The 55,728-nt window shown below is 73.2% G+C and carries 47 protein-coding genes and 1 pseudogene (1 of these 48 cut by a window edge); 14 read left to right on the top strand and 34 right to left on the bottom strand.

Going from position 1 to position 55,728, the window contains the following annotated elements:
• Positions 1-781: the 5' portion of an SDR family NAD(P)-dependent oxidoreductase gene (locus ABT122_RS08805; protein ID WP_351547525.1), read on the bottom strand. 17 nt of this gene lie to the left of the window's left edge; 781 of the gene's 798 nt are visible here — the first part of the coding sequence; its start codon is at positions 779-781; the stop codon falls past the left edge of the window.
• Between the two features lie 67 nt (positions 782-848).
• A complete protein-coding gene (locus tag ABT122_RS08810; RefSeq protein ID WP_351547528.1) occupies positions 849-1,490 on the bottom strand; it encodes a TetR/AcrR family transcriptional regulator in 642 nt (213 codons plus the stop codon).
• Positions 1,491-1,618: 128 nt separating this feature from the next.
• Here ABT122_RS08810 and ABT122_RS08815 point away from each other — a divergent pair, with 128 nt between their 5' ends.
• Together ABT122_RS08815 and ABT122_RS08820 are read left to right on the top strand one after the other, a co-directional pair.
• The gene (locus ABT122_RS08815; RefSeq protein WP_351547531.1) at positions 1,619-2,995 is read left to right on the top strand and encodes a DHA2 family efflux MFS transporter permease subunit; all 1,377 of its coding nucleotides are present in this window, start codon (positions 1,619-1,621) and stop codon (positions 2,993-2,995) included.
• An 81-nt stretch (positions 2,996-3,076) separates the two neighbouring features.
• Positions 3,077-3,901 (top strand): SDR family NAD(P)-dependent oxidoreductase, encoded by an 825-nt coding sequence (locus ABT122_RS08820; RefSeq protein WP_351547533.1) that lies wholly within the window; start codon positions 3,077-3,079, stop codon positions 3,899-3,901.
• Between the two features lie 86 nt (positions 3,902-3,987).
• Here ABT122_RS08820 and ABT122_RS08825 read toward each other — a convergent pair whose 3' ends face one another.
• The 17 genes from ABT122_RS08825 to ABT122_RS08905 all read right to left on the bottom strand — a co-directional run bounded on the left by ABT122_RS08825 (position 3,988) and on the right by ABT122_RS08905 (position 20,332).
• Positions 3,988-5,211, bottom strand: a complete 1,224-nt coding sequence (locus ABT122_RS08825) for an MFS transporter (protein ID WP_351547535.1) — start codon at positions 5,209-5,211, stop codon at positions 3,988-3,990.
• On the bottom strand, positions 5,204-6,214 hold the full coding sequence (locus ABT122_RS08830) for an LLM class flavin-dependent oxidoreductase (protein WP_351547537.1): 1,011 nt from the start codon (positions 6,212-6,214) through the stop codon (positions 5,204-5,206). Before ABT122_RS08830 ends, ABT122_RS08825 begins: the two co-directional genes overlap by 8 nt.
• A 19-nt stretch (positions 6,215-6,233) precedes the next feature.
• A complete protein-coding gene (locus ABT122_RS08835) occupies positions 6,234-7,472 on the bottom strand; it encodes an FAD-dependent monooxygenase (RefSeq protein WP_351547539.1) in 1,239 nt (412 codons plus the stop codon).
• A gap of 3 nt (positions 7,473-7,475) precedes the next feature.
• Complete coding sequence (locus tag ABT122_RS08840; protein ID WP_351547542.1) at positions 7,476-8,423, bottom strand: aromatase/cyclase; 948 nt, start codon at positions 8,421-8,423, stop codon at positions 7,476-7,478.
• A 124-nt stretch (positions 8,424-8,547) separates the two neighbouring features.
• Entirely contained in the window at positions 8,548-9,333 is a 786-nt protein-coding gene (gene fabG, locus ABT122_RS08845) for a 3-oxoacyl-ACP reductase FabG (protein WP_351547545.1), read from the bottom strand.
• A 19-nt stretch (positions 9,334-9,352) separates the two neighbouring features.
• On the bottom strand, positions 9,353-9,622 hold the full coding sequence (locus ABT122_RS08850; RefSeq protein WP_351547548.1) for an acyl carrier protein: 270 nt from the start codon (positions 9,620-9,622) through the stop codon (positions 9,353-9,355).
• 14 nt (positions 9,623-9,636) lie between these two features.
• Positions 9,637-10,866, bottom strand: a complete 1,230-nt coding sequence (locus ABT122_RS08855) for a ketosynthase chain-length factor (RefSeq protein WP_351547551.1) — start codon at positions 10,864-10,866, stop codon at positions 9,637-9,639.
• Complete coding sequence (locus ABT122_RS08860; protein ID WP_351547553.1) at positions 10,863-12,143, bottom strand: beta-ketoacyl-[acyl-carrier-protein] synthase family protein; 1,281 nt, start codon at positions 12,141-12,143, stop codon at positions 10,863-10,865. Before ABT122_RS08860 ends, ABT122_RS08855 begins: the two co-directional genes overlap by 4 nt.
• Positions 12,140-12,466: a TcmI family type II polyketide cyclase gene (locus ABT122_RS08865; RefSeq protein WP_351547556.1), complete on the bottom strand. Its 327-nt coding sequence runs from the start codon at positions 12,464-12,466 to the stop codon at positions 12,140-12,142. Before ABT122_RS08865 ends, ABT122_RS08860 begins: the two co-directional genes overlap by 4 nt.
• A 17-nt stretch (positions 12,467-12,483) precedes the next feature.
• Positions 12,484-13,962: an FAD-dependent monooxygenase gene (locus tag ABT122_RS08870; protein ID WP_351547559.1), complete on the bottom strand. Its 1,479-nt coding sequence runs from the start codon at positions 13,960-13,962 to the stop codon at positions 12,484-12,486.
• Between the two features lie 83 nt (positions 13,963-14,045).
• Positions 14,046-14,471: a winged helix DNA-binding protein gene (locus ABT122_RS08875; RefSeq protein WP_351547562.1), complete on the bottom strand. Its 426-nt coding sequence runs from the start codon at positions 14,469-14,471 to the stop codon at positions 14,046-14,048.
• Positions 14,472-14,814: 343 nt separating this feature from the next.
• Positions 14,815-16,107 (bottom strand): LuxR C-terminal-related transcriptional regulator, encoded by a 1,293-nt coding sequence (locus ABT122_RS08880; RefSeq protein ID WP_351547565.1) that lies wholly within the window; start codon positions 16,105-16,107, stop codon positions 14,815-14,817.
• Positions 16,108-16,554: 447 nt separating this feature from the next.
• Entirely contained in the window at positions 16,555-17,754 is a 1,200-nt protein-coding gene (locus ABT122_RS08885; protein ID WP_351547568.1) for a cytochrome P450, read from the bottom strand.
• Between the two features lie 49 nt (positions 17,755-17,803).
• The gene (locus ABT122_RS08890) at positions 17,804-18,025 is read right to left on the bottom strand and encodes a ferredoxin (protein WP_451068074.1); all 222 of its coding nucleotides are present in this window, start codon (positions 18,023-18,025) and stop codon (positions 17,804-17,806) included.
• Positions 18,022-18,909 (bottom strand): TIGR03621 family F420-dependent LLM class oxidoreductase, encoded by an 888-nt coding sequence (locus ABT122_RS08895; RefSeq protein ID WP_351547570.1) that lies wholly within the window; start codon positions 18,907-18,909, stop codon positions 18,022-18,024. Before ABT122_RS08895 ends, ABT122_RS08890 begins: the two co-directional genes overlap by 4 nt.
• Before the next feature lie 95 nt (positions 18,910-19,004).
• Entirely contained in the window at positions 19,005-19,772 is a 768-nt protein-coding gene (locus tag ABT122_RS08900) for an SDR family oxidoreductase (protein WP_451068075.1), read from the bottom strand.
• A gap of 68 nt (positions 19,773-19,840) precedes the next feature.
• Positions 19,841-20,332, bottom strand: coding sequence for a nuclear transport factor 2 family protein (locus ABT122_RS08905; protein ID WP_351547573.1), 492 nt, complete (start codon positions 20,330-20,332; stop codon positions 19,841-19,843).
• Positions 20,333-20,599: 267 nt separating this feature from the next.
• Here ABT122_RS08905 and ABT122_RS08910 point away from each other — a divergent pair, with 267 nt between their 5' ends.
• Together ABT122_RS08910 and ABT122_RS08915 are read left to right on the top strand one after the other, a co-directional pair.
• Positions 20,600-21,076: a MarR family winged helix-turn-helix transcriptional regulator gene (locus ABT122_RS08910; protein ID WP_351547576.1), complete on the top strand. Its 477-nt coding sequence runs from the start codon at positions 20,600-20,602 to the stop codon at positions 21,074-21,076.
• A 144-nt stretch (positions 21,077-21,220) separates the two neighbouring features.
• Positions 21,221-21,868, top strand: a complete 648-nt coding sequence (locus ABT122_RS08915; RefSeq protein WP_351547578.1) for an isochorismatase family protein — start codon at positions 21,221-21,223, stop codon at positions 21,866-21,868.
• Between the two features lie 127 nt (positions 21,869-21,995).
• Here ABT122_RS08915 and ABT122_RS08920 read toward each other — a convergent pair whose 3' ends face one another.
• From ABT122_RS08920 to ABT122_RS08935, 4 genes are all read right to left on the bottom strand, one after another.
• Positions 21,996-24,173, bottom strand: a complete 2,178-nt coding sequence (locus ABT122_RS08920) for a SpoIIE family protein phosphatase (protein WP_451068077.1) — start codon at positions 24,171-24,173, stop codon at positions 21,996-21,998.
• A gap of 423 nt (positions 24,174-24,596) precedes the next feature.
• Positions 24,597-28,184, bottom strand: a complete 3,588-nt coding sequence (locus ABT122_RS08925; RefSeq protein ID WP_351547581.1) for a phosphodiester glycosidase family protein — start codon at positions 28,182-28,184, stop codon at positions 24,597-24,599.
• 162 nt (positions 28,185-28,346) lie between these two features.
• Complete coding sequence (locus ABT122_RS08930) at positions 28,347-28,871, bottom strand: DUF6328 family protein (RefSeq protein WP_351547584.1); 525 nt, start codon at positions 28,869-28,871, stop codon at positions 28,347-28,349.
• 50 nt (positions 28,872-28,921) lie between these two features.
• The gene (locus ABT122_RS08935) at positions 28,922-29,791 is read right to left on the bottom strand and encodes a SigB/SigF/SigG family RNA polymerase sigma factor (protein ID WP_351547587.1); all 870 of its coding nucleotides are present in this window, start codon (positions 29,789-29,791) and stop codon (positions 28,922-28,924) included.
• A 274-nt stretch (positions 29,792-30,065) separates the two neighbouring features.
• Between ABT122_RS08935 and ABT122_RS08940 the strand changes: the two genes are divergently transcribed.
• Entirely contained in the window at positions 30,066-30,236 is a 171-nt protein-coding gene (locus ABT122_RS08940) for a hydrophobic protein (RefSeq protein ID WP_351547590.1), read from the top strand.
• A gap of 84 nt (positions 30,237-30,320) precedes the next feature.
• Here the strand turns inward: ABT122_RS08940 and ABT122_RS08945 are convergent, their stop codons facing one another.
• Positions 30,321-32,165 carry a transketolase gene (locus ABT122_RS08945; RefSeq protein WP_351547593.1) on the bottom strand — a complete coding sequence of 615 codons (1,845 nt, stop codon included), beginning with the start codon at positions 32,163-32,165 and terminating at the stop codon, positions 30,321-30,323.
• Positions 32,166-32,405: 240 nt separating this feature from the next.
• Positions 32,406-32,627, bottom strand: coding sequence for a DUF6458 family protein (locus ABT122_RS08950; RefSeq protein ID WP_351547596.1), 222 nt, complete (start codon positions 32,625-32,627; stop codon positions 32,406-32,408).
• A 175-nt stretch (positions 32,628-32,802) separates the two neighbouring features.
• Here ABT122_RS08950 and ABT122_RS08955 point away from each other — a divergent pair, with 175 nt between their 5' ends.
• The gene (locus ABT122_RS08955; RefSeq protein WP_351547599.1) at positions 32,803-33,348 is read left to right on the top strand and encodes a type 1 glutamine amidotransferase domain-containing protein; all 546 of its coding nucleotides are present in this window, start codon (positions 32,803-32,805) and stop codon (positions 33,346-33,348) included.
• Between the two features lie 73 nt (positions 33,349-33,421).
• Here ABT122_RS08955 and ABT122_RS08960 read toward each other — a convergent pair whose 3' ends face one another.
• Positions 33,422-33,700: a DUF6158 family protein gene (locus tag ABT122_RS08960; protein ID WP_351547601.1), complete on the bottom strand. Its 279-nt coding sequence runs from the start codon at positions 33,698-33,700 to the stop codon at positions 33,422-33,424.
• Positions 33,701-34,006: 306 nt separating this feature from the next.
• On the opposite strand from ABT122_RS08960, the gene ABT122_RS08965 reads away from it, so the two are divergent.
• The 3 genes from ABT122_RS08965 (at position 34,007) to ABT122_RS08975 (ending at position 37,789) form a co-directional block, all read left to right on the top strand.
• Entirely contained in the window at positions 34,007-34,813 is an 807-nt protein-coding gene (locus tag ABT122_RS08965) for a VOC family protein (protein ID WP_351547604.1), read from the top strand.
• Positions 34,814-34,957: 144 nt separating this feature from the next.
• The gene (locus ABT122_RS08970) at positions 34,958-35,290 is read left to right on the top strand and encodes an ANTAR domain-containing protein (RefSeq protein ID WP_351547607.1); all 333 of its coding nucleotides are present in this window, start codon (positions 34,958-34,960) and stop codon (positions 35,288-35,290) included.
• Between the two features lie 174 nt (positions 35,291-35,464).
• Positions 35,465-37,789 carry a SpoIIE family protein phosphatase gene (locus ABT122_RS08975; RefSeq protein WP_351547610.1) on the top strand — a complete coding sequence of 775 codons (2,325 nt, stop codon included), beginning with the start codon at positions 35,465-35,467 and terminating at the stop codon, positions 37,787-37,789.
• A 225-nt stretch (positions 37,790-38,014) separates the two neighbouring features.
• Here ABT122_RS08975 and ABT122_RS08980 read toward each other — a convergent pair whose 3' ends face one another.
• Together ABT122_RS08980 and ABT122_RS08985 are read right to left on the bottom strand one after the other, a co-directional pair.
• Positions 38,015-38,182: a hypothetical protein gene (locus ABT122_RS08980; RefSeq protein WP_351547613.1), complete on the bottom strand. Its 168-nt coding sequence runs from the start codon at positions 38,180-38,182 to the stop codon at positions 38,015-38,017.
• Positions 38,183-38,342: 160 nt separating this feature from the next.
• Entirely contained in the window at positions 38,343-41,348 is a 3,006-nt protein-coding gene (locus ABT122_RS08985) for a HAMP domain-containing protein (protein WP_351547615.1), read from the bottom strand.
• Positions 41,349-42,126: 778 nt separating this feature from the next.
• On the opposite strand from ABT122_RS08985, the gene ABT122_RS08990 reads away from it, so the two are divergent.
• Positions 42,127-43,101 (top strand): SigB/SigF/SigG family RNA polymerase sigma factor, encoded by a 975-nt coding sequence (locus ABT122_RS08990; protein WP_502976120.1) that lies wholly within the window; start codon positions 42,127-42,129, stop codon positions 43,099-43,101.
• A gap of 24 nt (positions 43,102-43,125) precedes the next feature.
• On the opposite strand, the gene ABT122_RS08995 is transcribed toward ABT122_RS08990, so the two are convergent.
• From ABT122_RS08995 to ABT122_RS09010, 4 genes are all read right to left on the bottom strand, one after another.
• Positions 43,126-43,578 (bottom strand): ATP-binding protein, encoded by a 453-nt coding sequence (locus tag ABT122_RS08995; RefSeq protein ID WP_351547618.1) that lies wholly within the window; start codon positions 43,576-43,578, stop codon positions 43,126-43,128.
• 11 nt (positions 43,579-43,589) lie between these two features.
• A complete protein-coding gene (locus tag ABT122_RS09000) occupies positions 43,590-43,988 on the bottom strand; it encodes an STAS domain-containing protein (RefSeq protein ID WP_351547621.1) in 399 nt (132 codons plus the stop codon).
• Positions 43,989-44,220: 232 nt separating this feature from the next.
• Positions 44,221-45,753 (bottom strand): MFS transporter, encoded by a 1,533-nt coding sequence (locus tag ABT122_RS09005; protein ID WP_351547624.1) that lies wholly within the window; start codon positions 45,751-45,753, stop codon positions 44,221-44,223.
• Positions 45,754-45,934: 181 nt separating this feature from the next.
• Entirely contained in the window at positions 45,935-47,170 is a 1,236-nt protein-coding gene (locus ABT122_RS09010; protein WP_351547627.1) for an FUSC family protein, read from the bottom strand.
• Between the two features lie 847 nt (positions 47,171-48,017).
• On the opposite strand from ABT122_RS09010, the gene ABT122_RS09015 reads away from it, so the two are divergent.
• From ABT122_RS09015 to ABT122_RS09025, 3 genes are all read left to right on the top strand, one after another.
• Entirely contained in the window at positions 48,018-49,079 is a 1,062-nt protein-coding gene (locus ABT122_RS09015) for a PHP domain-containing protein (RefSeq protein WP_351547630.1), read from the top strand.
• A 95-nt stretch (positions 49,080-49,174) separates the two neighbouring features.
• Positions 49,175-49,570: a VOC family protein gene (locus ABT122_RS09020; protein WP_351547633.1), complete on the top strand. Its 396-nt coding sequence runs from the start codon at positions 49,175-49,177 to the stop codon at positions 49,568-49,570.
• A gap of 201 nt (positions 49,571-49,771) precedes the next feature.
• Positions 49,772-51,826 carry a phosphocholine-specific phospholipase C gene (locus ABT122_RS09025; RefSeq protein WP_351547636.1) on the top strand — a complete coding sequence of 685 codons (2,055 nt, stop codon included), beginning with the start codon at positions 49,772-49,774 and terminating at the stop codon, positions 51,824-51,826.
• Between the two features lie 43 nt (positions 51,827-51,869).
• Here ABT122_RS09025 and ABT122_RS09030 read toward each other — a convergent pair whose 3' ends face one another.
• Positions 51,870-52,478, bottom strand: a complete 609-nt coding sequence (locus tag ABT122_RS09030; protein ID WP_351547639.1) for a class E sortase — start codon at positions 52,476-52,478, stop codon at positions 51,870-51,872.
• 773 nt (positions 52,479-53,251) lie between these two features.
• Entirely contained in the window at positions 53,252-54,973 is a 1,722-nt protein-coding gene (locus tag ABT122_RS09035) for a GAF domain-containing sensor histidine kinase (protein WP_351547642.1), read from the bottom strand.
• A 246-nt stretch (positions 54,974-55,219) separates the two neighbouring features.
• Here ABT122_RS09035 and ABT122_RS09040 point away from each other — a divergent pair.
• A pseudogene (locus ABT122_RS09040) lies at positions 55,220-55,648 on the top strand (Crp/Fnr family transcriptional regulator); the annotation flags it as partial.
• Positions 55,649-55,728: the final 80 nt, after the last annotated feature.

The following is a 55,728-nucleotide window of genomic DNA, read 5'->3' on the forward strand; positions in this document are numbered from 1 at the left end:
GCCCGCCGTCCACCCGGAGGACGGTTCCGTTGATGAAGTCCGCGAAGGAGCCCGCGAGATACGCGATCGCCCCGGCGACCTCCTCGACCGTGCCGAATCGGCCGATGTCATTGGGCGCCCAGCTCTCGCTGGCCTTCGCCTCGATCTCGGACAGCTCACTGCCCCATCCCTGGGCGGGCCCCACTTCGAGCAGCCACTCCCGGACGTGTTCGACGAGAATCGGCCCGGGTGACACCACATTGGAGGTGACACCGGTCCCCTTGAGGTCGCGCGCGAGCGACACCGCGAGGTTGTGCCGGGCCGCGAGGGTGGCGGAGTACTGCGGCTGAATCGGCATGGGCTGCATGGCCACTCCCCCGCCGACCTGGATGACCCGCCCCCACTTCCGTTCGCGCATGCCGGGCACGAACGCGCGGATCATCCGGACCGCCGAGATCACATTGATCTGGTACGCCTTCGCCCACAGCTCCGGAGTGGTCTCGCTCCACGGCACGAGATCCGTGCCACCGGCGTTGTTGACCAGGATGTCGACAGGGCCGCCGGCCGCGGCCGCGCGGATGACCTCCGCCGCGCCCTCGTCGGTCGAGAGGTCGCCGATGGCGACATCGACCCGGTGGTTGTGGCCGCGTATCTTGTCGGCCACGGTCTCGGCCCGGTCGCGGTCGCGGCCGTGGACGACGACATCGGCTCCCTCGGCGGCCAGCAGTTCCGCCGCGGCCGCTCCGATGCCCGAGGTGGAGCCGGTCACTAACGCGCGCTTGCCTGCAAGGTTCAAGTCCACAGTAATCCTCAGTGAATATGACTGGATAAAGGTCGATCGGTGGGCCCCGGCAGGGGCCCCGGGCCGCTCACCGGGTGGCGAAGGCCCGCAGAAAGGTCTCCACGCCGCTGGTCACGGTCTCGTCGACGACGGACTGCGCCAGCGGACGGGTTCCCATGGCCGCCAGCACGGCCAGCCGGTCGGAGACCAGCGCCATGAACTGACTCGCGGCGCGCGTCGGATCGGGGAGATCCAGCAGCCCGCCGTTGGCCACCAGCGCCAGGCGCCCCGCCAGGGTGTCGAGCACCTCGGCGGAGCCGCGCAGCTGCACCTCTTCGTACAGCTCCGGGAAGCGCGCGACCTCGGAGTCGAGCAGCCGGCGCATCATCCAGGCGCGGTCGCTGCGCATGCACTCCACCAGCTGGTAGCCGACGCGCAGCAGTTCGTCCCGGAGGTTTCCGGGCTCCGCCGGCAGGGAGCGGACCGCCGCCAGTGGTCTGGCGTGCCAGTCGCCCGCCGCGTCGAGCATGACGGCGCGGAACAGGTTCTCCTTGCCGCCCAGATGGTTGTAGATCGTCGGTTTGGCGACACCCGCCTCGGCGGCGATCGCGTCGACGGTCGCGCCGGGGTAGCCGACTTCGCCGAAGACGCGGAGTGCCGCGTCCAGGATGGCCCGACGCTTGTCGAGCCTGCCACGCGATGACGTGACCTGAGTCTCCGTGAAGGCCATGTTGCGATGCTACCATCACGATGCTTAAAGTGAACTGGTTGGTTCAATCCAGTTAATGGAATTGGAAGTTAGACATGGCTCGTCAGTCAGAACCTCTTGACCCCGCGTTGCGCAAATTACTTGCCACCATGACCCTCGGCGCGTTCCTCGCGCTGCTGGACACGACCATCACCGGTGTCGGCATCCACACCCTGGTCGACGAGTTCGGCTCGACACTGGCGGCGATCCAGTGGGTCAGTACGGGATATCTCCTCGCCGTTGCCGTCTCCGCGCCGCTCTCCGGCTGGGCCATCGACCGCTTCGGCGCCCGCCGCATGTGGCTGGCCGGCCTGTCGGTCTTCGTCATCGGCTCCGTGGCCTCCAGCCTCGCCTGGGACGTGCCGAGCCTGATCGTCACCCGGATGATCACCGGTCTCGGTGGCGGCATGCTTGAGCCGATCATGCTCGCGACGCTCGCCCGCTCGGCCGGGCAGGAGCGGGTCGGCCGGGTGCTGGGGCTCGCCGCGATCCCGATGACGATGGGCCCGGTGGTCGGCCCGGTCGTCGGCGGACTGCTCCTGGAGACCCTGCCGTGGCAGTGGGTCTTCCTGATCAAGGTGCCGCTCGGTGTGCTGGCGATCGCGCTCGCCGTGCGGCTGATGCCGGCGGACGCACCGGACCCCGGCCAGGAGTCCCCGCGGCTCGATGTCCTCGGCGTCGTTCTGCTGCCGCCCGGCTTCGCCGCCCTGATGTACGCCCTGACCCAGGCTGTCGAGGGATTCACCACCCCGGTGATGCTCTCGGCCGCGCTCGGTCTCGTGCTCTTCGCCGGCTACGCCGTCCACGCGCTCAGGACCCGGCACGAGCCCCTGATCGATCTGCGGCTCTTCCGCAGCGGCGGGTTCTCCGCGAGCGTGGCCGTGCTCTTTCTCGTGGGCGCGGTGATGTTCGGCACGACGGTGCTGCTGCCGCTGTACTTCCAGCGGCTCGACGGACAGGGAGTGATGATGGCGGGGCTGCTGCTCGCCCCGTTCGGTCTCGGCGCCCTGGTCGGACAGCCGCTGTCGGGACGGCTCTCCGACCGGATCGGCGCCCGGCCGCTCGTCGGCGCCGGCGGTCTGCTGGTCGTTCCCGGCTATCTGCCCTACGCGCTCGGCATCGAGGGCGTTCTCGCGGTCGCCGGGCTGGTCGTCGTCGGGTTCGGGCTCGGGATCGCCGCCGCGGCCACCATGGGCGCGGTCTACCGCACCGTCCCGCCCACCGCGACCTCGCGCGCCACCGGGGTGCTCTTCATCGTCCACCAGATCGGCGGCGCGCTCGGAATCGCCCTGCTCACCCTCGTCCTCCAGACGAGGGAGGAATCGGTGCCGCTGGGCTCCGCGTTCCAGGGCGCGTTCTGGTGGCTGGTGGGGGCGGGGCTGGTCATCGCCATCGCCTCCAGGGTGCTGCCCGCGCGGCCCGCGCCGACCGAGCCGGCACCACCCGGAGAGAAGGCCGGGGCCGCACCCGTTCCCGAGCAGGCGTGACCAGGTCGCGCACGGCACATCCGACGGTCTCGCGCCCACGGGCGTCCGAGGCATGACCGAGGAACCGAGGAAGAGGACAACGTGACGAAGACCTTTGTGATCACCGGTGGCACCGACGGCATCGGCGCCGCCCTCGCCCGGGCGCTGTTCGCCCGGGGTGACCACGCCGTGGTGTTGGGAAGGGACCGGGAGAAGGGGGAGGCGCTGCTCAAGGAGGCGGCGGACTCGCCGGGGAGCGCCGACTTCGTCGCCGCGGACCTCGGTCTCGTGTCGGAGACGCGGCGCACCGTCCAGGAGCTGGCCGAGGCCCATCCCAGGATCGACGGCCTCGTCTTCTGCGCCCGCTTCTTCCGGAGCGAGCGGCATGTGACCTCCGAGGGGTTCGAGCACAACTTCGCGCTGTTCTACCTCAGCCGTCTGCTCTTCGGCTCGGGACTGCGCGAAGCGCTGGAGCGGGGCCGGCAGCCGGTCATCGTCAATGTCGCGGGACCGGGTCACGACACCCCCATCGACTGGGACGATCTCCAGACCGCCCGTGACTACGATGGCGTGCGGGCGATGTTCGTGACCGGACGGTTCAACGATCTGCTCGGTGTCCGGTTCGCCCAGCTCCACGGCGAGGGACCGGTGAAGTACGTGCTCTTCCACCCGGGGACCACCTCGACGAGCTTCGCCGGCGCGTTCGACCCCCGGACCGCCGAGTTCATCGAGAGCCAGAAGGCGCGGGCGAAGCCCGCCGTCGACGTGGTCCCGCCGCTCCTCAGGGTCCTCGACGGCCCGCCGCCGGGGCCGCTGAGCGCGTTCAACATGTATCAGAGGCTCCATGTGCAGAACGAGCTGTTCTCGCCCGCGTCGGCGGAGCGGCTCGCGACGATGACCGAGGAGCTGCTCCGTCCCCACCGGTGACGACGGCGGAGGGGACGGGCCCCCGGGCCCGTCCCCTCCGCTCCGGCTCCGCTCCGGCTCCGCTCCGGCTCCGCTCCCCGCCGGGCTCAGCCCGGTCGCACCGGCTCGCGACGGCGGCCCTCGCGCGGCCCGGTGCACGCGGTCACGACACCGAGCGCGCCGACGAGCGCGATGACCGCCAGCGCGGGCCGGTAGCCGTCGGTGGTGCTCAGCACGGCGGCGACCAGCGGCAGCATCACCACGCTGCCGAGCTGGACACCCGTCTGATAGAGCGGCACGGCCACCGCGCGCAGGGCGGGTTCGACACTCGACGCCGCCTGCATGTTGAGCGCCGCGAAGGAGAACACGAAAGCGGCCCCGACCAGCGCCAGCACCGGCAGCAGCCCGGTGGCGTACGGGACCGGGTCCGGGCGCAGCAGGGCGAGGAGCTGTCCCGCGAGGGCGACCGCCGCCCCGGCGGTGATCAGCCGTCCCGTGCCGAACCGCTGGACCAGACGGCCGGCGAAGGGGACGGAGACGGCCAGCGGCACACAGGCGGGGAGCAGCGCGAGGGCGATCTGCCAGGGCCGCCAGCCGAGTTCGCCGCTCGCCCGGAAGGTGACCAGCAGCAGCAGGCCGATGTAGGTGCCGTTGAGCGAGGCGGCGCCCAGGGCCGAGCGCATCAGCGGGCCGTTGCGCAGCAGGGACGCGGGGAGCCGGGGCGGCGCCTGCCGCCCGGTGCGCGGGATGACCCGGATTCCCCAGACGAGCAGGATCAGGGCGACCGGTGCGGGGAACAGAAAGGTCCAGCGCCAGCTGTCGGTGACGAACCACCCGGAGAGCAGCAGCCCGAGCGTGAAGCCGGCCGCGCCGAAGAGGGAGTAGACCGACACCGCCCGGCGCTGCCTGGGGCCCTGGGGGAAGGTGGTGCCGATCAGGGCCAGGCCGGCGGGGGCGGTCAGCGCGGCGCACGCCCCCTTGACCACCCGGGACGCGATGAGGAGCGCGGTGTCATCGCTCACCCCGCCGACGACGGAGGCCGCGGCGAACACCAGCATCGCGGTGAGACAGAGGCGGCGCAGGCCCCAGCGGGCGGAGAGGACCGGCCCGAGCATCAGCATGGCGGCGAACCCGAGGGCGAAGCCGCTCATCAGCCACTGGACCGCCCACAGACCGAGCCCCAGATCGGCGCTGATCGCGGGCAGCGCCACCAGCACCACCGAGACCTCGACGGCGTCGAGAAGCATGTTCCCCGAGAGGACGAAGAGCAGGGCCCAGTGGCCGCGCCCGGCCCCGGTGACGGCCCCCCGCACGGCCGGCGCGTCACTCACCGGCCGGCGCCGTCGTCCCCGGCCCGGCTCCGGCGGCCTTCGCCAGGTGCGCCGGCAGCTCCTCGCTGATCAGTTCGATGTTCCTGACCACCAGATCGTCCGGCATTCCGGCGACGCTCGCCCAGAAGATGAGGTGCTCGACCGGGAGTCCCGCCGTCCGCTCGTGGATGCGCGCCGCGGCCTCCTCCGGGGTGAGGATCTCCAGGGTGCCCCACGATCCGTCGGCCGGCCGGTCGGGGAAGTCCCCGGGAGTGAGCAGCGGGGGCCTCGGGCGGTCGGTGCCCTCCACCGAGCCCTGCCGGTAGGTGTTCATCTGGTGCGCGAGATGGGGGGCGACGCGCGGCCAGGCGGCCTCGGGATCGTCCGCGAGGATCACCGGCAGCAGATCCGACACCCGGGCGATCGACGGATCGTGGCCGCCCTCGACCAGTCCGGCGCGGTAGTGCGGGAACATCTCGGGCGATATGTGCAGCAGACCGATGCCGAGCCTCCCCGCGATCCGCGCGCCGCGGGGCCCGTAGAACCCGCCCCACAGGGGCAGCGGGCGCTGCGCGGGCACGGGGCTGATACCGCCCTCCTCCCAGAGCCTGCGGACCTCCCGGATGTTCTCCTCGACCCGGGTGAAGCGGCGGCCGAAGTCGGCGTCGAAGAGCGCGTACTCCGGGACGCGGTACCCGGCGCCGAAGCCGATCTCCAGCCTGCCGCCGCTGATCAGATCGACGATCGCGGCCTCCTCGGCGAGCTGGGCGGGCTTGCGCAGATTGGGCAGCAGTACGGCGGTGCCGATCCGGACGTCACGCGTCCGGGCCGCCGCCGCGGCCGCGAAGGTCAGCGGCTGCGGCAGATAGCCGTCCTCGAAGAGGTGGTGCTCGGTGAACCAGATCCCGCCCGCGCCGCGCCGGTCCGCCTCTTCGCAGTACTCCAGCGAGCGGGCGTAGTGGTCGGTCCACGGCCGGTGCCACGCATCCGGATTGCGCAGGTCGAAGAGAAGTCCGACGTTCATGCTCTGGTCTCCGTCTCGTCTAGGAAGTGGTCAACGGGGTCTGCCGCGCCGGCTCCGCCGGGTCGCCGGCCGGGGCCCGGTGGGTGTCGAGTCCGCTGATGGCGCGCGCCAGACGGCGGCGGACCGCCGGGAACTCCAGGAGGTCGGCGAAGGTCTCCCGGAGCCCCTCCACCTCGGGCCCGCCGAGCAGCAGGAGGGACTGCGCCTGGATATGGGTGAGCGCGCGGGCCCCGACGGGGTGGCGCTCCTCGTGGTATCCGTCGAGCCGGGCGCCGTCCGCCCCGCCGGCGAGCCGTGCGGCGAGGTGCGAGCCGAGCGCGGCGGCGTCCTGGAGACCGAGGTTGAGCGCCTGTCCCCCGACCGGCATCTGGACATGGGCGGCGTCGCCCGCGAGCAGTACCCGGCCGCGGCGGTACCGCGTCACCTGGCGGAGGGTGTTGTCGAAGGCGTTGAGCCACAGCGGCACACCGCCCCCGATGTCCTCGCCCGTCACCCGCGCCCAGGCCGCGCGGACCTCGTCGAACCCGGGCGGTCCGGAGCGGTTCCCGGGAGCGGTGCCGAACACATGCACCATCACGCGGGTGCTGCCGTCCGGCCAGCGGTGCGCGGTGGCGAGCCCTTCGGGCAGGCGCTCGAACCGGCGGTCCGGGATGTCGATGCCGGCGACATCGGCCCGCAGCATCTCCCGGGTGGCCGCCGCTCCGGCGAAGTCGAAGCCGGCGAGCCGCCGCACGGTGGACCGCCAGCCGTCGCAGCCGACGGCGTGGAGGGCGGTCAGCCGCTCCACGGAGCCGTCGGCCGCGACGGTCTCGGCCCGCACATGGTCCCCGCGGTCCTCCAGCGCGACCAGCCGCCGGCCGCGCCGCACGGGGGTGCCGAGCGCGGTGGCCCGCTCGTGGAGGACCGCTTCGAGGCGGGTCTGGGGGCACTTCCACTGTCCGGCGTACGGATGGCCGGGGTCGGCCCCGGTCAGGTCGAGGCGGATGCCGCCGAAGTGTCCGGGACCGCCGTCCGGGAGTTCTCCGAGCCGGTCGAGAACGCCCCGCTCGGCGAGCACCTCCATGGTGCGGGCGTGGAGGGTGGAGGCCCGCGACTCCGTCATCGGCGCCGTGAGCTGTTCCACCACGACGGCGCGCACTCCCCGGGCGCGCAGATCCCCGGCGAGCAGGAGTCCCACCGGCCCGGCGCCGACGACGACCACCTCGGCGTCGACGGCCGGGCCGTCGGCGTCCCGGGCCCGGGACGGCGGTTCGGGCATCGGTCAGCGCCGCCCTTCCGCGTACCGCGTGGCGTGGGCGAGGGTGGCGCGGCTGTTGGTCCCGAGGGCGTTGCGGATGAAGTCCCGGGCCTCGGGGACGCCCGCGCCGGGGCCGAGGATGTCGGTGATCCGCTCGGGATTGATCACCACGGTGTGCTGCGACGAGGCGGTGGTGGAGCCGTCGGAGTCCTCCTCGAACTGCCAGTACCCGGTGTGCAGGGTCATCAGCGGCGGCAGCGTGGTCTGTTTGTAGGCGATCCGCCGGTGGGGGAAGCAGACCCGGACCGACTCCGTGGTGTGCGCGGCGCCGTCCTTGGTGAGCGTCTCCATCCGCAGCACCTGGAGTCCCGGCGCGTCCTCGGTGAGCTTCACCTCCCGGACGTGGGGGAGCCGCTCCGTCCACCGGTCGGCCTCGTTGACGAAGTCGTAGAGGTCCTCGGCGGAGCCGGCGACCCGGACGGAGTCGACGAAGGACAGGGTCAGCTCCTCGGTTCTGGTGGCCTGTTCGAGCCCGGCCTTGAGGGAGGGGAGTTCGGACCGGCTGTTCTCGTCGACGGCCCGGTCGATCCAGGCGAGCTTGTCGGGGTCGTCGTCCACGGCCCGGTAGGTGTGCAGCAGACGCAGCAGGGTCTCGTCCTCGCCGCGCGGCTCGATGACCCAGGTGCCGCTCATCGACGCCACCGGAGGGGCGGAGACCTCCTGCCGGAATTCGATTCTCAGCTCGCCGGGGTGGAGCCGGCGGATCGAGGTCCAGTTCTTGGCCTCGCCGTTGGCGGTGGCCCAGATCCGTATCCGCTCCTGGTCCACGTCGCGCTCCAGGACCTCGACATGGACGGACGGCGGGAACAGCCTGGGCCAGTTCTCCACTTCGGCGAGCAGCCGGTAGACCTCCCGGGCGTTCGCCCGGACGGTGATCTCGTGTTCGACCTCACGGCCGCTTTGGGGCGACACGGACTTCTCCTCACATCGTTGCGGTGGACCGGAACGGAACCGGGTGGGCCGGGGAGGGCCCGGGTGGGCCGGGGAGGGCCCGGGTGGGCCGGGGAGGGCCCGGGTGGGCCGGGGAGGGCCCGGGTCAGAAATTGCCGAGCCCTCCGCAGACATTGAGCGCCTGCGCGGTGATCGGGGCCGCGAGATCCGAGGCGAGATAGCCCACCAGCCCGGCGACCTCCTCCGGTGTGGAGTACCGGCCGAGGGGGATCTTGGCCTGGAACTTCTCCAGGATGGCGTCCTCGGTGCTGTCGTACGCCGCCGCGTAGCCCTGGCGGACGCGCTGTGCCATGGGCGTCTCGACATACCCGGGGCAGACGGCGTTGACGGTGACACCGGTCGGGGCCAGTTCATTGCCCAGGGCCTTGGTGAAGCCGACGACTCCGTGCTTGGAGGCCGAGTAGGGGGCGCCCAGCACCACCCCCTGTTTGCCCGCGGTGGAGGCGATGTTGATGATCCGCCCCCGGTCCTTCCGCCGCATGCCGCCGGCGTTGAGCACTTCCCGGGTCACCGTGAAGACACTGGTGAGATTGGTCGCGATGACGTCCTCCCACAGCTCGTCGGAGAGGTCGGCGGTCACCCCTCCCCCGCTGCGCCCCGCGTTGTTGACCAGGACGTCGATCGTCCCGAAACGGGTGACCGCGGCCCGGACCAGCGCGGTGACGTCGGCCGGCGACCGCACATCGGCGGCGGTGCCGTCCACATCGAGCCCCTCGGCCCGGAGCGTCTTGACCGTGGCGGCCACCGCGGCTCCGTCCCGGGCGCAGAGGAAGACGCGGTGCTGCCGCTCGGCGAGCAGCCGGGCGCTGGCGAGTCCGATACCGCTGGTCGCGCCGGTGACCAGGGCGACCCTGCGCGTGTTCTCCGTCATGGTCCTGCTCCTTCCCGGTTCAGACGGCCCGCGCGGCCGGCAGCTGGGTGTTGACGAGACCGACCAGCTCCCGGGGCGTGCGCGCCCGGCCGAAGGCCTCCTCGTCGAGGCTGATGCCGTACGTCCGCTCGATCCGGCCGGCGGTCTCCAGCAGCGCGAGGGACTCGTATCCGAGGTCGTCGAAGGGGATGTCGTTGATGTCGGCGGAGAGGTCGACGCCCTCGTCCGCGCCGGCGCCCTCCAGAAGGATGGTCCTGAGGTCACCGAGGGTGAATTCCGTGTCCGGCATGGTGTTTCCTTTCCTCACGGCTGAGCGGGACGGGCGGCGCGGACGACCATGGCGGAGTTGAATCCGCCCTGGCCGCGCGCGAGCACCAGGGCACTGCGCAGGGCGGCGGGGCGCGGGGCGCCGGTCACCAGGTCGATGTCGTGGCCGGCGGCGGGCGTGGTGCCCGTCGTCGGCGGGATGACGCCGTCGCGGATCGACAGGAACGCGGCGGCGAGGTCGAGGGGACCGGCTCCGGAGTAGAGGCGTCCGGTCATGGTCTTCGGTGCGGTGACCGGTACCCCGCGCGGTCCGAAGACCTTGGCGATCGCCTCGGACTCGATCCGGTCCAGCTCCGGGACCGCCGCGGCGTCCGCGAAGACAACATCGATGTCGCCGGGCTCGGCCGAGGCGTCCTCCAGGGCCCCTTCGATCGCGGTCTGGAGGGTCGGGCCCCGGCCGCCGCCCGGGCGGGGGTCCACGGTGGAGGCGTGACCGGCGATCTCGCCGTAGACGCGCGGGGCGTCGCGCCCGATGGCGTGTTCGGCGCTCTCCAGCACCAGCAGCGCGCCGCCCTCGCCGGGGACATGGCCCGCGGCCCGGTCGTCGAAGGGGAGATAGGCCCGTTCGGGATCGTCGGCGGTGCTGAGCCGGCCGCCGCTGAGCTGGGCGACCCAGCCCCAGGGGCAGATCGAGGCGTCGACCGCGCCGGAGATCACCATCCCGGTGCCCTTGCGGATCTGCCGGCGGGCCTGGGCGATGGCGTCGATGCCTCCGGCCTGGTCGCTGACGACCACGCTGCTCGGTCCGCGCAGGCCGCTGCGGATCGAGATCTGCCCGCTGTTCACCGCGTAGAACCAGGCGAAGGACTGGTACGCGCTGACGTACTGCCCGCCCTTGCTCCACAGCGCCCGCAGCTCGTTCTGGCCGAACTCGAAGCCGCCGGAGTGGCTCGCGGTGATGACACCGACGTCGTAGTCGGGCTCCCGGGCCGGGTCGACGCCCGCGTCCTCGAACGCCCAGTCCGCGCTGACCAGGGCGAGGCGGGTCATCCGGTCGGTCTGGGGCAGCAGCCGGCCGGGCAGATGGTCCTCCGCGGTGAATCCGGTGATCTCGCCGGCCAGCCGCGACGGGTAGGAGGAGGGGTCGAACCGGGTGATCCGGCCGATGGCACCGCGACCGGCGAGGGTCGCCGACCAGTGGGCCTCGATGCCCAGTCCCGTCGGCGCGGCCACACCGAGTCCGGTGACCCAGGTCCTGGTGGTCATCGCGGGCTCCGATCGGGGTTCGCCAGCACCACGGCGCTCTGGAAGCCGCCGAATCCGCTGCCCACCGAGAGAACCGCGTCGGTCCGGTGGTCGCGGGCGGTCAGCGGGACGTAGTCCAGGTCGCACTCCGGGTCGGGGGTGTGCAGATTCGCGGTCGGCGGGACGACGTCATGGGTCATCGCCAGCACGGAGGCCGCGATCTCGATCGACCCGATGGCGCCGAGCGAGTGTCCGACCATGGACTTGATGGAGCTGACCGGGGTCCGGTGGGCGTGGTCGCCGAGGCTCCTCTTGAACGCGGCGGTCTCGTGCCGGTCGTTCTGCTTGGTGCCGGAGCCATGGGCGTTGATGTAGTCGATGTCCTGCGGGTTGAGCCGGGCCTCGTCGAGCGCGACCCGGATGGCCTCGGCCATCTCCCGGCCGTCGGGGCGCAGACCGGTCATGTGGAAGGCGTTCGACCGGGTGGCGAAGCCGGCGATCTCGGCGTGGACGCGGGCGCCGCGCGCCCGGGCGCTCTCCAGGTCCTCCAGGACGAAGACGGCGGCGCCCTCGCCCATGACGAAGCCGTTGCGGCTGGCGTCGAAGGGCCGCGAGGCGTGCTCGGGATCGTCGTTGCGGGGGGTGGTCGCCCTGATGGCGTCGAAGCACGCCACGGTGATGGGGGAGATGGGCGCGTCGGTGGCGCCCGCGATCATCACATCGGCCGAGCCCTCGCGGATCAGGTCCGCCGCGTAGCCGACGGCGTCCAGCCCGGAGGTGCAGCCGGTGGAGACGACCGTGGCGGGCCCCTCGGCCCCCACCGCCCAGGCGACCTCGGTGGCGAAGGAGCTGGGGACCAGATAGTTGTAGAGATGCGGCACGGCGTAGGTGTGGTCGACCAGTTCCAGCCGTCCGCCGTCGCTGACGGTGCGGTACTCCTGGTCCAGGCCGGTGGTCGCGCCGACCGCGCTGCCGATCGTCACACCGGTGCGGTGCGGGACGAGCGCGTCGAACCCGAGCCCGCTGTCGGCGACCGCTTCCCGCGCGGTGACCACGGCGAACTGGGCGGCCCGGTCCATCCGACGGATCTCCTGGGGCGTCAGCCCGGACAGTTCGGCGTCGAAGTCGACCTCGGCGGCGATCTGCGAGCGGAAGGGCGCCGGGTCGAAGAAGGAGATGCGCCGCGTGGCGGTGCGTCCGTCGGTGAGCAGCTTCCAGAAGTTCTTGACCCCCTGTCCGCCCGGGGCGGTCACCCCCATGCCGGTGATCACGACCCGGCGGCCCTGCCCGGTGCTCATGACGCCTGCCAGTGGTAGAAGCGCTGCGCCATCGCGTCCGCCGGGGAGCGCCAGGTCGCGGGGTCGTAGGCCTCGATGTACGGCTTGAGGTCCTCGCTGACGCGGAGGAAGCGGGGGTCGGTCTTCGCCCCCTCGATCGCTCCGGCGCCGCTGTCCTCGTCGAAGTCCTGGAGGTGGAAGTAGAGGCCCCGGTAGCTGAAGAGCTCCCGGCGCCGGGTGCCCATCCGGCCGGGCATGTCGCTCCGGTCGAAGGCGTCGAACAGTCCGGCGACCCGGTCGGCGGAGGTGGGGGCCATACGGGCCACTATCAGCGTGCTGTACATCGTTCCCCTTCGTGTTCTCATGGCCGGCCGTCTCGGCGGGCCGGTCCGAACCAGCGGTTCAGGGCCATCGGGAGGTCGGCGTGGGTGCCGGGGGCGGCCCAGGCGACATGTCCGTCGGGGCGGATCAGCAGCGCCGCGGTTCCGGCGGGCACGCCGCTGTCCGGCAGGTGGTGCGGTTGCCCCGTCACCACGTCGATCCGGTCGGTCCATCCGTGCGCGCGCCGGCGCAGGGTGGCGTTGTCGTCGAGATCCAGGAGCACTCCCCGGGCGGGCCGGAGCAGTTCCGCGCTGCTGGTGCGCCTCCCGTCGCGGGTGAGCGCGAGGTCCGGCATGCGCGCGCCCAGCAGGGGGTGCTCGCCGCCGCCCATGTCGTAGCGGATGTCCAGGCCGCTGACGCGGGCGGCGAGATGCCGCTGGACCTCGGTCTGGTCGAGGAGTTCGGCGAGGACCTCGCGCACGGGGGCCGCGTCGGCGCCGCCGAGCATGAGCATGCTCTGGGCCCGGGTGTTCGCCAGCAGCCTGCGCCCGATCTCGTGCCGCTCCCCGTGGTAGCTGTCCAGCAGGTCCCGGGGGCCCGTGCCGCGTACCGCGGCGGCGAGCTTCCAGCCGAGGTTGACCGCGTCCTGGATGCTGGTGTTCATGCCCTGCCCGCCGGCGGGCAGATGGATGTGCGCGGCGTCGCCGGCCAGCAGCACCCGGCCGCGCCGGTACTCGGTTACCTGGCGCGCCGCGTCGCCGAAGGCGCTGACCCACACCGGCTCCGCGTGGGAGATGTCGATGCCGGTCAGACGCTTCCAGACATCGGCCACCTCGCTGAAGTCGGGCGGTCCGGTCCGCTTCTTCGGCGGCGCCCCGCGCTCGCCGACGATGATCCGGTGGATGTCCCCGGGCAGCCGGGCCACCATCACCATGCCGTCGCCGGTCTGTTCACCGGTCATGCGCGGCTGGAGCTCCACTCCCCTGATGTCGGCGAGGAAGAGTTCGGTGGAGGCGGGGGTGCCGGGGAAGTCGAAGCCCGCGGCCTTGCGCGTGGTGCTGCGCCCGCCGTCGCAGCCGACCAGATACCGGGCACGGAGTGCCCGGCCGGTACCGCCCACGAGGACATTGACCCCGTCCGCGTCCTCCGCGAATCCGGTGAACTCCTGTCCGCGCCGGATGTCGGCGCCGAGTTGTCGTGCCCAGCTCTCCAGGACGGCCTCGGTCGTCGACTGGGGTACGGTCCGGGCCGCGCCGTGGCCCGCGCCCAGCAGGCCGAGGTCGAGCGGAAGGCCGCCGAAGTGCCCCGCCGTGCTGGTCCGGATCTCACCGAAGCGGGGGAGCAGACCCCGCTGGTCGAAGACCTCCATCGTACGGATGGTGAACCCGATGCCGCGCGACTCCCCGGTGGGGCGGGGCAGTTGGTCGAGCACAATGACATCGACGCCCGCCAGGCGGAGTTCCCCCGCCAGCATGAGCCCCGCGGGCCCGGCACCGACGACAATGACTGAAGCGTCCATGGTGTTCTCCAGAAGAGGGCGGCGTCGGCGTGAGCGGCTCGCCCGGCCCGGCTGTGCGCCGCGGTCCGGTCGCGGGTGCCCGGTCACGCCTTTTCGATGTTGTGGGCGATCCGGGCGAGCACGTCGTTGGCGGCCAGGAACTCGGTCTCGGATATTCCCGTCAGTGACGCGGCGGCGTGGGCGTTCACCAGTGACTCGGCGCGGTCGTGTGCCGCGACACCGGACTCGGTGAGCGTGATGCCGTCGTCGGTGACCCTGACCCAGCCCCGGACATCGAACTCGTCGATGATCCACTGATAGGAGTCGACATCGTCGACCGCGAGAAAGGGGGCGAACGCGGCGTCGATGGCGGCGATGGTGTCCACATGGATTCTCAGTGCGTGGATCACCTGCCATCTCCGGCGGTCCAGCGCCTCTCCGGAGAGTGCCCGCGCAGTGGACTCGTCGAACAGCTGGTGCAGATGGAGAAGCCAGTAGCCGATGCGCTTCGTCGTGTTCTGCTGGAGCATGGAGAGCACCTGCCTCTGCACTGGGCGGTCACGGAGATCCCGGACTCCGGCGAATCCGGGGTCACGCGGAAGTAAGGGGCACAGGGGATGTCGGCCGATGGCTGGACGTACGGTCCCGGATTCCGGAGAGGGACGCGGTGGATTTCACCGACGAGGGTTACCGGCGGGAGGGAATCGGGTTGATGCATTCACGGGGAATGACCCGACAACATGACTCTGGCACGGGGTGCCGCGGAGATACAAGGGCGGCCGGGAGAACCTACGGTGCGGCCCCAGGGACGGCCCACGGGATTCCCGCTGAACTCGGGGGGCAATCAGCGGGAATCCCGTATCGGTCCGGTCTCTACATCGCGGCGGCGCTCAGGGCGGTGACCAGTTCCCGGCGACCCGATATGGCGAGCTTGCGGTAGACGTTGGAGAGGTGGAACTCGACGGTCCGAACCGTCAGGAAAAGCGTTTCCGCGATGCGCCGGTTGCTGTATCCGGCGCGGGCCAGCTGCGCCACCTTGGTCTCCTGACGGGTGAGCGTCTGGGTACTGCCGGGCAGGTCCAGCCGGTCCAGGGCCGCTTCCGCCCGGTCCGCCCAGAAGCCGTTGCGGCACTCGCGCGCCACCTCGCCGGCCGCCCGGAACCGGCTCCGGCCCCCGGTCGGGTCGTCGCGCTCGACCAGCAGGGCGCCCAGGTCGTGGAGCGCCTGCATCTGCTCGGTGCGGGCGGAGCCCAGATCGAGGAGCTGGACCGCCTCCTCCAGCAGCGCCACCGATGTCTCGTCCCGGCGGGCCAGCGCCACGGCGTGCAGCGCCGTCCCGAGAGCGCGGGGTGAGCACCACTTCCGCGCCGCGGCCAGTTCGTCCTCGGCCAGTACGAGGGCCAGATCGTAGCGGCGCGCGCCCAGCGCGCCGAAGGCCGCCTTCGAACGCCAGGGAATCACGGCGGGATTGCCGACATTCATCGAGGCCAGCATCCGTCCGCAGGCCGTGAAGTCGTCGATGGCACTGGGGAAGCGGCCGGTGGCCAGGTACAGCCCGCCCCGGGCGGCCAGCAGATGGGCCCGGTCGCGCGGACCCTCGTCCAGCTCGCCGGTCAGCTCGTGTTCGAGCAGCAGCTCATCGGCCGACTCGAACTCGCCGAGATGGACGAGTGCCTCGATCTGCCAGGCCACGACGAGGGAGACCGGTGCGGCCGACGCCGCCCGGGCGAGCAGGATTCCCAGGATCTCGGACGCGCGGTGCACATCGCCGGCGAAGAGGGAACTGCGGGCGCGCAGCAGCATGAGCAGATCGTGGTGGCGGGGCGAACGGGTCCAGCGGGGGTCGCGGGCGAGCCGCTCGCACTGCGCGTTCGTGACCGAGAGGTCACCGGTGTAGAGCGAGGCCAGGACCGCCAGCCAGGCGCACCGGGCGTTCATCCGGACCGCGTCGGAGGTGAGGGCCCGTGTCGCATCGTCGGTCACCGATCTGCGGCCCGCCGCCAGATGGGCCGGTTCGGTGGTGTGGGGCGCGGCACAGCTCTCGCGGACGCCGCCGTGCTGGCCGGCGTCGGCGGAACCGGCTCCCGGTAAGGAGCCGGTGGGGTCCTGTCCCGGCTCCGCCGGGTAGCGGTAGGTGGCGCCGGCCGCCGACGCCGAGTCCGTCATGTACCGCACGGATGACGATGCCTGACAGATGCAGCTCTGCCCGGATTCGTGCCTTCTGTAGTTTCCCGTCATTTTCATTTGGTTCTCTCCATGCCTGGTGTGGCGTCCCCCGCGCGCTGTGAACCTACCCTCGGCCTCAGCTGCTCGATCATCGATCAATGCGTTTTCCGATATGTCGCACCGAAGCCTGGATTCTGACCTCCGAGACACTTCGGCGCTGTCCGTCAACCGGTTTTTTTCGGTCCCGTTGAATCAGCGATCGAGCCAGCACCGCTGAAAAGGGAATCCCATCGCCCGTGGCGAATGCGGGGAAACACGGAAGGGCGCCGAACGCCGAGTGGGTGTCTGTTGCATGTTGCACCACTCGGGCGTTCGGCGCCCTTTGAAGGTCATGGCCGGGAATACGCGTGCCCGGCCGGAATCAGTTCTCGCTCGGGCGGCCGGCGTTCACCAGGCGACCGGGAGGCTCCTCACCCCGAACACCAGCGCGTCGGTGCGGTATTCGAGCTGCTCGAACGGGACCGCGAGCCGCAGCGCGGGGAATCTGCGCAACAGCGCCGGCAGCACCGTCCGCAGTTCGAGGCGGGCGAGCTGCTGGCCCAGGCACTGGTGCGGACCGTACCCGAACGCCAGATGCCGGACCGGCCTGCGCCGGACATCGAGGTCGTGCGGCGCGCCCGGGGCGACGTCCGCGCCGTGGTTGGCCATCAGTCCCGAGATGATCACCCGCTCGCCCGCGCGGATCTCCTGGCCGTTCAGCGTCAGATCGCAGCTCGCCTGACGGACCAGCGGCGGCGCCACCGAGAGCAGCCGGAGCAGCTCCTCGACGGCGTTGGCGGCCACGGACTCCTCGTCGCGCACCAGGGCGAGCTGGTCGGGATGGCGCAGCAGGGTCAGCACACTCATCCCGATCGTCGAGGTGAGGGTCTCGTGCCCGGCCACGAGGATGTCGTTCCCCATGCCGACGAGTTCGTCGTCGGTGAGTTCGGCGCCGTGCCGGCGGACCAGGTCGCCGAGGATGTTGTCACCGGGCTCGCGCCGGTGTGCCGCGATCAGCCTCCCCATGTACTCGGTCATCGCGCCGAAGTTCTCCTGCTGCACCGCGAGGGTCGTCCCGACGCTGGTGGCGATGGAGCTGCGTGCCCGGATGCCCTCGTGGTCCTCCTCCGGGGCACCGAGCAGCTCACAGATCACCATCAGGGGCACGGGACCGGCGAACGTCTCGATCAGGTCCGCTCCCGGTCCCTCCCGCTCCACCGCGTCCAGGTGCGTCTCGACGATGCGCTCGATCGCCCCGGCCATGGCCCGGACACGTCGGACGGTGAACGCTCCCGCGTGCATGCGCCGGTAGCGGGTGTGCTCCTCGCCGTCGTAGTTGAGCAGGGTGCCGGGCTGGGTCATCATCGTCCGCGGTCCGGTCAGGTCCCGTTCGAAGGCGAATCCGGCCTCGTAGCGGATGTCGGACAGCACGGTGCGGGAGTCCTCGGCCCGGGCGACCAGGACCGCTTCGAACGCGCCGAGCTGGGCGCTGGGCACCCGTACCCGGTGCAGCTTCTCGTCCTGGTGCTGTCGCACCAGATCGGCGTCGGGGCGGTAGGGGCATCCGGCCGCGCGCCGGTTGTGCGGCATGCTGTTGTCCTGTGTCATGTGGCCTCCCTCTCGGCAGCGGTCCTCGGCTCGTCCCGGGCGCGCCGGGTCAGCGCGCGCCGTTCTCATGGAGCCGGATGGCGGCGGCGGGGCAGAGGTCCGCGGCCTCCCGCACCCCCTCGTGCTCCCCGGCCGGCGGCCGGTGGTCGAGCAGCACCACGACGCCGTCGTCGTCGCTCTGGTCGAACACCTCCGGGGCGACCGTCACACACTGCCCGGAGCCGATGCAGTCGTCCCGCTCCACGCTGACCGCCAGATACGGGCCGCTCATCGCAGCGCCCGCATGACCGGTGCGAACGATTCCATCTCGTGCTCCAGCACGGTGTAGTAGTTGAGACCCAGGCTCGCGCGCCGCCGGCGCAGCCGCTCCGCGCACTCCTCGGGGGTGCCGATGAGGATCGACGGCAGCTCGGCCAGCTCCTCCATGCCGAGGCCCAGATCGTTCTGCCAGACGTCCTTGACACCCCCGGCGGTACCGGGGGGCAGCACCCGGTGGATGGCCATGTTGAGGTCCACCTCGCCGGCCCGGTCTCCGAGCAGCTTCCGCACGAAACCGATCCGGTCCGTGACCTCGGCGAGACCGGCGAGCTTGAGTCCGTCGCCGTCGCGCACCGGGGCCGTCCCGGTGAACGCGACGATGTCGGCGTGGTGCGCGGCCAGCCCCAGCACCCGGTCGCCCCGGCCGGCGATCAGGAGCGGGGGCGCCGAGGGTCCGGCGTACCGGGCGTAGTGCTCCCGTTCGGCGGCGGGTTTCCTGAACTCCCGGACGATCGTCTCCAGATGTGACACCCGCTCGCCCGCGGGCGTCCACGGCAGGCCCGCCGCGTCGAACTGTGCCCGGTCGTACCCCGCGCCGAGACCGAGTTCGACCCGGCCGCCCGAGTACCGGTCCACGGTGGCGATGTCCCGCGCCAGCACCGCGGGGGTGTAGAACGACGTGTTGAGGACGAGGGTGCCGATCCGCACCCGCTCGGTGGCCTCGGCGGCGAGCAGGAGCGTCGGGATCGGTGCGGGCATGCCGAGATGGTCGGAGACGGACACGGCGTCGTAGCCGAGGTCCTCGGCCGCCCGGACCTTGGCGACCCACTCGGCCCGGGTGGTGGGGGTGTGGATGCCGACACCGAACCGGAACGGCCGCTCTGCCACGGAACTCACGCGTGATACCTCCATCGGGGAGACTGCTGGGGCGCCGGCCGGGGGCCGGAGCGGCCGGGCGGTCCATCCGGCCCGGACCGCCGGTTCCGCCGCGGTCAGCCGAGCAGGGTCCCACCGGTGGCGTCGACGAACGCACCCGTGATCCAGCGGGCCTCGTCCGTGGCCAGGAAGGTGATGACATCGGCGACGTCGACCGCCTCGCCGACCCGTTTGAACGCCGACACCTGTGCCATCTGCTCGACCGCCTCGGGGATGTCGAACAGAGCGCTGCCGTTGTTGGTGATGCCGGGCGCCACACTGTTGACGGTGATGTTCCGCGCGGCCAGATGGCGGGCGAAGTGCAGGGTGATCTGCTCGATCGCGCCCTTGGTCATCGCGTACGCGATCTGCTCCGGGTTGGCGACCCGGGTCAGCCCGGAGGAGATGTTGACGATCCGGCCGCCGTCGGACATCAGCCCGATCGCCCGCTGGACGATGAAGAACGGGGCCTTCGCGTTCACCGCGAAGAGGTGGTCGAAGTCCTCGGGCGTGACGCTCTCCGGCGGCGCGCCCGCCGGGGTGGTGACACCGGCGTTGTTGACCAGGATGTCCAGCGCCGTCGCCCCGGTCCGCTCCTTGAGGCCCCGCTCCAGCCCGAGGAACAGCTCGTGCACATCGCCCGGCACCCCCAGTTCGGCGCGGACGGTGAACCCCCGGCCACCGTCCTTCTCGATCAGCGCCAGGGTCTCCCGCGCGGCCTCGTCATTGGTCGCGTAGTGCACGGCGACCAGGGCACCCTCCCCGGCGAGCCGCAGCGCGCTCGCGCGCCCTATGCCCCGGCTGGCCCCGGTGACCAGTGCGGTCCTGTTGGTCAACCTGCCCATGTGGTCGCTCTCCTCTGATCGTGTGATTGGCGCGTGTGGCGCACGCGGTGGAGCCGCGTGCCCCGGGTTCAGTTCTTCCAGCCCTGGTCCCAGGGAATGACCCAGAAAAGGTCGAGCTTGATATGGGAGAAGAGCCATCGGCCGTTCTCCCTGACATAGCTGTCGGTGAATTTCCCGGCCACCATGGCGCTCTCGGTGTCGAAGACCACCTTCTCCTCGAAGAAGGAGACACCGGTGGCCTCGTCACCCGATATCCGGACCTCGTGCCCGTGGCCGAACTGGGTGATCATGACCTGGGCCGCCGGGCTGTTCTCCTCGATCATCCGGGTCAGACCCGTGAAGTACCGCTGAATCTCCTCGCGGCCCGACGCCTGCCCGAGATGCGCGTAGTCCAGTCGGGCGTGCTCGCTGAACAGCTCCCCGACCCGGGAGAACGCGCCGTCGTTGACATGGCGGGGAAGGCTGTGGCGCAGGTCGTGGAGTTCACGGACGGCCTCCAGGCGTTCCACGCGTTCGGTGAGTCGCTTCATCTCTTCGAGCGGAACCAGGTCATCCGGCATCGCGGCAGCACCTTTCGTTCTTTCTGCGCGGCAGAGGGTTCGTGGAATTCCGGGGAGGGGCGGGCGGCCGGTGAATGCGGCGCAACCGGTTCTGTTCATCGGACCGTTCGACCTTCGCACGGGCGATCGGACAGGAACAAGGTTCGACGGCAGACCCTGAGGGGGACCCGTAGGTTCCCCCGTCACGGGCCCGCGGGACGGCGCCGCGCGATCGCGGACCCGGCCTGCGAGAATGATGCGTACGCATGCAATGAGGAGGTACGGATTATGGCGAGGACAGGCTCCGGTGGGGTGTCCCGGCAGTTCAGGATCGGGGTCTGGAGGTCGTTCATGGAGGTGCACAACGAGGTGCTGCGCGAGATCGAGCGGGAGATCGCCGAGCGTCACCGGCTGTCGCTGAGCGAATTCGACGCACTGGTGAACATCCCCCTCGACGGCACCCGGCTGAAGGACCTCAAGGAGCGGATCGTGCTGACGCAGAGCGCGGTCAGCCGGATGTGCGACCGCCTGGCGGCACGCGGGCTGATCACCCGCACCCCCCTGGAGGAGGACCAGCGCGGGGCCACCATCCAGCTCACCGAGGAGGGCCGGAAGATGCTCCGGGCCGCGGTGCGCACCAATGCCGAGGTGGTGGAGGCGATGTTCGCGGGCCGGCTCTCACCGGGGGAGCTGCTGGCCCTGGACGCCACCCTGGACCGGCTGAAGAGCGCCGGACCCTCGTCGGAGGACGCCGCCACGGCGTGACCCGGATCACCCGACCCGGCCCCCCGGGGCCGGGAATGGAGTCCGCACAGGTGCGGTTAGGATGAATGCGCAAGCAACAAAAAGCCTGCGACTGACTCTCCAGCAACGGCCGTCACCGCGGCCCGACCCCAAGGAACCGCAGCAATGAGCAGCAACAGCTACCTCACCAACCGCCTCACCCCGGAGAACACCGGCATCCTGCTGGTCGACCACCAGACCGGCCTCCTCATGGGCGTGCAGGACCACGACCAGAACGAGGTCCGCCGCAACGCGCAGGCCCTGGCCCGTACCGCGAAGGTCTTCGGCCTCCCCCTCGTGGCCACCACCTCCGCCCCGCAGGGCCCCAACGGCCCGCTCCTTCCCGAGCTGGTCGCCGAGCTGCCCGCCGGCTCCCCCCTCATCCACCGCAGCGGCGAGGTGGACGCCTTCGACGACCCGCGCTTCGACGAGGCCGTGCGCGCCATGAACCGCCCCAACCTGGTGATCGCCGGTGTCATCACCGATGTCTGCCTGATGTTCGCCTCCCTCTCGGCCCTCGGCCGCGGCTACGAGGTGCACTCCGTCACCGACGCCTCGGGCACCACGAACAAGCTGGCCCGGGAGACCTCCCTGCTGCGCCTCCAGAACGCGGGCGCCACCCTCAACAGCACCGTCGGTGTCATCTCCGAGCTGCTGCGCGACTGGAAGAACCCCGGTGGCCCCGGCACCGCCGACATCTTCAGCAACCTGGCGATGCCCTTCTACGGAGCCGTGACGGCGAGCCACGCCTCCGCGAGCGGCAACAACGGCTGACCCGCCCCTCCCCCGGTGCCCTCCCGCCCCTCCCGGGCCGGAGGGCACCGGGCTGCGCGGAAAGAAGCGGAAAGAAGCGGAAAGAGTCAGAAAGGGGCGGAGAGAGGGCGGGGAGGAGCGGGGGCGGTCAGCCGGTGGGCCGCAGCAGGAGCAGCGCCGTGTCGTCCCCGCCGCCCCCTCCCCCGGCCCCCGGCGGACCGGTCAGGGCGTCGGCGACGGCCTCCAGGGAGCCGGTGGCGGCGGCGAGCCGGCGGGCCAGGGCCGCGAGGGCGTCGTCGATATCGGTCCCGGGCGCCTCGATCAGACCGTCGGTGTAGAGGGCGAGCACCGCCCCCGGGCGCAGCGGCACCGTGGTGGTGGGGAAGCGGGCCGCCGCGTCGACACCGAGCAGCGGGCCGCCGGCGATGTCCAGCACATGGACGGTGCCGTCCGGGTCGCGCAGCAGCGGCTGCGGATGGCCCGCCCGGGCCATCCGGGCGCGCTGGGCCCGCAGATCCAGGTGGAGATAGGCGCAGGAGGCCAGAAGATCCTGGTCGAGGTCGATCAGGAGCCGGTTGGTGGACTCCATGACCCGGCCGGGCTGCTGGCCGACCGCGGTGTAGGCGCGCACGGCCGTGCGGACCTGGCCCATGAGCCCCGCGGCGGTGACATTGTGGCCCTGGACGTCGCCGATGACGGCGGCGGCGGTACGGCCGGTGGGGATCAGGTCGTAGAAGTCGCCGCCGATGTCCATGCCCTGGGTTCCCGGCCGGTAGCGGGCGGCGACCTCCAGGCCGTCGAGCGCGGGCAGCGAGTGCGGCAGCAGGGCGGACTGGAGACCCTGGGCGAGCCGGTGCTTGGTGTCGTACAGCCGGGCCCGCTCCAGGGCCTGGGCGATCAGCCCGCCGAGGCCGGTGAGCACGGCCCGTTCGTCGGTGGAGAAGCGGTGCTCCTCGGAGAAGCCGAGGACACAGGTGCCGACCGGCCGGCCGGAGGCGATCAGCGGGAGATAGGCCCAGGCCGCCATGCCGTCGGGGGTGGTGAACCGCTCGGGGTAGACCCGCTCCAGCTGCTCCCGGGACTCGAAGAACGACGGCACCCCGGTGACCAGGGACTGGGCGCCCGGGATCGGCGCGGTCAGCGGTGTCCCGTCCCAGCGCTCGACCGTCTCGGGGTCCGGGTAGCCCCGGTGGCCCAGGACCCTGAGCCGGCCGCTCTCGGCGGCCAGGATCACCAGGGCGCTGCCGCCGAGGGAGGGCATGATCTCGTCGGCGACCAGGCCGATCACATCGGAGACGCTCACGGCCTCGGTCAGCGCGATCGCCAGATTGGCGATGTGGGAGATGGTGACGAGCCGGTGCGGGTGCCCGGACGGCGTCTGTCCGGGAGTGTCGCCCACTCCCGCCCGGGCGGGGGTGATGTGGACGCTCACCCCGTCGCGGCCGGGGTGCAGCCGGAAGGTGAGCCAGTCGCGCGGTGGCCGCAGTGCCGTGAAGGCGGTGGTGTGCTGGCTCAGCATCGCGGCGCGGTAGCGGTCCTCGTACACCGGGTCGTTGAGCCACGGCAGCGCGGTCCACAGCTGGCTGCCGGTCAGCCGGGAGACCGTGATGCCGAGGAGTTCGCCGGTGGCGGGGTTGGCGTAGACGACGCGGCCGTTGACATCCAGACCGCACATGCCGTCCGGCATCCGGTTGAGCATCTGGATGGCCTCGATGGCGCCGACACCGGTGGCCATGGCCCGGGAGCCGAGGAAGTGGGTCTCGGGGACGACGGGCCGGCCGCGCTCGGCGGCGCGCCGCAGCCTCAGCGCCAGCCGGTCGCAGGCAGTGGTGATCAGGGCGCACTCGGCGTCGGACAGCTCGGGCGGGTGGGAGGCGGGCCAGGTGACGTACAGGGCGCCGTAGGCGGTGCCGTCGCTGAGGAGGGGGGCGGCGGCGAGACAGTACGGGTACGGCAGGACGACGGCGATCCGGGGGTAGCGGCGGGCCATGTCCTCCTCGCCGGAGATCCAGACCACCCGCTGTTCGCGCACCGCCTCGGCGACCGGGATGGGGGCCGTGAGGGCGATCCGCTCCCAGGGGGCGGAGAAGGAGCGGGGCAGCCCGGCCTTGACGGCCATGTCGAGCGTCCCGCCGCTGTCGCCCCGGCTGAGCAGGTAGAGAGCGCCGGAGTGGGCGTGGACATCCTCCATCAGCCCCGCCAGGGCGAGCGACAGCAGCGGCTGGGAATCCCCGGTCCCCTCGGGGGACCCGCTTCCGCGGCCCGACGCTGCGGCCCCGGAGGCACGCGGCCCGGTCACCCTGACCACCTCCTCCGCACCACTCATCACCAAGGCTGCCGGGTGATGCGGTTTCCCGCACGGCGAGGGCGCGCCGCGCCGGGGGCGGCCGGGAGGGGGCCGCCGTCCCGGCCGGGCCCACCGCGACGGGCCCCCGGGGCGGTGCCCCGGGATCACCCGGGCAGACGGACGAGCACGCCGCACGGACACCGGCGGCCCCGGCGGCGACCGGCGCGCCCGACCCCGGACGCCCCGGCTCCGCCCCTCCGGACCACCCGACGCGGCCCGACCGCACCGCGCGAGCCGGACCACCGGGCCCGCCGAGCGCCCGACGGGCCCGGCGCGCACCCCCGCGCCCGCGAGCCGGCGTCGCGGTGATCGCCGCGGCGGCCCTGCTCCATCCGCCCGTGTCACCGCGGACCGGAGGACGGATCGACGGCTCATGGCCCACCCCCCCTCCCGGCCCGGCGCTCAGGAGACCGGGGCACGGCGACCGGACGGTCCGGGCGCGGGAGGCGCCGGGGCCGGCCCGGGCGGCTCGACGGACCGGACGGCGGCCCCGGCCCCCTTCCCGGACGGGGTGGCGGTCCCCCGCCGCGCGTCCGGCTCGGGCGGTGTGCCGGTGGCGTCCCCTGCCGCCGGCATCACGATCCGGGCACGCTCCGTCACCCCCGAGACCGTGACCGAGAGGGTCACCTCCCCCGCCCGCAGCGCCGTCAGCAGGCCCGTCGCGGGGTCGAAGGCGGCCGTGTGGCGCGGGCGGGCGGTGCCCGCCGGACCGATGTGGAGCCGGGGGGAGCCCGTCCAGTCGACGCTCACGGGGTGGGCGGCCGGTACCTCGCGGGTGCCCTGGCCGACCGTCGCCGCCACCTCCGCGACGCTGCCCGGGGGGAGCCGCCCGGGGGCCCTCAGAGTGAGCCGGTCGGTGTGGGCGCGGGTCTGCGCGGAGATCCAGTCGGGGCGCGCGGTCCACGGCCGGAGACGGGCCGCGAGCCGCTCCGCGTGGCCGACGGGGTCGACCCCGACCAGCGACCAGCCGGTGAACCCGCCCTCGCCGGCCGGGCCCGCGGGCGATTTCCCGGAGTTGCCGTTGATCAGATACGGCACCCCGTCGACGTGCTCCGCGTGGAAGACACCCGCATGGGAGCCGATCAGACCCGCGCCCTTGCCGGTGGCGCGGCGGAACCCGGCCAGCCACCGTTCGAGCAGCGCGGCCTCCTTGCGGTCGCCGAGCCGGCTGCCCTGCTGCGGCGTCGGATCGCGCGGCGGCACATGCTGCACGACCAGCACGGAGCCGATCCCCGGGTCGCGGGCCGCCGCGTCCAGCTGCGCCCGCAGAGCGGTGATCTGCTCGAATCCGCCGCCGCGCAGGGTCAGCCGGGAGGTGTCCAGGGTCAGGAAGCGGGTGCCCCGGTGGTCGAAGACCCGGTGCGCGGGTCCGAACTCGGCGATGAAGTCGTCGATCCGGCCGCCCATGACCTCGTGGTTCCCCGGGACATAGATCCAGGGCAGGCCGGTGCCCAGCTCCTCGGTGAGGACCCGGCGGGCGAACGCCAGATCCGCCGGTGCGCCCTCGTCGACCAGATCGCCGTTGACCAGGAGGAAGTCGGGTCGGGCCGCCCTGATCTCGCGCAGGGTGCGCCGGGCCTGCCGGACGATGGCGCTGTCGGGGTCGCGGGCGACGAACTGCGCGTCCGACATCACCGCGAACCGCCACTCCCGGTCCGCCGTCACGGCGGCGGAGCCGATCAGCGGATCGGGGGCGCGCGGCTGCGGGGGCAGCTCCACCTCCGGCGGCAGCTGCGCGGTGAGTCCGTCGATGACCACCCGGCCGGTGTACTGCCGGGCCGCCGCGGTCTCGGCGAGGTAGAAGCGGCGCACCGACAGCGGGGTGGCGGCCCCCTGGGGCACGGTGAAGGTCACCCGCCGCCAGCCCGTCCAGGTGAGGTACGGGCCGCGCAGCAGCTGATCCGAGCCGGCCGCGTCCCTGAGGTGGAGGGTGGGCCAGGCGCCGTTCCCGTCGCCGTCGATCCACAGGGTGAGGGAGCGGGGCTGTCCGGGCAGGGCGATCGGCCGGGGCGGGGTGGCGTAGGCGGCACGGGTGGCGGTGGAGCGGGTGAAGTCGTAGGCCAGCGCCAGGCCCGTGCCGCTGTGGCCGGCCGGGGTGGCGGCGACCGAGCCGGCCGCGCGCGCGTGGCTGAAGGTCCACTCGGCGGCGTCGTCGAAGCCGGCGGCGGGCCGTTCGGTGAGGCCGGTGGTCACGGCGAGGGAGGTGGTGACGCCCCGGACCGTCGCGGTGACCCGGCCGGCGCCGGAGCCGGTGCGGGCGGTGACGGCGAAGGAACCGGCGCCGTCGTCCCGGATGTCGAAGAGCTCCCGGTCGTGGACGAGACGGACATCGGCGGGTTCGACGGGGGCGCTGTTGCCCTGGGCGTCGAACCCGAGGATGCCGAAGCCGCCCGTCGCGCCGGTGTCCGCGAGCCCGAGGCGGCGGGTGGTGGGTTCGATGCGGGTGAGGTCGTCCAGGACCGTCAGCCCGATGGAGCCGTGGGCGCGGGCGCGTTCGGCCCGTACGGTCGCCGAGCCGCTGTGGCGGGCGTGGAAGACCCCCCGGGCGTCGACCCGGCCCACGGCGGGCCGCAGCGAACGCCAGTGGGGCGCACCGGCGGCGGGTCCGTAGGTCTCGTCGTGTCCTGCGGCGGTGAGCGCGCGGGTCAGCCCGGGGAAGACCCGTTCGGGGTGGCCGCCCCGGACCGGGTCGGCGGTCGGTGCGGCGACGGCGGGGGTGCGGGTGGTGACGTGGTAGCCGCGCAGTCGTCCGGAGCCGTCGGGGGCGGTGAGCGCGAGCCCGTTGGGTACGGTGCGCTCGCTGCCGTCGGAGGGGCTGTTCTCCACCTGGAGGGTGTCGCTGCCCGGTGTGCGGGCGAGGAGGGTGGAGGAGCCGCCGCCGTCGAGGTTGAGGGCGCTGTGGGAGCCGGCCCGCCGCATCATGAGCCCCAGTTCGGTGAGGGTGACCCCGCCGCTGTCGGCCTGCCGTCCGTCGACGGTGAGGATCTGCATGGCGCTGCCGTCGCGGGAGAAGCCGACGGCGGTGCGGGGGGCCGCGGTGTTGTTGCCCTGGCCTTCGTGGTTCTGCGGTACGCCGTCCACCACCAGCAGCTCCCGGCCGCCGACGGCGGTGTGCGGTACGGCTCCGCCGTCGGTGCGCGGCCGGTACTCCAGGGCCACCGGGTCCCCGGGGCGCAGCGCGGCGAGCACCGCAGCCCCGGCCTCCCGGCCGATCAGCGCGGTGGTGCCGGCCTCGACCGGGCCGGTGCCGGGGCGCGCGGCGACGGAGACGACGCGTCCGTCCCGTACCAGCGCTTCGGCGACCGGGGCGGCCGTGTCCACGGTCAGGGCGCGGTCGGCGGCGCCCCAGGCGGGGGTGTAGACGCCGATGCCCCCGGCGGGGACGTTGGCCGCGTTGAAGGCGGCCAGGGGGTGGTCGCCGGACGGGAGGGTGAGGGTGCCGTCGAAGTAGAGCTGGAGGACCCGGCCCGCTCCCCGGGGGCCGATGCCGACGGCGCGGTGGGCGCCGGGCGCGGGCGAGTGGGTCGGCTCGCCGTCCCTGATGCCGGGGCCGAGCGGTGCGCCCGTCTGGTTGATGTCGAAGAAGTCGGCGTTGACGGCGGCGACGGTACGGCGGCCGGGGCCGGGGTCGTACCGGGCGGCGAGGGCGGAGACGGTGTCCCGCTCGGCGACCCGTCCGGTGGAGAGATATCCGGCCGCCACGCCCGTGCCGGCGAGGTCGACGGAGAGGGAGTCGACCCGCAGCCACTTGTCGGATGCGAGCCGGTCCCAGGAGGTCAGCTCGATGCCCGGGGCGACCGGGCGCGAGGTGCGGGCCGTCTCGATGCCGTCGCCGTCGGCGACGGCGCGCGCGGCGGAGTCCGCCGGCGCGCTCGCGGGCGGCGGTGCGACGGGCCGCAGCACGTCCGCGGCGTTCCCCGGCCGCGCGTCGGGGCCCGGGTCCGCCGCGGCCGGCGCGACGGCTCCGGCGGCCAGCGCGGCGGCGGTCACGAGGGGGATGAGGGTGCGTCGGATGCTGCCTGGTCCGCTCCGGCCCACAACGTCTCCTGTGTCATGGCTGGTTGAGCACGGGGAAAGCGCTGTCAGCGACAGCATCCCGGGGCTCGCCCGGCCGCGCCAGAGGGGCGGGGGCAGTTCCCGGCCGCCGGGCGGTCAGGGGCCGGGCCGGCTCCCGGCGGCGGTGTCGTCGCGCTCGGGGTGGCGGGCGCGCAGCAGCACCGGGAGCACGTACCAGCAGAGCGCGAACCAGCAGACCATGCCGGCGACCAGCCAGAGCGCGGACGAGTCGTGGAGCACCACCCGCAGGATGAGGAGGAGCGCGGACGCCATGGTGCAGAGGAGCAACAGCAGTCCGGCGACCGTGAGGCGGGAGGCCCAGACGACGGTCTGGGGTTTGAGCCGCCGGCCGGTGAGGAGCCGGTGGAAGGAGACCGGGCCGATGAGGGCGCCGGTCGCCGCGGCACCGAGCATGACGGTGGCCAGATAGATGTCCCGGTCGGTCTCGGACAGGGTGGTGAAGCGGGGCTGGAACACCACGGTGAGCAGGAATCCGAAGAGGATCTGCACCCCCGTCTGGGCCACCCGCAATTCCTGGAGGAGATCGGTCCAGCGCCGGTCGGCCCGTTCCTCCGGGGTCTCCTCACGGCCGTGCCGGGGAATTCCACCGCTGCTGCTCACCACCGGCGCACCTCGCAGTGTGGGGGACGGGTACGGTCTCCTGTCGCAGCCTAGGCGGCATCCTTCATGATTTCTCGGCGCAACCGGTCGCAGGAATTGCTGATCAGCCGTGACACATGCATCTGGGAGATTCCGAGATCCTCGGCGATCCGGCTCTGGGTCATATCGCGGAAGAACCTCATGTAGAGGATGCGCCGTTCCCGTTCGGGGAGTTTGCGGAGCCGGGGTTTGACCGCCTCCCGGTCGATGACGACATCGAGGGCGGGGTCGGGGCCGCCCAGGGCGTCGACCATGGTGTGGCCGTGGTCGCCGCCGGCGATCTCGGCGTCCAGGGAGAGGGCGCTGAAGGACCCGATGGCCTCCAGGCCCGCTCTGGTCTCGTCGAGGGTCAGCCCGGCCTTCCGGGCGATCTCGGCCTCGGTCGGCGCGCGCCCGGACAGGGTCTGGGCCAGTTCGCGGCGGGCCAACCGGACCCGGTTGCGCTGGTCCTGGACGCGGCGCGGCACGTGCAGGACCCACATGTGGTCCCGGAAGTGCCGTTTGACCTCGCCGGTGATGGTGGGCACGGCGAAGCTGACGAAGGCGCTGCCGTGTTCGGGGTCGTAGCGGTCGACGGCCTTGACCAGGCCCAGGGCGGCCACCTGGCAGAGGTCCTCCAGGGTCTCGCCGCGGTTCCTGAAGCGGCCGGCGAGCCGCTCCGCCATGGGCAGCCAGGCGTTCACCAGCTCCTGGCGCAGGGCCTCGCGCTCGGGCCCGTCCGGCAGGGCGGCCAGTTCGGCGAAGGCGGCCCGGGTGTCGGGGGCGTCGTCGTGGGGATGCCCGGTCCTCGCGCCGCGTGGGTCCCTGGGGACATCCCCGTGGACGTCCCCTGTGGTGTCTGCGGTGCTCGCGGTGTCTGCGGTGCTCGTCTGTGAGCGCATGGTGCGCGCCACTCCCTCAGCCGTGCGGACGGAATCCTTGCGACCGCGGGGGAAAGGGCCGGGTGAATTCACCCGCGCATCCGGTTCAGCCGGTGACCCGGATGCGGTTCCGCTCCGCGGGCGTGCCTCCGGTCCGAAGCACACAGGGCGGCTGCCCCTGAAACGGGGTCACAAACGCGGTGTCGCGGGAGGTTCGGAAAACTTTCCCGGAAGTTCCCGCCAAGGCGTATGAGGGTTCATCCCGGGAAGGCGTGCCCCCGGAGGTACAAAAACTATGGCTCTCATCCTGTTGGTTCTTCTGCTGGCACTGATTCTTTTCGGCGCGGGTTTTGCCGTACAGGCACTGTGGTACATCGCGGTGGCTGTCCTGGTCGTCTGGCTGCTCGGCTTCGTGCTGCGGAGCGCGCAGAGCGGTGGCGGGAGGTCGCGCTGGTATCGCTGGTGATCCGCGCGATTCGGGGCGGCGGCGGTCCTCCGGGGCCGCCGCCGCCCCGTTTCCGTGCCCGGTCCCCCGCGGGCGGCCGGGCGGTCAGCCCACGACGGCCTGTTCCACCAGGAGCCGCACCGCCGCCGTGATGGAGGCGGCGTCGATGCCGGACAGATGGAGCTGCTCCTCGGGGGTGGCCGACGCGGGCATGTTCCGTACCGCGAGGCGGATCAGCCGGGGCAGCGGCCGTCCGTCGGCGAAGGCGGAGGCGACCGCGTCGCCGAGACCGCCCTCGGGGCGGTGGTCCTCCACGGTCATCAGACAGCCCGTGGCCTCGGCCGCCTCCTGGAGGGTGGCGGCATCGACCGGCTTCACCGAGTAGAGGTCGATGACGCGGACCCCGATCCCGGCGCCGCGGAGGGTGTCGGCCGCCCGCAGCGCCTCATGGACCGTCACCCCGGCGGCGACGACGGTGATCCGGTCGTCGGGCCCGGACCTCAGGACCTTGGAGCCGCCGACGGGGAAGCGCTCGCCGGGGCCGTACAGCACCGGGGTGGCGCCCCTGGTGGTGCGCAGATAGCCGATGCCCGACAGGTCCGCCATGGCATGGACCAGCTGGACGGTCTGCTGGGCGTCGCAGGGGTAGAGCACGGTGCTGCCATGGACCGAGCGGAACATCGCCAGGTCCTCCAGGCCCATCTGGGAGGGGCCGTCCTGGCCGATCGCCACACCGGCGTGCGAGCCCGCCAGCTGGACGGCCGCGCCGGTGACCGCGGCCATCCGGACGACGTCGTGGGCGCGGGTCAGAAACGCGGCGAAGGTGGAGGCGAAGGGGGTGTATCCACGGGCCCGCATGCCCACCGCGGCCGCCACCATCTGCTGTTCGGCGATGTAGCACTCGAAGTACCGGTCGGGGTGGGCCTCGGCGAAGGCGGCGCTGCGGGTGGAGTCGCCGACCTCCCCGTCCAGGGCCACGACCTCGGGCCGCTCCGAGCCGAGGGCGGCGAGCGCGGCCCCGAAGGCGTCGCGGGTGGCGACCTCGTCCCCGATCGCGTACCGGGGCGCCGGCGGGTCGCCGCCGACGGCGTCGCGGTGGACGGTCGCTCGGGGCGGGGCCGCCACATCCACGGTGACGGACCGCCGGCCGCCGAGTTCCTCGACGGCCCGCTCCGGGTGGGGCAGCGGTTTGCCGTGGAACCCCTCGCGGTCCTCCACCTCGGCGACGCCCCGGCCCTTGTGGGTGCGGGCGATGATCGCGACGGGCCTGCCGACCGTGCCGACGGCGCCCGTGAGGGCCGAGTCGATGGCGACGACATCGTGGCCGTCGATCTCGATGGTGTGCCAGCCGAAGGCGTGCAGCCGCCGGGCGTAGGCGTCCAGATCCCACTCCAGCCGGGTGGGTCCGCGCTGGCCGAGCCGGTTGACGTCGACGATGAGGGTCAGATTGTCGAGCTTCTCGAACGACGCCTGCTCGACGGCCTCCCAGACCGATCCCTCGGCCATCTCGCTGTCGCCGGAGAGCACCCAGACCCGGTAGGGGACTCGGTCGAGCCGTTGGCCCGCGAGCGCCATGCCGACCCCGGCGGGCAGACCCATCCCGAGTGAGCCGGTGGCGACGTCCACCCAGGGCAGCCGGGGTGTGGGGTGTCCTTCGAGCCGGCTGCCACGGCGGCGGAAGGTGAGCAGTTCCTCGTCGTCGATGACGCCCGCGGCGCGGTAGAGCGCGTACAGCAGGGGCGAGGCATGGCCCTTGGAGAGGACGAGCCGGTCGTTGCCGGGGGCGGCGGGATGGTGGAAGTCGTAGCGCAGATGGTTGGCGAGGAGGACGGCGGCGAGATCGGCGGCCGACATGGAGGAGGTCGGATGGCCCGACCCCGCCGCGTCGGCCGCGCGGACCGCGTCCACGCGCAGTTGCTGTGCCAGTTCGGTCAGTTCTTCGTTTCGCATCTCACTGCTCCTCGGGGAACCGTGGGGGCCGTCGTCGGCGGACCGGGCGGTGCCGCCCGGGCCGGTCGGGGGCCCCGGCCGTGAAGCGGCGGGGCCGGTGCCGTCCGGATACGCGTCGGGGGGACCGGGCCGTCACCGGTGGGGTGGCGGTCCGGTCCCCCCGGACGGGCGGACGGCGCGGGAACGTTTCACTGGCGGCTCCCGCCGGGGCGGCGGATACGGCGGCCCCTCGGTCATCCGTTACAGCCGCCGGTCCCGGCTCTCGTCGATCACCGGGGTCGCCTGCGGCACCACCACCCGGCGGCGCTTGGCGATGCTGGTGAAGGTGACCACTCCGATGAACCCCACGGCCATCAGGATCAGGCCGATCACATCGAGATTGGCCCCCTTCATCTCCCAGTCGGTGGCGAACGTGAGTATCGCGCCGACCGCGATCAGGACGATGCATCCTCCGAGGCCCATGGACTTCCGCCTTCCTGTACAGCCGGTTGATGCTTCCCGGGTACCCGCAGTGTTCGCGGTCATGCGGAGCGCATCGGTGCGCCGGCCCCCGCATGAGGCGGCCGGGCGGGGGTACTGCGGCCCCCGGGGGGTGATGGACGAGCCGGCCCCGGCCGGACGGAAGGAGTGAGCAGGCATGAGGATCGCGTTTCTGATGGCACCCGAGGGCATCGAGCAGATCGAGCTGACCGAGCCCTGGCAGGCGGTCACCGGCAGTGGTGACACCCCGTCGCTGGTCTCCACCGAGCCGGGCCGGGTCCAGGCGTTCCACCATCTGGACCGGGCGGACACCTTCGCCGTGGACGAGGTGGTGGGCGAGGTGTCGCCGGCCGACTACGGCGCGCTGGTCCTGCCCGGTGGCGTGGCCAACCCCGACGCGCTGCGGCTGGACGAGCGGGCCGTGGCCTTCGTACGGGGCTTCTTCGAGGCGGGGAAGCCGGTGGCGGCCATCTGCCACGCCCCCTGGACCCTGGTCGAGGCGGATGTCCTGACCGGGCGCACCCTCACCTCGTGGCCCAGTCTGCGCACCGACATCCGCAACGCGGGCGGGATCTGGGTCGACGAACAGGTACGGATCTGCGACCACGGTCCGAACACACTGGTCACCAGCCGCAAGCCGGACGATCTGAAGGCCTTCACGGCGGCCTTCACCGAGGTGTTCGCGAAGAGCGCCGACCGCTGAGCCGCGCGGGGCACGCGCCGGGACGCGCGCGGCGGTGCCGGGCGGGGGCCGCCCCGGGGCCGGCGGGCGGCGCTCACCCGGCCGGGTCATGCCGTCCGTCCCGCTCGGACCGCGACCGGGCGCGGGCGCCCGCCCGGGTGCGTCCCGCCGAGACGGGACGTTCCGGGTGGCGGCGCAAATACTCCTCCTCCAGCTCCGCCATCCGGGTGGTGTGCGAGGCGAGCGCGGCGGGCGAACCGTGCAGCAGGGTGTCGTGCCGGCTCCGGTGGATGTTCTCCAGCTCCCGGATCAGCTCCTGCTCACCGAGGCGGGCGGCCTCGATCCCCCTGCGCTGGTTCTCGGACTCCGTCATGGCAGCCGTTCTCCTTCCGTCCGGCAAACTGGCGGCGCGGTCCGTCCGGGGCCCGCGTACCGCCCGGTCCGGGTGTCCGGACGTCACTCCTGACTCTGCGGGCACCCCGGGAGTCCGCGCTATCCGGCCCCGGCCCTCTCCCGGCGTCCACCGCCGGTGCGTGACTCGCGGGGACCGGGGGCCGGGGGCAGGATGGGACCCGATCCGGTCCGGCGCCCCGTGGCGTGCCGGAGATCCCGCGCGTGATCCGCCGACACCCCTCCGGGCTGTCACCCCATCGGCACAGATCTCAGGACAATGAGAGCGATGAACGAGACGACGGACCCGGCCTCCGCGCCGGGCATGACATCGAGCACCGAGGTGGTCGGCGCGCCGTGCTGGGTCAGTCTCCTGGCCCGAGACCTCACGGCGTCCCAGGCCTTCTACGGCACTGTCCTGGGGTGGGAGTTCCGCAGGGCGAAACTGGGGGACGGCTTCAGCACCGCCTTCAAGGACGGAGCGCCGGTCGCCGGGATCGGGGCGCTCGCGGGCACGCTCCAGGTGGCGGTCGCCTGGACGCCGTACTTCGCCGTCGCCGATGTGGACGTGGCGGCGGCGCGCGTCCGGGAGCGCAGCGGCACGGTGGCGGTGGGCCCGCTCGCCTTCTCGCTGGGCCGGGCCGCGCTGGCGGCGGACCGCGACGGCGCCGTGTTCGGCATCTGGGAGGGGGCGCTGATCCCCGACTGGCAGTCCGGGCACAAGGACGCGCCCACCTGGCTGCTGCTGCGCTCCCGCAACGCCTTCGACGCGGCGATCTTCTACGGGGAGGTGCTGGACTGGGCCGCGGACCGGCCGGGTGCCTGCGATGTGGGGTACGAGAACGAGGAGGTCGTCCTCGTCAGCAACGGCCATGTGCTGGCCCGGCTCGCCTCGGGCGCCCGGGGCGCCGCCCCCGACCCGATGGCCCGGCCCCGCTGGGATGTCCACTTCCCCGTCTCCGATGTGGACGCCACCGTCCGGGCGGCGCAGGACCAGGGCGGCACCGTGCTCGCCCGGCGCACCACCGACGAGGGGGCCGAGGAGGCCGCGCTCAGCGATCCGGAGGGCGCGCTCTTCACCGTCACCGGGCACTGAGGGCCACCGGGCGCCGACGGCCCGGCCCGTCGGGTGTGTCCCGGCGCGGATCGCGGGCAGGAGCGCCGGGAGAGGCAGAGGAACGCGTCGCGCTCCCACCGGTCCCGTGGGGGCGCGCCCGGACGTTCGGAGGGAGCGCGAGCCATGGCCCCGACCCCGCCACCGGAGCACCGCGAGGAAGCGCCCGACGGCGCTGCGGCCGAGGCGGAAGCCCTGCGCCAGGAGGTGGCCGGGCTGCGCCGGGCTCTCTCCTCGCACCCGGTCATCGACATGGCGCGGGGCGTCGTGATGGCGACCGCGTCCTGCACGCCGGAGCAGGCGTGGCAGGTGCTGGTGACGGTCTCCCAGCACAGCAATCCGAAGTTGCGCGAGGTGGCCCGCCATCTGGTCGAGAGCACCCATGGGCCGCCTCCCCCGCCGCCGGTCCGGGCGGCGATGCGCTCCGCCCGCGCCGCGCTGCCCGGCCGTGACCGGTGACGGCGCGCGGCCGGGCGCGTCAGGAGCGCCGGTCAACCGGGCGCGCGCCTGTCCACCCGGTCGGGGGGCGGTTTTTTCCCGCTCTCCCCGCCGGGCGACGCGCGCCGCCGTAGAATCCGGACCCGACGCGATCACCTGCTGTCTGTCGCACCCCCGCCCGGGATGGGAGCCCCAGTGATCAGCCCTGCGCCGGACCCCGCCGCCCCCGTGGACCGGGGGCCGGACCGGGAACCCCCGTCCACCGCGGTGACCGAGCTGTCCGCCACCGTGGCCGGTCTCGCCGCCGAGAACGCCGGGCTCCGGGCCGAACTGGCCCGCCGGCGTCTGCTGGATCTGGCGACCGGCGTCCTGGTCTCGCAGCTGAGGACCTCGCCCGCGGAGGCCGCCGGGCATCTGGCCCGGCTCACGGAGGAGACCCGTACCGGCGCCGAGGACCTCGCCGCCGACATCGTCAACGGGGTCGCGGGCACCATCGCCGTCACCGCGCCGCACCCCGCCCACGCCCCGTACGGCGCGGAGGCGCGCCGCACCCGCCGGGCCGCGACGGCGGCGGAGGCCCAGCACACGGTCAACGACGCGGCGGCGACCCTGCTGGAGGGCGCGCTCGCGCCGCTGGGCGTGAAGAGCCTGTGGCTGTGGCGGCGTACCGGCTCCGGCTGTCTCCAGCTCACCGGGCACGCCGGGGTCAGCGCCATGGAGGCGGCCCAGTGGCAGTGGATTCCGCCGTCGCCGCCCGCGCCCTTCCGGACCCTGCTGACGGAGGGCGTGCCGGTCTGGCTCGCCGCCGGGCCCCCGTCCGGTGAGGTGCTGCCGGGGCCGGGGCCCCGCGCCGCGCGGGCCCTGCTGCCGCTGCGGCTGCGGGGCGCGACCGTGGGGGTGGCGCTCGCGGTGTGGCCCGCCCGGGCCGAGCTGGAGGCCCCGGTGCGGCGGGCGCTGGTGGATCTGATGGAGGTGGCCGCGCGGGTGCTGACCGCCGTGGAGTCCGAGCCGCCCTCCCCCGCCCCGGCGCTCGACGATCTGCTCGACGCGATGGCGCACCCGGCGATGACGCTCCACCACGACCGGTCCGGCGGCCGGACGGCGCCGACCGTGGAGTATCTCAACCGGTCGGCGATCGAGGCGCTCGGCGTCGCGGACGGCACGGCGGGGGATTCGCTGACCCGGCTCTTCCCACTGCTGCACACGGAGATAGCGGAGCTGTCCGAACGGGCCCACGAGTCCACCTCGGTACGGCGGGCGGCCCGGCTGCCCGCGGAGCGCGACCAGCGTCTGCCCGCCCCGCTGCTCGATGTGCGGGCGCTGCCGCTGGGCGCGGAGCGCACGGTCGTGCTCTGGCACACCAGCAGCGACCGGGGCACATCGGCGGTACGGGCGGTGGCCAGGCTCCAGGGGGTCGCCCCGTTCGAGGACAGCCTGCTGACCGGCACCTCGGTCTGGGGCGAGCAGGCGTGGGCGATGTTCGGACTGCCCCGGGAGGCGGCGCCCGCGCCCCTGACCGAGCTGCGGAGGCGTGTCCACCCCGACGACCGGGACGATCTCGCGGGACTGCTGCGGACCCTGACCGGGCGGCGGAAGGGCGCGACCGGCGTGATCCGTTTCATCCGGGACGAGAGCCGTCCCCGGCATGTGCGGATCACCGCGGAGCCGCTGCTCTCCGAGGGGGTGCTGACCGGGATCACCGGCGTCTACCAGGACGTGTCCGCCGAGTACCACACGGAGATCGCCCTGTCGGCCACCTTCGACCAGCTCACCGCCGTGCAGGCGCGGGCGGCCGTGCGCCACCGGCTGGCGCTCCAGCTCCAGCAGGCGATCGTGCCGGAGGTGCCCGCGCTCCAGTTGCTGCCGGGCCTCCAGGCCACCGCGCGCTACCGGCCGGCGATGCAGGAGTACCGCGTGGGCGGCGACTGGTACGACGTACTGCCACTGCCCGGCGGCACGGTGCTGGTCGCGGTGGGCGACATCGCGGGCCACGGCATCGACTCCGCCACCGGGATGGTGGCGCTGCGGAACGCGCTGCGGGGTCTCGCCTTCACCGGGCACACCCCCGGCCGGCTGATGGAGTGGCTGAACGAGGTCACCCTGCACACCCCGGGCCATCCGACGGCGACCGCCGTCTGCGCGCTCTACGACCCGGACCGGCGCACCCTGCGGTGGGCGAGCGCCGGCCATCTGCCGCTGCTGTTGCTGCGCGGGGGCCGGGCGGAGCTGCTGGAACCGCCCCGGGACATCCTGCTGGGGGCCGTGCCCGGCGCGGTGTACCGGGAGACCACGACCCAGCTGGAGGCGGGCGACACCCTGCTGCTCTTCACCGACGGGCTGATCGAGCGGCGCCGGGACGCGCTGGACGAGGGGCTCTCCGCGCTGCTGCGGCGGGCGGAGGAGCTGAGCGGGCGCCCGGTGGACGAGCAGGTCGACGCGCTGCTGGGCGCGGCGACCGGGGACACCGACGACGACACCAGTCTGGTCGCGGTGCGGGTGAGCACGGGCGAGGACGACTGAGTCGCCCGGCGCGGGCCGTTGCGGCGCGCCGGGCGGCCTGATCAGCGGGGCGGCGGCCCCCCGGGGCCGGACGGGCGGCCGGCTCGGCACGACGGCGCGGCGGGCCGTCACGCGGCCGGACCGGGACGGCCCGCTCGGGAACGGCCGCTCGGCGACAGTCGTTCAGGGTCGGCCGTTCAGAGCCGGCCGCTCACCCCTGTCGTGCCCGTTCCGTACGGGGGCGGCTCAGGGCTGTCCGTCCTGCCGGCGGCGGCGGGCGGCCCGCAGTTCGGCCTCCTCGCTGCGTCCGCTCTCCTTCTCGCGCTGCCCCTCCGACCTGAGGCGCTCATTGTGCAGCGCGATGCCGTCGGCCTCCTTCTTCCGGCCCTTCACCTGCTTCAGTTTCGCCTTCATCCAGCTCATGCTTCCGGCCCTTCCAGGACACCGTGGGCGTGTCCGCACTTCCAGTGTGGCCCGTTCCCCTTCCGGGCGCCGCGCGCGCGGTGCCCGGAAGGGGTCAGGTCTCCTGCGGGTGCCCTTGCGGCGCCCCCTCACACCCGCGGAGGCAGTTCCGTCAGCGATCGGCGAGATGCGCCCGGATCTTGGTCAGCAGCTCATCCGTGTCGACCGGTTTGGCGACGTAGTCATGGGCCCCGGCGGCCAGGACCCGGGCCCGGTCGCCGGGCATCGCCTTGGCGGTGACCACGATGATCGGCACGGCGGCGAACCGGGGCAGCTCCCGGATCGCGGCCATGGTGGCGAGGCCGTCCATCCCGGCCATCATCACGTCCAGCACGATGAGGTCGACGCCGCCGTGGGAGTGGAGGAGGTCGATGCCCGCCTGGCCGCTGCCGGCCTGGAGGACCGTCATCCCCTGGTTCTCCAGCACCTCGGTCAGGGCGAACACATTGCGGATGTCGTCGTCGACGACCAGGACGGTACGGCCCCGGGGGGCCCGGTCCCCGGTGGCGGGGTGCCGCTCCGGGACGGTGGCCACGACGGACGGGCGGGGAGCGGTGAGACCGTGCACCGGCAGATGGAGGGTGAAGCTGCTGCCCTCGCCGGGGGCGCTCTCCGCGGTGATGGTGCCGCCGAGGAGATGCGCCACCTCGCGGCTGATGGAGAGCCCGAGGCCGGTTCCGCCGTACCGCCGGGAGGTGGTGCCGTCGCCCTGCTGGAAGGCGCCGAAGACGCTCTGGAGGCGGTCGGCGGGGATACCGATCCCGGTGTCGATGACCCGGAAGGCGAGCACCTGCCCGCTGCCGCGCAGCGCGGCGGGCAGCTCCTCGTCGTCCGCGTTCTCCACGCGCAGCTCGACCCGGCCGCGCTCGGTGAACTTCAGCGCGTTGGAGAGGAGGTTGCGCAGCACCTGCCGCAGCCGGGACTCGTCGGTGGTGACCCGCTCCGGGATGTCCGGGGCGGCGAACACCCCGAGTTCGAGATCGCGTTCGCCGGCCACGGGCCGGAAGGTCGCCTCCACGTAGTCCAGCAGCCCGTGCAGCGCGAAGGGCTCCGGGTGGACGTCCATCTTCCCGGCCTCGACCTTCGACAGATCGAGGATGTCGTTGATCAGCTGGAGCAGATCGGAGCCCGCCGAGTGGATGACCTCGGCGTAGTCGACCTGCTTGGGCGAGAGGTTGCCCTCCAGGTTCTGGGCGAGCAACTGGGCCAGGATGAGGAGGCTGTTGAGCGGGGTGCGCAGCTCATGGCTCATATTGGCGAGGAACTCGGATTTGTACATGGAGGTACGGGAGAGCTGCTGGGCCCGGTCCTCCAGTTGCTGGCGGGCCTGTTCGATCTCCAGGTTCTTGCGCTCGATGTCGCGGTTGCGGTCGGCGAGCAGCGCGGCCTTCTCGCGGAAGGCGGCGTTGGAGCGCTGGAGCTCCTCCTGCCGGGCCTGGAGTTCCTTGGAGCGGGCGCTGAGTTCGGCGGTGAGCCGCTGGGACTGCTCCAGCAGCTCGTCGGTGCGGAGATTGGCGATCAGGGAGCTGACATTGACACCGACCGTCTCGATGAACTGTTCGAGGAAGTCGCGGTGGATGGGGGTGAAGGGACGCAGGGCGGCGAGTTCGATCACGCCGAGGACCTGGTCCTCCACGACGATGGGGAGGATGACGAGCGCGGTGGGGTCCATCCCGCCCGCCCCGGAGGCGATGGTGGCGTAGCCGGGGGGCAGGTCGTCGACGGCGATGGTGCGCCGGCTGCGGGCGGCCTGGCCGACGAGGGACTGGCCGAGGAGAAAACGTCTGGGCCCCTCGTCGGGGTCGTCGGGCGAGCCGTAGGCGGCGGTCATCACCAGCTCCGGGCCGCGCTCGCCGTCCCGGGTGAGGAAGAAGCCGCCGTACAGGGCGCCGACCAGGGGCGGCACCTCGTCCATGATCAGCTCGGCGATGGCGGGCAGGCTGCGGGTGCCCTGCATCCGGCTGGAGACCCGGGCCAGATTGGTCTTGAGCCAGTCCTGTTCCTCATTGGCCCGGATGGTGACCCGCAGCGACTCCACCATGGCGTTGATGTGGTCCTTGAGGTCCCCGACCTCCCCTGGGGCCTCGACGGTGATGGAGCGGGTGAGGTCGCCCTCGGCGACCGCGCTGGTCACCTCGGCGATGGCGCGGACCTGGCGGGTGAGGTTGCCCGCGAGTTCGTTGACGTTCTCCGTGAGCCGCTTCCAGGTGCCGGAGACGCCCTCGACCTCCGCCTGGCCGCCGAGCCGGCCCTCGCTGCCGACCTCCCGGGCGACCCGGGTGACCTCGGCGGCGAAGGAGGAGAGCTGGTCGACCATGGTGTTGATGGTGGTCTTGAGTTCGAGGATCTCGCCGCGCGCGGACACATCGATCTTGCGGGTCAGATCGCCCCGGGCGACGGCGGTGGTGACCTGGGCGATGTTGCGGACCTGGTTGGTGAGGTTGTCCGCCATGAAGTTGACGTTGTCGGTGAGGTCCTTCCAGGTGCCGGAGACGCCCCGGACGGTGGCCTGGCCGCCGAGCTTCCCCTCCGTACCGACCTCGCGGGCGACCCGGGTCACCTCCTCCGCGAAGGAGGAGAGCCGGTCGACCATGGTGTTGATGGTCTCCTTCAGCTCCAGGATCTCGCCCCGGGCGTCCACTCTGATCTTCTGGGTGAGATCGCCGCGCGCGACCGCCGTGGCGACCTGGGCGATACTGCGGACCTGCGAGGTGAGGTTGTCCGCCATGGTGTTGACACCGGTGGTCAGTTCCTGCCAGACGCCCCGGACGCGCGGTTCGCGGGCGTGGCCGCCGAGCAGCCCCTGCCCGCCGACCTCGCGGGCGACCCTGGTCACCTCCGAGGTGACCAGGGAGAGCTGGTCCACCATCCCGTTGTAGACGGCGGCGATCTCGCCGAGGAGGCCCTCCGCCTCGTCGGGGAGGCGGGCGGAGAGATCACCGTCGCGCACGGCGGTGAGTCCGGCGAGCAGTTTGCGCAGGCCCTCCTCGCTGAGCCGGCCGGACGGGGGCGGGGCGGACTGCTGGGGGAACGGCGGTGACTGCGGAAGCGGCGACGCCGGCAGCGGTGCCCCGGGCAGGGGCTCACGCGGTTCCGGCGAGGAGGCAACCCCATCCATCGCTGACCTCACCTCTCATGAACGGGCGGCGCCCCGTCGGCGGCGCCGCTCTGCGAGATACCGGGAAAGGTGGTATGGCTCTGCGGGGGAGGGCGAAACCGACGGCTGCCCTCCACCGAATCCACTCTGTCACGCCGTATCACCGCGGACACCCTGAACAGCACAGGAGCGCCAACTCGCCGTGCTCAGGCGGGCGGTGGGAGCGGTGGGGACCGGCGGCGGGCCGGGCCGCGCGGCGGGCGGGGCGGGGCCGCCGGGCCGGTTCCCGGAGTGCCGTTCCGGCAGTTGGCCACCGGGATCGGCGGTACGGGGAAGGGCCGGCGGCGCGGGGTGTCACCGTCCGGCGGCGGAGGCGGACCGGAGGTGCCGTCGCACCACAGTTCGGAGGGTGTCCCACGGCGCCGGCCGGCGGGGGCGACCGGTTCGGGCCACCTGGGCGGTGGCCGGGGGCGGCCGAGGGCGCGGCCGGTGGGCGCGGCCGGTGGGCGCGGCGCTCCGCCGGAGCCCCTCGGCCGCTGGGCCGCTGGGCCGCTGGGCCACCGGGCCACCTGGTCACCGGGCCGCTGGGCCACCGGGCCACCTGGTCACCGGGCCGCTGGGCCACCGGGCCACCGGGCCACCTGGTCACCGGGCCGCTGGGCCGCTGGGCCGCTGGGCCACCGGGCCGCCTGGTCACCGGGCCGCCGGCCAGCCGGGGCGCCTGGGCATGAGGCCAGCGGGCCGCCGGACCGTCTGGGCACCGGCACCCTGATTTCGGATATCCCGTTAGTTATCAAAGATGCCAATACGGGCATTTCTCCAGAGGAACGTCCGGACGGCGGGCCCGCCGCCCCCGGGCCGTGGCGTGGACCCGCCCCGCCGAAGGAGCCCTCCTGTGTCCAGCACCCTCCGCACTCCCCCGGCCGGCGCCCCCGTGCTCCCGGAGGCGGCGGGCGGGCGCGGGCGCGTCGGCGCGGCGGAGGCGCGGGCCCTGACCGCGGCGCTCTTCCGCAGGCTCGCGGGACTGGCGGAGGGCACCGCCGAGCACGCCCTGGTCCGCAACACCCTCGTCGAGCTGAATCTCCGTCTGGTGCGCTTCGCCGCCCGGCGCTTCGGGGGCCGGCCGGAGCCGATGGAGGACATTGTCCAGGCCGGCACCGTGGGTCTGATCAAGGCCGTGAACCGGTTCGACCCGGCTCTCGGGGTGGACTTCGCGGGCTTCGCCCTGCCGACGGTCACCGGTGAGATCAAGCGCTTCTTCCGGGACACCGGCTGGGCCGTCCATGTGCCGCGCCGGCTCCAGGAGCTGCGGATCGAGCTGGCACGGGCCACCGAGGCGCTGGAGCAGGAGCGCGGGCACCGGCCGGGGACGGCGGAGCTGGCGGAGCGGCTCCGGCTTCCCGAGGCGGAGGTGACCGAGGGTGAGCGCGCCGCCAACGCCCATGCCGCGCGCTCCCTGGACGCCCCGCTCCGGGAGGAGGAGATCACCGGGCCGCTCGCCCGGCGTCTCGGCGCGGAGGAGGGCGCCTACGACACGGTGGAGTGCCTGGTCTCCCTGAAACCCCTCATCGCCGCGCTGGGCGAGCGGGACCGGCTGCTGCTGTCCCTGCGCTTCGGCCAGGAGCTGACCCAGTCCGAGATCGGCGCCCGGCTCGGGGTCTCCCAGATGCAGGTGTCCCGGCTGCTGGCACGGGTGCTGACCCGGCTGCGCGAGGGGCTGCTGTACGACCCTCCCGGCGCCGCGCGGCTCCCGGCCGGGAGCCGCGAGGGGTGAGGGGCGGGCGCCCGCCGGCCGGGGTCAGTGCGCGGGACGGCGGGCCGGGGAGGTCACCGGGGCGACCTCGACCCAGACGACCTTGCCCTCCCCGGCGGGCTCCGATCCCCAGCCGCGCGCGAGCCGGTCCAGCACGATCAGTCCATGGCCCCCGGGCCGCGCGACATCGCGCGGCCGGGGCCTGGGTGGCTCGGGACTGAGGTCCGCGACCTCGATCCGGAGCGCGTCGGGGGTGTGGCGCAGTACGAGCTGGGTCGGCCCGCCCGCGTGCAGGCAGGCGTTGGTGACCAGCTCGGAGACGAGCAGCAGCACGTCCTCGACGCGCTCGGCCCGCTCGTCGCGCACACCCGGGGCGGGGGTCCAGCCCCAGTCCTCCAGTGCCCGCTCGGTGAAGTCGCGACAGCGCCCCACCACCCCCGCGGCTCCGAACAGCCCGAGCCGCCGTGTCTGTCCCTGCCCCCGGAGGCCCGTGCCCATCCGCTCCTCCGTTACGGCTGCGATTCGTCGGCCAGGGCAGCGCCCAGGCTCTCGTACACCCGGAACACCGTATGCGCCCCGGTTATGTCGAACATGCGTGCCACTGGTGGTCTGAGTGCCGCCAGCTCCAGCCCTATGCCGGACTCCAGTGCGTTGAGACGCGCTCTGAGCAGCACATTCAGCCCGGTGGAATCACAGAACCGCAGCTCCGCGCAGTCCACCAGTATCCGGGCGGGCCGCTCCTGGACGCCCGCGCTGAGCGCCTCGCGCAGCGGTTCGGCGGTGTCGTGGTCGAGTTCGCCCGTGAGGGCGAGGACCAGAGCACCGACGGCGCCTCTGCGCTCGACGCCGAAGCGTCCGCCGCCGGGCGCGCCATCGCCGGCCGGCTGTCCGGAAACTCCCGACACCATGGGGCTCGCCCGCCTTTCTGACCGCTTCCGGCTCCCCCGCGCAGGGGGCGCTCCGTCGAGACTGGCAGGGTCCGCCCGGCGTCGCCAGTGGGCCCGTACTGCTCCGGCCTGCGCACCGGATGTCCCGACAGTGCCCGCCCTGACCTCCCTAAAACGCCCCGGCGCGAGCCCCGTCGTAAATCACCGCCTCGCGAGCCCCGCGCACAGGACACGTCCGCGCCCCCCGCGCGGTTCACCGCGCGGGGGTGATCTCGTCGGGATCACCCGGTTCGCGGGTGGCTCCCGGGGCGTCCGGAGTGCCGCCGGGAGCCGGCGGCACCACCGAGAGCGGGGTGGCGATGGACTCCAGGGATCTGCCCTCCGCCGCCACCGCGAAGAAGACCGCGACCAGTCCGGCGACGACCATCAGCGCGGCGCCGACGCAGAAGGCGAGCACGGCGTCGGAGACCTTGCCGCTCTCGGTGAGACCGGCGAAGACCAGTGGCCCGGAGATCCCTCCGGCCGCCGTGCCGATGGCGTAGAAGAACGCGATCGACATGGCCCGGGTCTCCATCGGGAAGATCTCGCTGACGGTGAGATAGGCGGAGCTGACCCCGGCCGACGCGAAGAAGAGCACCACCGCCCAGCAGGCCGTCATGGTGGTGGCGGTGAGCCAGCCCGCGCCGAAGAACCAGGAGGTGACGAAGAGCAGCGCTCCGGAGAGGAGATAGGTGCCGGCGATCATCGGCCGCCGGCCCCAGGTGTCGAAGAGGCGGCCGAGCAGGAGGGGCCCGAGGAAGTTCCCGAAGGCGATGACGGCGAAGTAGTAGCCGGTCGCACCGCTGGGCACGTCGAAGAACCGCACCAGGATGGAGCCGAAGCCGAAGGTGATGGCGTTGTAGAGAAAGGCGCCGCCGATGAAGAGCGCGAAGCCGAGTACCGCCCGCCGGGGATAGACACGGAAGACGGTCCGGCCGATCTCGGCGAAGCCGACGCTGTGCCGCTGCCGGATGGTCATCGCGGTCGTGGCGGCGGGCAGCGGACGGCCCCGTTCCCGTTCGATCCCCTCCTCCACCGTGTCGACCAGCCGCTCCGCTTCCCGGTCCCTGCCGTGGATCAGCATCCAGCGCGGGCTCTCCGGCACGTGGCGGCGCACCAGCAGGATGACCAGGCCGAGGACGACGCCGATGGCGAAGGTGAGCCGCCAGCCGAGGTCCTTGGGGAAGACCGAGGTGTTGAGAGCGACCACCGAGAGCAGGGCTCCGCCCATCGCGCCGAGCCAGTAGCTGCCGTTGATGATCAGATCGACGCGCCCCCGGTACTTGCTGGGGATCAATTCGTCGATGGCCGAGTTGATGGCCGCGTACTCCCCTCCGATGCCGAAGCCGGTGAGGAAACGGAAGAGGAAGAACCACCAGACGGAGAAGGAGACCGCGGTCAGCGCGGTGGCCGCCAGATAGACCGCCAGGGTGATCAGGAAGAGCTTCTTGCGGCCGTAGCGGTCCGTGAGCCGGCCGAAGAAGAGGGCGCCGAGGCAGGCGCCGGCCACATAGAGCGCCGCCGCCGTGCCGGTGACCTGGGCGTCGGTGATGGGCAGTCCGCTGCCGTCCTCCGAGAGACGGCTCGCGATACTGCCGACGACGGTCACCTCCAGGCCGTCGAGAATCCATACGGTCCCCAGCCCGATGACAATCATCCAGTGCCACCGCGACCAGGGCAGCCGGTCGAGCCGGGCGGGGATTCTGGTGGTGACGATCCCCGGTTCGGCGGGGACGGATGGGCTCACAGGGTGCCTCCTGACGGACGCGCGGCCGCCCCGGGGGCCAGGGGCCACCCGCGCGGAACCGCTGGCGGGAAGTTCAGGGATCTCCCAGGATCAAACCGGATGGGAGATGACAAACACGGCATCAATGCAGCGCGCCGGGGTGAGGATCGGAGGGGCGGGGTGAGCGGGCCGGGCCGGCGGGTCAGCGGGCCGGGGCGCGGCGGCGTCTTCTGCGCTGGACCCACTGGCGCGCCGCGGCCACTCGGGGGTACTTCTCCCGCTGCTCGCGGGCGCTGCGGTCCAGCTCCTCCATCAGCCGCCGGGAGCGGTGCTCGGGGTCCAGCTCGTCCAGGATGCGATCGGTCTCGGCGAGGAGGGCGCCGTGCAGCTGCCAGTGGCGGGGATGGCCGGCGACCCCCTCCAGCAGCAGCCGGGCCACCTGCTCGCGGCTGTTCGCCGCCGCGGCCAGCTCGGCGGAGAGCCGCTGTTCGGCCGCCTCGGCGCTCGCGCTGACCTGACTGGTGACCAGGACGGCGAAGCTCACGAGCGCGTCGGCCACATGGGCGAGCAGCTCCTCGATCGCGCGCCCCGTCTCACGGGTGAAGAGATCGTCCCTCCCGCGCGCCTTCGCCAGGTCGGTCATGGTCCGGGCCATGACCCGCAGCACGACCGCGCAGATCTCCAGGGTGTCCAGCCCGGTGCGGAGCACGACCCGGTTCAGCAGCCCCTCCCTCACCCTCGGGTTGAGCCTGAGACTGTCCTCGGCCTGCCGCAGGGAGGCGTCCACCTCGGCGATGTCGTTGTCGAGCCGGCGCGCCTCGTGGAGCCGGGCGGCGGCGGTCTCGACGCTGGTGGGGGCGGTGAGTTCCTCGCCCATGACGAGCAGCAGCCGGCGCATCCGGCGCGAGAGATCCGTCAGGGACTCCCCCGCGCTGCCCACCCACACGGGCGGCAGCAGCACATTGAAGAGCAGCCCCACCACCGCGCCGATCAGGGTCTCCAGCACCCGGTCCCAGGCCGTGTCCGCCACCCGGGTGACACCGAGGACGAGCATCGCGCTGATGGCGACCTCGGGGACGAACTCGCCCACCCGGACGATGTATCCGACGATCAGCGAGGCCAGGATGATCAGCCCCAGGCTCCACCAGCTCAGTCCGACCAGCACGCTGAAGGCGCTGGCGATGAGCACCCCGGCGACCACCGAGTTCACCCGCCGGATGCCGGTGGTGAGCGTCGAGTAGAGCGTCACCTGGACCACGAGCAGAGCCGTCAGGGGGGCGGTGAGCGGGGCGGGTTCGCCGCTGAGCCAGAGGGCGGCGGCGTAGGCGATGGTCGCGGCGGCGGTCGAGCGCAGCGTCTGGACGACGGCGGGCTCGCGCCGGTGCCGCCGGATGAATTCGGCTGCCCGCTCCCGGGCCGGCTCTCGCGTCGTGGGCAATGCCGCCACCCGTGTGTGTCGAGGGCCCGTGCGCCGTTGGGTCGGGACCTCGGGCGGAGTGGTCCTGACGGCCCCGGGCAGACAGGGCGCTCGCCCGGCCCCGGCCCGGATTCCTCGCTCGGGACCCCTCTGCGGTCCTCCAGCAGGATCAGGGTAAGGCCCCCGGCCGCGATCCGCCCCCCGTCGGGAGCCCCGGTGCCGGAGCGGCGTGGCGCGGTGGGTCATGGGCGGGGCTCCTCGTCCGTGGTCGGCCGTGCTCCGTGCCCGTCGCCGTCATGGTTCGGTGCCCGGCTCCCGCTCGCCAGGGTCGCGCGGAGGTCACGGGGCCCGCGTCGCGCGGAACCGGGCGTGCGCGCCCGGCGCGCGGGCACGGCCCCGCCGGGGTACGGAGCGGAGGTCCTCGCACGGAGGGCGCGGCGGGCACGGCGGGCCGACCGGGAGCCGGGCCTGCCGGGCGTGTGCGCCCAGGGGCCCGCGCGGGGTCCGGCACGAACCGCCGCGGGGCCGGCGCCGTCGCCGGCCGGGCGGGGTGGGCGCCCGCGGAGGGGGTCGGTCCGCGCCCGTCCCGGTGAGCCCCCGGCGCACTCCGCCGCCGCCGGGTCCGGACGGCGCGCCGGGCGGGTACCGGTCGCGCGGGGGCGGGTACGGAGGTGTCCGGCGCGGGCCGGGGGCGTGCGGGGTTCACCGTGCGGCCTGCGGGAGCACCGTGCGGACGGTCCCGTCGGGGGCGCTCCGGGGTGCCGCGCCGCGCGCGGCGGGCGAGAGTGGGAGTCAGGCCCCGGGAGCGCGCCCCGGGGTGCCGCACCCCGGCGCGGAGAGGGCCGGGGAGATGCCACGAGGAGCAGCCATGGACCCCCTGGACGCGCTGGACCGGGTGGCGTTCCTGCTGGAGCGCTCCCGGGCGCGGACCTACCGGGTCCGGGCGTTCCGCACCGCGTCGGCGGCCCTGGCGGAGCTGGGCCCCGGGGAGATCGCCGAGCGGGCCGCCGCGGGCACACTGGAGGCGGTCAGGGGCGTCGGCCCCAGGACGGCGGCCGTGGTGCGGGAGGCGCTGGCCGGAGAGGTGCCGGTCTATCTCCAGGGGCTGGAGGAGGAGGCGTCGGCGCCGCGGACGGAGGGCGGCGACGCGCTGCGGGCGCTGCTGCGCGGTGACTGCCATCTGCACTCGGACTGGTCGGACGGGGGCAGTCCGATCGAGGCGATGGGCCGGACGGCGCGGGCGCTGGGCCACGAGTGGGCGGTGCTCACCGATCACTCGCCCCGGCTGACCGTGGCGAACGGGCTCTCCGCCGAGCGGCTGCGCGAGCAACTGGAGGTGGTGGCCGACCTGAACGCGCGCTGGGCGCCGTTCCGGCTGCTCACGGGCATCGAGTGCGACATCCTGCCGGACGGCTCGCTGGACCAGGAGCCGGAGCTGCTGGAGCGCCTCGATCTGGTGGTCGCCTCGGTCCACTCCGAGCTGCGGATGGAGTCGGCGGGCATGACCCGGCGGCTGGTGCGGGCGGTGAGCGACCCCCGGGTGGATGTGCTGGGCCACTGCACCGGGCGGCTGCTGATCGGCCGTGAGCACATGGGCCGGGGGCGGCCGGGGAGCAGCGGCACCCGGCCCGAGTCGCGCTTCGACGCGGCGGAGGTCTTCGCGGCCTGCGCGGACCGGGGCACGGCGGTGGAGATCAACAGCAGACCGGAGCGGCTCGATCCGCCGATGCGGCTGCTGCGGCTCGCCGTGGAGGCGGATGTGTTCCTCGCCATCGACACGGACGCGCACGCCCCGGGGCAGCTCGACTGGCAGATCCTCGGCTGCGACCGGGCGGAGCGGGCCGGGGTGCGGCCCGACCGGGTGATCAACACCTGGAGCGCGGCGGAGCTTCTGCGGTGGACGGAGACGGGAGCGGGGCCGGGGCCGTGAACGGGAGGCGGGGGCGGGAGGCGGGGGCGGGAGGCGGGCGGTGATGGCCGATTCGGGCCCGTCTGCATCCGGCCCGAGGGGGTAGGCGGGCCGGTATGACGGTCACCAAGACAAGTGTGCTGGTACTGGACAGTGCCGAACCGGTCGAGCTGGCGGAGTTCTACGCCGCCCTCCTCGACGCGGAGATCCATATCGGGGACGACCCGGACCTGGTGGAGATCATCGGCCACAGAGGCGTCCATCTCGCGATCCGCAGAGACCGCGGTTACGCGCCCCCGAGCTGGCCCCGGCCGGAGGACTCGCAGCAGGCGCATCTGCGCATCCTGGTGGGCCGGGGCGACATGGACGAGGCCGAGCGCGAGGCCGTCGGCCTGGGCGCGCGGCCGGTGGACACCAAGGACAACAGCGGCCCGCGCGATGTCCGGGTCTACTCCGACCCGGCCGGGCACTCCTTCTCCCTGGCCGTCCACCCGCCGCGCCGGGAGGACTGACGGGCCGGCACCCCCGGAGGCCGTCACGCCGGGAGGGCCGGGAGGACCGGGAGGACCGGGCCGTCACTCTTCGCCGCACGGACCGCGCACATTCCCGGAGCCGGCCCCCCGCGGCCCCTTCCGCCCGCTCCACTCCTCTTGGACACTCCCCCGGCGTCACGACTCACGCTCGCTCTCCCACCTCCAAGGGGTTCCCGCTCCATGTCTGAACTCGACCGCCGCCGCTTTCTGCGGATCGCCGGGGCCACCGCCGGCCACGCCGCCCTCACCGGAAGCGTCAATCGCGCCGCCGCGATCCCGGCGAGCCGGCGTCACGGCTCCATCAGGGACGTGGAGCACATCGTCGTCCTGATGCAGGAGAACCGCTCCTTCGACCACTACTTCGGTGCGCTCAGGGGAGTACGCGGCTTCGGCGATCCGCGCCCCTACGTGCTGAACTCCGGTAAGCCGGTGTGGCACCAGCCGGACGGGACGAAGGAGGTGCTCCCCTACCACCCGGACGCCGAGGACCTCGGCATGCGGTTCATCGCGGGCCTGCCCCACTACTGGGAAGACGGCCACCGGGCCTGGAACGACGGCCGGTACGACACCTGGATTCCGGCCAAGTCCGCCGGGACGATGGCGTATCTGGAGCGGGAGGACATCCCGTTCCACTACGCGCTCGCCGACGCGTTCACCGTCTGCGACGCGTACCACTGCTCCTTCATCGGCGCGACCGACCCCAACCGCTACTACATGTGGACGGGCCACACCGGCAACGACGGCAGGGGCGGCGGGCCGGTGCTCGGCAATGAGCAGCTGGGGTACGACTGGACCACGTACCCCGAGCGGCTGGAGCGGGCCGGGATCTCCTGGAAGGTCTACCAGGACATCGGCGACGGCCTGGACGCGGCCGGGCGGTGGGGGTGGCTCCAGGACGCCTACCGGGGCAACTACGGCGACAACTCGCTGCTGTACTTCAACCGGTACCGCGACGCCCGGCCGGGGAACCCGCTCTTCGACAGGGCCCGCACCGGTACGGACGTGGGGCGCGGGGACGGGTACTTCGATGTGCTGAGGGCCGATGTCGCCGCCGGCCGGCTGCCGCGGATCTCCTGGATCACCGCCCCCGAGGCGTTCTCCGAGCACCCGAACTGGCCGACGAACTACGGCGCCTGGTACATCTCCCGGGTGCTGGACGCCCTCACCTCCAACCCCGGCGTATGGGCGAGGACCGCGCTGTTCATCACCTACGACGAGAACGACGGCTACTTCGACCACGTGCCCCCGCCCTTCCCGCCGGCGTCGGCCGCGCAGGGGCTCTCCGGGGTGGACAGCTCGCTCGACCACTTCCCCGGGGACAGGAAGTACCGCGCCGGGCCCTACGGGCTCGGCCAGCGGGTGCCGATGCTGGTGGTGTCGCCCTGGAGCACCGGCGGGTACGTCTGCTCCGAGACCTTCGACCACACCTCGCTCGTCCGGTTCATGGAGCGGCGCTTCGGGGTGGCCGAGCCGGGTATCTCGCCCTGGCGGCGCGCCGTCTGCGGCGATCTGACCTCGGCGTTCGACTTCGCGCTGCGACAGGACCGGCCCGCGGAGCTGCCGGACACCGACGCCTGGGAACCGCCGGACAGGGAGCGCCACCCCAGCTATGTGCCGGTGCCGCCCGCCGACCCGTCGATGCCAGCGCAGGAGAGGGGCTCCCGGCCCACCCGGCCCCTTCCCTACGCGCCCCTGGTGGACGCGGAGCGGTCGCCGGAGGCCGGGCGGATCACCCTGACCTTCGGCGGGGGCGCACGGGCGGGCGCGTGCTTCCTGGTGACAGCGGCGAACCGGACGGACGGGCCGTGGACCTACACCGCCGCCGCCGGGAACACCGTCTCCGGCACCTGGAGCGCCTCCCGCTCCCAGGGCGCGCACGATCTGACGGTGTACGGTCCGAACGGCTTCCTCCGCGCCTTCCGGGGGCAGGCCGCCACGGCGGGGCCGGAGGTGACGGCCCGTCATATCGCCCGCGAGGGGGTCGAGCTGACCATGGTCAACCACGGCACCTCGGTCTGCCGGCTGACGCTCGCCAACGCCTACGGCGGCAGGAAGCGGACGTTCACGGTCCGTCCGGGCGGGCGGATGCGGCACACCGTGGAGCTGCGGGGCCGCGAGCGCTGGTACGACCTGGAGGTGACCGCCTCCACGGACAGCGGCTTCCTGCGGCGGTTCGCCGGGCACGTGGAGAACGGGGCTCCGGGGGTGAGCGACCCGGCGATCCGTACGCGCTGATCCGCCGGGCCCCGGTGCGCGCCGGGGCGGGTGTCTCCCCCGGCTACTCCTCCCTGAGCACACCGATCTTGTCGATGCGGTGCTCCGGGTTGCCGTGGGCGTCGCGCCAGAAGTTGCCTGCGGCGTTGTCCTCCGGGGTCGCGCACGTCGAGAGCGTGATCATGGCCTCGGTGGGGCGCTCGCCGGGGTGGCCCGGGACCGGGGCGCGCTGTTCGGCGAGGGAGCGCTCGGAGCGGAAGGAGGTGCGGCGCGTCCCGGTGATCTCGTAGGTGTGGGTACGGCCGGCCGCCGTGACGGTGACCGTGTCGCCCTCGCCCAGGGACGGGAGGTCGCGCAGCGGGCCGCCCGCGGAGAGCCGGTGGGCGGTGACCAGGTAGTTGCCCTTCTCGCCCGGGCCGACGCCGCCGTGCTCGCCGTGGGGGCTGGCGGCGTCCCCCCGGTTCTGGATGCGGGTGCCCTCGGTGTCGTCCGTCGTGCCCTCGTAGGGGATGACGCGGAGGTCTCGCACGCCGATGGCGGGGATGGAGAGGGTCGCGGTCGCGGGGGCCGGTGGAGCGACGGGTTCGGCGGCGGTGGCCGTCGCGGTGGAGAGGGTCAGCAGGGCTGAGGCGAGCGCGAGGGCGAGGGTGCGGAGAGTGCGGGGTACGGCCATGGGCGCATCCGGACGCTGGGGCGGATGTACGGGTCTGGGGGGCGCGGCGGGGCCTGGAGCATGCGCTCCGGCGCACCCGGTGGGGCCGGTGGGCTGGGCCCCGGCCGCGGGGGGACGGCCGCCCGGCCCAGGGGCCGAGGACGTGTTCCCGTCCTTTGTCCACCATGCCGAAGGCCATGGCATCCGGCAACGCGAAGGAGTTCTGAGTAGCGCGCGGCCCGGGAGACCCGGCGTACCGATCCCGCCGCCCGCGGGCACCCCGCCGACGGGGTCCGTCCTCAAACGCCGGACGGGCTGAGAAAGGGGAGCCCGCCGGGGAGCGGGAACGCAGCCCACCCGCCGACTGCGGGCACCCCGGCCGCGCGGCTTCCGCCCCCGAAGCAACAGGACGGGCTCAGGAAGGGGAGCCCGCCAGGGAGCGGAAACGCAGCCCACCCGCCGGCTGCGGGCACCCCGGCCGCGCGGCTTCCGCCCCCGAAGCAACAGGACGGGCTCAGGAAGGGGAGCCCGCAGGGGCCGAGAGCGCAACCACACCCATCAGCTCCGGGCACCCGGGGAACACGGTCCGTCCTCAAACGCCGGACAGGCTGGGGACAGCAACCCCGCCGGGGAGCGGAAACGCAGCCCACCCGCCGGCTGCGGGCACCCCACCCCCAGTGTCCGCCCCCGAACACCGGACAGGACGGAGAACACGGTCCGTCCCCGAACGCCGGACGCGACCCCCGCCGGGGAGCGGGAACGCAGCCCACCCGCCGGCTGCGGGCGAGGCGGGGTCAGGCGTCGGGAGGGAGGGGGACTCGCCATTCCAGGTGGGTGCCGGACTCCTCGCCCGGGCGGGCCGTGCTCGTGCCGCCGAGCCTGGCCGCGCGCTCCGCGAGGTTCCGCAGACCGCTGCGGCGGCCCTCCGGAGCCGTACCGATCCCCACGCCGTCGTCCGTGACCGTCACGGTCAGCTCCCCCGCGCGGACCCGGAGCGACACCTCGGTCCGGGTGGCGGCGGCGTGGCGGGCCACATTGCTCAGGGCCTCCGCGAGCACCGCCACCACCTCGTCCGCGACCGGGCGCGGCACATCCGTGTCGATCAGACCCTCCATCCGCAGGCCGGGGGCGAACCCGAGGGTGCGGGCCGCCTCCTCCAGGGCCCGGACGGTACGGACCCGCAGACCGGGCGAGGCGCCCGCCGTCTCGCGCTCGCGGAGGCCGAAGATCGTCGACCGAATGATCTTGATGGTGTCGTCCAGGTCGTCGATCGCCCGCACCAGCCGCTCGGTGGCCTCCGGGTGGTCGACGAATCTGCGGGCGCTCTGGAGCGTCATCCCGGTCGCGAAGAGCCGCTGGATCGCCAGATCGTGCAGATCGCGGGCGATCCGGTCGCGGTCGGCGAGCAGGGCCATCTGCTCGGAGTCGCGGCGCCGGTCCTCCAGTTCGAGGGCGAGCGCGGCCTGCCCCGCGAAACCCGACAGGGGCGCGGTCTCCGCGTCGGTGAACGGCGGTCGCCCCGACGCGCGGGCGAGCATCAGCACGCCCCTGACCCGGCCCGCCTTCCCCACGGGAACGGCGACCGCGGGCCCGAACCCCTCCCAGCGGCCCGCCCCCGCGCTCACCCGCGGATCGCCGGCGAGGTCCGGGGAGGTGGTCAGGGCGCCCTCGGCGAGCGCGGCGGCGGCCAGGGTGCCCCCGGCGGACGGCTGCGCCCCGGCCGGCTCGGCGGCTCCCTCCCCCAGCACCAGCGCCTCGCGCAGCTCCCCGCCCCGCCCGGCGAGATAGACGACGCCCACATCGGAGGTGGTGAGGTGCCTGGCCCGGTCCGTCATCATCTCCAGGACCTGGATCTCGGTGGCCCCGGAGAGCAGCGCGCTGGTGAAGTCGGCGCTGGCGGTCAGCCACCGCTCCCGGAGCCGTACCGTCTCGAAGAGCCGGGCGTTCTCGATCGCGATGCCGGCCGCGACCGCCAGGGTGGCGAGGACCGCCTCGTCCTCGGCGTCGAACTCGCCGCCGCCGCGCTTCTCCGTCAGATACAGATTGCCGAACACCTCGTCCCGCACCCGCACGGGCACCCCGAGGAAGGAGTGCATCGGCGGGTGGTGCGCGGGGAACCCCGATGAGGAGGGGTGGTCGGACAGCTCCGGGAGCCGGAGCGCCTCGGGGTGCCGGATCAGCTCCCCGAGCAGCCCGTGCCCCGACGGCGGGTCGCCGATGCGGGCGCTGGTCTCCTCGGGGACGCCGACCGTCAGGAACTGGTCGAGCCTCCGCTCGTCCCCGATGACGCCGAGCGCGCCGTACTCGGCGTCCACGAGCACCACCGCGGCCTCCACGATGCCGCGCAGCACCTGGGGAAGATCCAGCTCACGGCCCACCGACATCACGGCCTCCAGCAGACCGTTGAGCCGGTCGCGGCTGCCCCGCACCTCGTCGATCCGGGACTGGAGTTCGTCGAGCAGCTCGTCGAGCCGGAGGCGCGGAAGCCTGCCCGCGCCGCCTTCGTCCCCACTCATTGGCCCTCCGAGACCCTCCGTCCGATCCGGCCCACCAGGGCCCCCGCCACCGTATCGCCCGCGCCGGGCGCGCTCCCCGGCAGGGCCGTTCGGCCCGGTGGGTGTCCCCGCCCGGCCCCAGCGGTACGGGCGTCCCCCGGCGGATGCTCGACGGTGTCAGCCGGACGCCGAAGGGCCCGGGAAGCCCGGCCTCCCCGTGGCAGCGGGTGGGCGGGAGTCAGGACGGTGAGCACCTTGAGGACCACGATGAGCGCTCTGTCGACGGAGCACCGCGGACGGTTGATGGAGATCGGCCGGGAGGTCTCCTTCGGCCAGGGGGCCAGAATCTTCGACGAGGGCGACCGGCCGGACCGGTTCTGGATCGTACGGACCGGTCTGGTCACCCTGGACATCGCCGTGCCCGGCCGGCGTCCCGCGGTGATCGAGTCGCTCACCCACGGCGAGCTGGTCGGCTGGTCGTGGATGTTCCCGCCGTCGTCCTGGCAGATGGGCGCGGAGGCCATGACACCGGTACGGGCGCTGGAGTTCGACGCGGCCCGGGCCCGGCGGCTCTGCGACGCCGACCCCTGGTTCGGCTACGAGGTGGGCCGATGGGTGGGCGCGGTGCTGGCCCACCGGCTGCGGGCGGCGCGCACCCGGCTGCTGGATCTGTACGGCCCGCACGGGAGCGGCGTCCCCGGGAGCGCGAGCGCGCACCTTCCGGTCCGGGAACATGGCGGGGATGCCCGTCATCCACCCGGCGCGATAGGCCGATC

The sequence above is a fragment of the Streptomyces sp. NPDC001985 genome (genome assembly GCF_040296845.1).
Classification (GTDB): Bacteria; Actinomycetota; Actinomycetes; order Streptomycetales; family Streptomycetaceae; genus Streptomyces.

Excerpts from the sequence above, each read along its gene's own strand:
- ABT122_RS09030 (WP_351547639.1), bottom strand. The coding sequence starts at position 52,478 with ATGGCCGTACCCCGCACTCTCCGCACCCTCGCCCTCGCGCTCGCCTCA.
- ABT122_RS08865 (WP_351547556.1), bottom strand. The coding sequence starts at position 12,466 with ATGTACAGCACGCTGATAGTGGCCCGTATGGCCCCCACCTCCGCCGAC.
- ABT122_RS09020 (WP_351547633.1), top strand. The coding sequence starts at position 49,175 with ATGACGGTCACCAAGACAAGTGTGCTGGTACTGGACAGTGCCGAACCG.
- ABT122_RS08940 (WP_351547590.1), top strand. The coding sequence starts at position 30,066 with ATGGCTCTCATCCTGTTGGTTCTTCTGCTGGCACTGATTCTTTTCGGC.
- ABT122_RS08945 (WP_351547593.1), bottom strand. The coding sequence starts at position 32,165 with ATGCGAAACGAAGAACTGACCGAACTGGCACAGCAACTGCGCGTGGAC.
- ABT122_RS08835 (WP_351547539.1), bottom strand. The coding sequence starts at position 7,472 with ATGCCCGAACCGCCGTCCCGGGCCCGGGACGCCGACGGCCCGGCCGTC.
- ABT122_RS08960 (WP_351547601.1), bottom strand. The coding sequence starts at position 33,700 with ATGACGGAGTCCGAGAACCAGCGCAGGGGGATCGAGGCCGCCCGCCTC.
- ABT122_RS08920 (WP_451068077.1), bottom strand. The coding sequence starts at position 24,173 with ATGAGTGGTGCGGAGGAGGTGGTCAGGGTGACCGGGCCGCGTGCCTCC.
- ABT122_RS08910 (WP_351547576.1), top strand. The coding sequence starts at position 20,600 with ATGGCGAGGACAGGCTCCGGTGGGGTGTCCCGGCAGTTCAGGATCGGG.
- ABT122_RS09035 (WP_351547642.1), bottom strand. The coding sequence starts at position 54,973 with ATGAGTGGGGACGAAGGCGGCGCGGGCAGGCTTCCGCGCCTCCGGCTC.
- ABT122_RS09015 (WP_351547630.1), top strand. The coding sequence starts at position 48,018 with ATGGACCCCCTGGACGCGCTGGACCGGGTGGCGTTCCTGCTGGAGCGC.
- ABT122_RS08980 (WP_351547613.1), bottom strand. The coding sequence starts at position 38,182 with ATGAAGGCGAAACTGAAGCAGGTGAAGGGCCGGAAGAAGGAGGCCGAC.
- ABT122_RS08935 (WP_351547587.1), bottom strand. The coding sequence starts at position 29,791 with ATGCGCTCACAGACGAGCACCGCAGACACCGCGAGCACCGCAGACACC.
- ABT122_RS09025 (WP_351547636.1), top strand. The coding sequence starts at position 49,772 with ATGTCTGAACTCGACCGCCGCCGCTTTCTGCGGATCGCCGGGGCCACC.
- ABT122_RS08970 (WP_351547607.1), top strand. The coding sequence starts at position 34,958 with ATGGCCCCGACCCCGCCACCGGAGCACCGCGAGGAAGCGCCCGACGGC.
- ABT122_RS08950 (WP_351547596.1), bottom strand. The coding sequence starts at position 32,627 with ATGGGCCTCGGAGGATGCATCGTCCTGATCGCGGTCGGCGCGATACTC.
- ABT122_RS08995 (WP_351547618.1), bottom strand. The coding sequence starts at position 43,578 with ATGGGCACGGGCCTCCGGGGGCAGGGACAGACACGGCGGCTCGGGCTG.
- ABT122_RS08830 (WP_351547537.1), bottom strand. The coding sequence starts at position 6,214 with ATGAACGTCGGACTTCTCTTCGACCTGCGCAATCCGGATGCGTGGCAC.
- ABT122_RS08900 (WP_451068075.1), bottom strand. The coding sequence starts at position 19,772 with ATGGGCAGGTTGACCAACAGGACCGCACTGGTCACCGGGGCCAGCCGG.
- fabG (WP_351547545.1), bottom strand. The coding sequence starts at position 9,333 with ATGACGGAGAACACGCGCAGGGTCGCCCTGGTCACCGGCGCGACCAGC.
- ABT122_RS08850 (WP_351547548.1), bottom strand. The coding sequence starts at position 9,622 with ATGCCGGACACGGAATTCACCCTCGGTGACCTCAGGACCATCCTTCTG.
- ABT122_RS08880 (WP_351547565.1), bottom strand. The coding sequence starts at position 16,107 with ATGACGGACTCGGCGTCGGCGGCCGGCGCCACCTACCGCTACCCGGCG.
- ABT122_RS08870 (WP_351547559.1), bottom strand. The coding sequence starts at position 13,962 with ATGGACGCTTCAGTCATTGTCGTCGGTGCCGGGCCCGCGGGGCTCATG.
- ABT122_RS08855 (WP_351547551.1), bottom strand. The coding sequence starts at position 10,866 with ATGACCACCAGGACCTGGGTCACCGGACTCGGTGTGGCCGCGCCGACG.
- ABT122_RS08875 (WP_351547562.1), bottom strand. The coding sequence starts at position 14,471 with ATGCTCCAGCAGAACACGACGAAGCGCATCGGCTACTGGCTTCTCCAT.
- ABT122_RS08815 (WP_351547531.1), top strand. The coding sequence starts at position 1,619 with ATGACCCTCGGCGCGTTCCTCGCGCTGCTGGACACGACCATCACCGGT.
- ABT122_RS08990 (WP_502976120.1), top strand. The coding sequence starts at position 42,127 with ATGCCAATACGGGCATTTCTCCAGAGGAACGTCCGGACGGCGGGCCCG.
- ABT122_RS08955 (WP_351547599.1), top strand. The coding sequence starts at position 32,803 with ATGAGGATCGCGTTTCTGATGGCACCCGAGGGCATCGAGCAGATCGAG.
- ABT122_RS08985 (WP_351547615.1), bottom strand. The coding sequence starts at position 41,348 with ATGGATGGGGTTGCCTCCTCGCCGGAACCGCGTGAGCCCCTGCCCGGG.
- ABT122_RS09000 (WP_351547621.1), bottom strand. The coding sequence starts at position 43,988 with ATGGTGTCGGGAGTTTCCGGACAGCCGGCCGGCGATGGCGCGCCCGGC.
- ABT122_RS08905 (WP_351547573.1), bottom strand. The coding sequence starts at position 20,332 with ATGCCGGATGACCTGGTTCCGCTCGAAGAGATGAAGCGACTCACCGAA.
- ABT122_RS08860 (WP_351547553.1), bottom strand. The coding sequence starts at position 12,143 with ATGAGCACCGGGCAGGGCCGCCGGGTCGTGATCACCGGCATGGGGGTG.
- ABT122_RS08810 (WP_351547528.1), bottom strand. The coding sequence starts at position 1,490 with ATGGCCTTCACGGAGACTCAGGTCACGTCATCGCGTGGCAGGCTCGAC.
- ABT122_RS08965 (WP_351547604.1), top strand. The coding sequence starts at position 34,007 with ATGAACGAGACGACGGACCCGGCCTCCGCGCCGGGCATGACATCGAGC.
- ABT122_RS08915 (WP_351547578.1), top strand. The coding sequence starts at position 21,221 with ATGAGCAGCAACAGCTACCTCACCAACCGCCTCACCCCGGAGAACACC.
- ABT122_RS08890 (WP_451068074.1), bottom strand. The coding sequence starts at position 18,025 with ATGAGCGGCCCGTATCTGGCGGTCAGCGTGGAGCGGGACGACTGCATC.
- ABT122_RS08885 (WP_351547568.1), bottom strand. The coding sequence starts at position 17,754 with ATGACACAGGACAACAGCATGCCGCACAACCGGCGCGCGGCCGGATGC.